Origin of the sequence: Streptomyces acidicola (assembly GCF_009377235.1) — a bacterium.
Lineage (GTDB): Bacteria > Actinomycetota > Actinomycetes > Streptomycetales > Streptomycetaceae > Streptomyces > Streptomyces acidicola.
Genome location: NZ_VMNX01000016.1, coordinates 1 through 57,671, shown reverse-complemented (window position 1 = coordinate 57,671; position 57,671 = coordinate 1). Strand labels below are relative to the sequence as shown.

Genomic DNA, 57,671 nt, shown 5'->3' with positions numbered 1-57,671 from the left:
TACGGCTGGTGGCTGCTCGGGCCCGCCTGATGCAGGCGTTGCCCGAGGGCGGTGCGATGGTGGCGGTGGAGGCGTCCGAGGCCGAGGTCGCGGGCTGGCTGGTGGACGGTGCGGTGATCGCGGCCGTCAACTCGTCCACGGCCGTGGTGGTGTCGGGTACCGAGGCCGCCGTTCAGATGGTCGCCGAGCGGGCGCGGGACGTGGGACGGCGGACGACCCGGCTGAAGGTCTCGCACGCGTTCCACTCGCCGTTGATGGAGCCGGTGCTCGCCGAGTTCACGACGGTGGCCGAGCAGGTGAGCTTCAACCGGCCGACCGTCGCGGCGATCAGCACGCTCACGGGCGCCCCGCTGTCCGAAGGCGACTGGACGACCCCCTCCTACTGGGCCGAGCAGATCGTCAAGCCGGTGCGTTTCTCCGACGCGTTGGACTCGGCCCGTGCCCAGGGTGCCGCACGTTTCCTGGAGATCGGCCCGGACCCGGTACTCACCGCGCTGTCCGGCGACGTATCGGCAGCCGCGACTCTGCGCAAGGACCGTCCCGAGCCGGAGACGCTGCTCACCGCGTGTGCCGAACTCTTCGTCCGGGGCGCCGACTTCGACTGGTCCGCCCTCTTCGACGGCACCGGCGCCCGGCCCGTCGACCTGCCCACCTACCCCTTCCAACGGCAGCGTTACTGGCTCGAACCCACCCGCCCCGTCCTCGACGCCGGCGGGCTCGGCCTGGGTGCGACCCGGCATCCGATGCTCGGTGCCGCCGTACGGCTGGCCGGTTCCGACACGGCCGTCCTCACGTCGCGGCTGTCCGTGCGGACCCACCCGTGGCTCGGCGATCACACGGTCGACGGCACGGTCGTCGTCCCCGGCACCGCGCTGCTCGAACTCGCGGTCCAGGCCGCCGATCACGTCGGTCTCCACGGCGTGGACGAGCTGACGCTACGCGCCCCGCTGGTGCTGGCGCACGACAGTGCCGTACAGGTGCAGACTTCGGTCGACGCGGCCGAGGCCCAGGGAACCCGTACCGTGCGCATCCACGCCCGACCGGACGGCGCGCCCGACGACGAGCCGTGGACTCTGCACGCCACCGGCACCCTCGGTGCGGCCGCACGGTCCGCCGTGCCCGAGTGGGACCTGCGGGTCTGGCCGCCCGCCGGGGCCGAACCCGTCGCGGCCGACGACCTGTACGCGCGCCTCGCCGAGACCGGGATGGTGTACGGCCCGGCGTTTCAGGGGCTGCGTTCGCTGTGGCGCGCGGGCGGTGATCTGTTCGTCGAGGCGGAGCTGCCCGAGCACACGGCCGACGACGCGTCCGGCTTCGCCCTGCACCCGGCTCTCCTCGACGCCGTGCTGCACGCTCTCGGCATCGACGACACCGAGGCCGACGCGGAGGCGGGGGAGGGGCGTCGGAAGGCACTGCTGCCCTTCTTGTGGTCCGGCGTTCACCCGTCGGCCGTCGGAGCGTCCGCCGTGCGGGCCCGGCTGACCGTCCGTGCGCCCGGCGAGGTCGCTCTGCGGATCGCCGACGCCACGGGTGAACCGGTCGCCGACGTCGACCGGTTGGTGCTGCGGCCGGTGGCGGCCGGTGAGGTCGGAGCCGGCAGCGCCCGGCATCTGTACCGGATGCGGTGGATCACTGCCCCCGCGTCGCCGACACGGTCGGTCACCGAACTCGGCGTGCTCGGCGAAACCGCGCTCCTCCCGGCCGGGGGCGGCCTGCGGTCCGGCGTCACCGCGTTCCCCGACCTCGCGGCTCTCACCGCCGACGAGACTGCCCCCGCGACCGTCCTGTTGCCCGTTCCCGCGGGGCAGGCCCCGGCCGAGGCGGCGTCCGGCGTGCTCAGCGCGCTCCAGGGCTGGCTGGCCGAACCCGGCCTGGTCACCAGCCGTTTGGCCATCGTGACCACCGGTGTCCGCACCGATCCGGCGGCCGCCGCCGTATGGGGTCTCGTCCGTACGGCGATCAGTGAGCACCCCGACCGGTTCACGCTGGCCGACACCGACGGAACACCCGAGTCGTGGCAGGCGCTCACCGAACGGCTCGGTGCGCTCGTCGACGGCGGAGCGACCCAACTCGCCTTCCACGACGGCCAGGTGCTCCAGCCCCGACTCGCCCGGGTGACGGACGCGGCGACCGGCGACCCGACCTGGCCCGGCGACGGCACCGTACTGATCACCGGCGGCACCGGCGGGCTGGGCGCCCTGGTCGCCCGGCATCTCGTGACCCGACACGGCGTACGCGATCTGCTGCTGCTCTCGCGCAGCGGCCCCGAGGCGCCGGGCGCCGACGAGCTGGTCCGCGAGCTCACCGCCCACGGGGCCAGAGTCGCCGTCACCGCCTGCGACGTCGCCGACCGCGCCGCGCTCGAAGCGGCCCTGTCCGGCGTGCCGTTGAGCGCCGTGGTGCACACGGCGGGTCTCCTCGACGACGGCGTGCTCACCGACCTCACCCCCGACCGCTTGGCGCGCGTCCTCGCAGCGAAGACCGAATCGGCCCTGCACCTGGATGAGTTGACAGCCGACCGTGACCTGCGCGCGTTCGTGCTGTTCTCCGCCGTCGCCGGAGTCGTCGGTTCCGCCGGGCAGGCCGCCTACGCCGCCGCCAACGCCGCGCTCGACGCCCTCGCCGCCCACCGCCACGCGCGCGGCCTGCCCGCCACGTCCCTGGCCTGGGGCATGTGGGAGCACACCACCGGCATGGGTGGCCGTCTGACGGACGCGGACGTGGCCCGCATGCGCCGCCTCGGCTACCCGGCACTGGCCACCGACGACGCGCTCGCCCTCCTCGACGACGCGCTGCGCACCGGTGAACCGGCGCTCGTGCCCGCTGCCCTCGACACCACAGCGCTGGCCGCACGCGGCGACGCCCTGCCCGCCGTACTGCACGGCCTGGTCCCGGCATCCCGCCGCAGGCGCTCGGCCCACCGCGCCACGGGCGGCGCGGACGTGCCGCTCACCGTCCGACTGCGCGGCCTGCCCCGCGCCGAACAGGACCGTGCCCTGCTCGACCTGGTGCAGACACAGGTCGCCGCTGTGCTCGGCCATGCCGACGCCGCCGCCGTGGACCCCTCCCGCGCCTTCAAGGACATCGGCTTCGACTCGCTCACCGCCGTCGACCTGCGCAACCACCTCGGCACCGCGACCGGGCTGCGCCTCCCGGCGACCCTCGTCTTCGACCACCCGAGTCCCAGCGCCCTCGCCGCGTTCGTGCACCGTGAACTCCTCGGTGCGGACCCGGCCCACGAGTCCGCGACCCCGGCCGCACGCCCGGCCGGCGCCGACGAACCCGTCGCGATCGTCGGCATGGGCTGCCGCTACCCCGGCGGCATCACCTCCCCGGAGGACCTGTGGCGTCTGGTCTCCGACGGTGGCGACGGCATCACCGGCTTCCCGACCGACCGCGGCTGGGACCTCGACGGGCTCTACGACCCCGACCCCGACCGGCCGGGCACCGCGTACGTCCGCGAAGGCGGATTCCTGCACGACGCCGCCGACTTCGACGCCGAACTGTTCGGCATCTCCCCGCGCGAAGCTCTCGCGATGGATCCGCAGCAGCGGCTGCTGCTGGAGACCGCGTGGGAGGCGCTGGAGCGGGCGGGCATCGACCCGACGTCCCTGCGCGGCACCGACACCGGCGTCTACGCGGGCCTCATGTACCACGACTACGCGGCCCGGCTGCACACCGTCCCCGACGAGGTCGAGGGCTACCTCGGCAACGGCAACGCGGGCAGCGTCTTCTCCGGCCGCATCGCCTACGTCTTCGGCTTCGAAGGCCCCGCCGTCACCGTCGACACCGCCTGCTCCTCCTCCCTCGTCGCCCTGCACCTGGCCTGCCAGGCCCTGCGGTCCGGCGAGTGCCACACGGCGCTCGCCGGCGGTGTGACCGTCATGGCCACCCCGCAGACCTTCGTGGAGTTCTCCCGCCAGCGAGGCCTGGCAGCCGACGGCCGCTGCAAGTCGTTCGCCGACGGCGCCGACGGCACGGGCTGGGCCGAGGGCGCCGGCGTCCTGGTGCTCATGCGCCTGTCCGAGGCCCGCCGCCGGGGCCACCGCGTGCTCGGCGTGATCCGCGGGACCGCCGTCAACCAGGACGGCGCCTCGAACGGTCTGACGGCTCCCAATGGCCCGTCCCAGCAGCGGGTGATCCGTCAGGCTTTGGCGGCGGCCGGTCTGCGCCCCGACGACGTGGACGCGGTCGAGGCGCACGGTACGGGCACCCGTCTGGGTGACCCGATCGAGGCGCAGGCCCTCTTGGCGGCCTACGGCCAGGACCGTGACGAGCCCCTGTACCTCGGGTCGATCAAGTCGAACATCGGGCACACGCAGGCCGCCGCCGGTGTCGCCGGCGTCATCAAGATGGTCATGGCGCTGCACGCCGAGCGCCTGCCCCGCACCTTGCACATCGACGAGCCGTCCTCACACGTCGACTGGGAGGCCGGCGCCGTGGCACTGCTCACCGAGGAACGCCCGTGGACGCGTGGCGAACGCCCGCGCCGGGCCGGTGTCTCCTCCTTCGGCATCAGCGGCACCAACGCCCATGTCGTCGTGGAGGAACCCCCGCTCGCCGAGCGGGCACCCGACACCGCCCCCTCGGCCGGGCTCCCGCTCATCCCCTGGATCATCTCCGCCCGCACAGCCGACGCCCTGCGCGCCCAGACCGAGCGCCTGACGTCCGCGACCGGCGACCCACTCGACATCGGCCTCTCCCTGGCCACGACACGGGCCAGGCTCGAACACCGGGCCGTCGTCCTGGGCACCGACACCACCACCCTGCACGCCGCACTCGCCGAGCCCGTCGTCAGCGGCGCGGCGGTCGAGGGTCGTACGGCGTGGATGTTCACGGGGCAGGGGAGTCAGCGTCCCGGTATGGGCCGGGAGTTGTACGACATCTTCCCGGTGTTCGCGTCGGCGCTCGATGAGGTGTGTGTTCTGCTGGATGCCGGTCTTGGTTTCGAGCGGCCGTTGAAGGAGGTGTTGTTCGCCGGGGAGGCGGAGGACGGGACCGGGTATGCGCAGTCGGCGTTGTTCGCGTTGCAGACGGCCCTGGTGGCGTTGCTGAGGTCGTGGGGCATGCGGCCGGAGCTGGTGCTGGGGCATTCGGTGGGGGAGTTCGCCGCCGCGTATGCGGCCGGGGTTTTCGAACTCGCGGATGCTGTACGGCTGGTGGCTGCTCGGGCCCGGTTGATGCAGGCGTTGCCCGAGGGCGGTGCGATGGTGGCGGTGGAGGCGTCCGAGGCCGAGGTCGCGGGCTGGCTGGTGGACGGTGCGGTGATCGCGGCCGTCAACTCGTCCACGGCCGTGGTGGTGTCCGGAACCGAGGCCGCCGTTCAGACGGTCGCCGAGCGGGCGCGGGACGTGGGACGGCGCACGACCCGGCTGAAGGTCTCGCACGCGTTCCACTCGCCGTTGATGGAGCCGGTGCTCGCCGAGTTCACGGCCGTCGCCGAGCAGGTGAGCTTCAACCGGCCGACCGCGGCGGCTGTCAGCACCTTGACCGGTGAGCCGCTGTCCGAAGGCGACTGGACGACCCCCTCCTACTGGGCCGAGCAGATCGTCAAGCCTGTCCTGTTCCGTGACGCGCTGTCCGCAGCCCGCGCTCAGGGCGCTGCACGTTTCCTTGAGATCGGCCCCGATCCGGTGCTCACCGCGCTGGCCGGCGACGTATCGGCAGCCGCGACTCTGCGCAAGGACCGTCCCGAGCCGGAGACCCTGCTCACCGCGTGTGCCGAACTCTTCGTCCGGGGTGCCGACTTCGACTGGTCCGCCCTCTTCGACGGCACCGGCGCCCGGCCCGTCGACCTGCCCACCTACCCCTTCCAACGGCAGCGTTACTGGCTCGACGCGCCGCCCGCCGCCTCGGACGCCGACGGTCTCGGGCTGGCCCGGACGGACCACCCGCTGCTGGGTGCCGCGGTGCCGGTCGCCGGTTCGGACACCGTGCTGCTCACGTCGAGCCTGTCGGTGCGGACGCACCCCTGGCTGGCCGATCACGCCGTGGCCGGTTCCGTCGTGGTGCCGGGTACGGTCCTCCTGGAGCTCGCGCTTCAGGCCGGGGAGCGCGTGGACGCCGGGCAGTTGGCCGAGCTGGCCCTGCGTGCGCCGATCGTGCTGCCCGAGCACGGCGCCGTACAGCTTCAGATCGCCGTGGGAGCCGAGGGTGGCGAAGACGCGCCCGACGGTGGACGCACGCTCCACGTGTACGCCCGCCCGCAGGAGGCCGGACCCGACGAGCCCTGGACGCTGCACGCCACGGGCACCTTGGACACGGCCGAACCGCTCGCCCCGGACTGGGACTTGAGGGTCTGGCCGCCCGCCGGTGCCGAGCCCGTGGAGTTCGGCGACCTGTACGACCGGCTCGCCACGTCCGGTCTCGACTACGGTCCCGCGTTCCGCGGTCTGCGTCGGGTCTGGCGGCACGAGGGCCGGCTGTACGCGGAGGCCGAACTGCCCGAGCCCGTGGCCGGGGACTCCTCGTCCTACGGCCTGCACCCGGCCCTGCTGGACACCGTCCTGCACGGTCTCGGTCTGCACGGGGAGACCACCGACGGGTCGCTGCCCTTCCTGTGGTCCGGCGTCCGCCTGACCGCCGTGGGCGCGGGTACCGTACGGGCCGCGCTCATCCCGCGCGGCGCCGGGGACGTCGCCCTGCGTGTCGCGGACGCGACGGGCGAACCCGTCGCCGAGATCGACTCCCTCGTCCTGCGTGCCCAGTCCCCGCGACACGTCACCGCCACCGGCCCCGACGACCTGTACCGGCCGCACTGGACCCCGGCCCCCGAGACGGAAGCCGTCCCGGAGCGGACCGTGTGGACGGTCGTCGGCAGCGCCCCGGCCGGTGCACCCGCCGTCCCGCACCCCGACTTCGACGCGTTGGCCGCGGCCGGCGACGTACCCGACACGGTGCTGCTGCCGGTCGCCCCGGACGGCGGAGAGGACGTGACCGCCACGGTCGCCCTCGTTCTCTCCCGGCTCCAGCAGTGGCTGGCCGACGAACGATTCGCCGCGTCGCGTCTCGTCGTGCTGACCGCGGGAGCCGTACGGGTCGAGAGCGCCGCGGACGGGGCGCCCGACGTCGCCCGGGCCGGTGTGTGGGGGCTGGTCCGCACCGCGATCAGCGAGAACCCCGGCCGGTTCGCCCTCGCCGACACCGATGACGATCCTGCCTCCCTGGACGCCCTCGCCGCGGTCCTGCGCGCCACCGACGAAACGCAGTTCGCGGTGCGCGCCGGCCGGGTGTGGCTGCCGCGTCTCGTCCGGATGGCCGCCGACGGGGTGCTCGCCCCGCCCGCCGGTGCCGGTGACGCATGGCGTCTGGACATCGTCGACCAGGGCCGCCTCGACGGCATTTCCCTCGTCCCCGAGGAGCGGCGCCCGCTCGGCCCCGGCGAGGTCCGGGTCGCGATGCGCGCGGCCGGCGTCAACTTCCGCGATGTGCTGAACGTCCTGGGCATGTACCCCGGGGACGCCGGCCGGATGGGTCTGGAAGGCGCGGGCGTCATCGTGGAGACCGGGCCCGGCGTGGACCGCCTGGCCGTCGGGGACCGGGTGATGGGCATGCTCGACGCCGCCTTCGGCCCCACCGCCGTGGCGGACGCCCGCACGCTCGCGCCGATGCCGAAGGGCTGGACGTACGAACAGGCCGCGTCCGTGCCGATCGTGTTCCTCACCGCCTACTACGCCCTGGTGGACCTCGCCGGGCTCCAGGAAGGCGAGTCCGTGCTGATCCACGCCGCCGCCGGCGGTGTCGGCATGGCTGCCGTACAGCTCGCCCGGCACCTCGGGGCCGAGGTGTACGCGACGGCCAGTGAAGGCAAGTGGCCGGCCGTGCGGGAGCTCGGCGTGGACGCCGACCGCGTCGCCTCCTCCCGCACGACCGAGTTTGAGCACCACTTCCGGGCGGACGGTGTCGACGTCGTCCTCGACTCGCTCGCCGGGGAGTTCGTGGACGCCTCGCTGCGGTTGCTGCGGCCGGGCGGACGGTTCGTCGAGATGGGCAAAACCGACATCCGCGAGGCGGGCGTGGTCGCCGCCGAGCACGGGGTGTCGTACCGGGCCTTCGACCTCGTGGAGGCCGGGCCCGACCGGATCGGCGAGATGCTCGACGCCCTGCTGGAGCTGTTCGAGCAGGGCGCGCTGCGACCGATCCCCGTGACCGCCTTCGACATCGCCCGCGCTCCCGAGGCACTGCGGCTGCTCCAACAGGCCAAGCACGTCGGCAAGGTCGTCCTGACCGTGCCCGCGCCCTGGTCCCGGCCGGGCACCGTGCTGATCACCGGCGGCACCGGCGGCCTCGGTGCGCTGCTCGCCCGGCACCTCGTCGAACGGCACGGCGTCCGCGATCTGCTGCTGCTGTCGCGGCGGGGCCCCGAGGCCCCCGGCGCCGCCGAACTGCGCGCCGCGCTCGCCGAGTCGGGAGCCCATGTCGATGTCGTCGCCTGCGACGTGAGCGACCGTGAGCAGCTCGCCGGCGTCCTCGACGGCGTCCCGCTGAGCGCCGTCGTGCACACGGCCGGCGTCCTCGACGACGGCATCCTCACCGGCCTCACCGGCGAGCGCCTGGCCCACGTCCTGGCCGCGAAGACGGATGCCGCACGGCATCTGCACGAGCTGACCGCCGGTTTCCCCCTCGACGCCTTCGTGCTGTACTCGTCCGTCGCCGGAGTCATCGGCTCCGCGGGCCAGGCCGCGTACGCCGCCGCCAACGCCACGCTCGACGCACTGGCCACCGCCCGCCGTGCCCAGGGGCTGCCCGCGGTGTCCCTCGCCTGGGGCATGTGGGAGACCGAGGCGGGCATGGGCGGCACCCTGTCGCGGACCGAACTCGCCCGCATGCGCCGCCAGGGCTTCCCCGCCCTGCCCGGCGACGAGGCCCTCGCCCTGCTCGACGCCGCCCTGCGTATCAACGAGCCCGTCGCGGTCCCCGTCGCGCTGCGCCCGGCCGCCCTCGCCGAACACGCCGACAACCTCTCCGGCGTGCTGCGCGACCTCGTCCCCGCCGCCCGCAGGCGCAAGGCCGCCGCACGCGACGCGTCCGGCACGGCCGAGAACCTCACCGCGCGGCTCACCGCCCTGACCGCCCCCGAACAGGACCAGCTCCTGCTGGACCTGGTCCGCGCCCAGGTGGCCGCCGTACTCGGCCACTCCTCGCCCGCCTCCGTCGAACCCACCCGCGCCTTCAAGGACCTCGGCTTCGACTCGCTCACCGCCGTCGACCTGCGCAACCGGATCGGTGCCGCGACCGCGCTGACCCTCCCGGCCACGCTCGTCTTCGACCACCCCACCCCCGAGGACCTGGTACGGCTCCTGCGCGACCGGCTCCTCGCCGGCACGGCAGCGCCCGCCTCGGACGACAACGGCATCGACCCGCAGGTACGGGACCTGCTGACCGCGATCCCGATGGTGCGGCTCCGTGAGTCCGGCGTGCTCGACCTGCTGCGCCGGCTCGCCGACCGGCCCGCCGACACCACCGGCCCCGACGATGCGCGGCCCGCTGCTGCCCCTGCCGCCCACGCCGAACAGCCCCGACAGCCCGCATCCCTGGACGCGATGGGCGCCGACAGCCTCGTCCAGCTGGCCCTGAAGCGAGTGCAGCGACCGGCGTGACCCGGGACGCCGGCCGGTCCCGCAACGGCCGGCGGCCCGGTACGCCCAGCTCGTTCACCGCGACCGTGGAGAAGGACATGACTGCATCCGCCGAAGAACTCGTCGAAGCCCTGCGCGAGTCCCTCAAGGAGAACGACCGACTCTGGCAGCGCTACCAGGACCTCGTCACGGCGTCCCGCGAACCCGTCGCCGTAGTCGGCATGGGCTGCCGCTTCCCCGGCGGCGCCACCACGCCCGAGGCGCTGTGGGAGCTCGTCGCCGGCGAACGGGACGGCATCACGCCCGTGCCCGAGGACCGCGGCTGGGACCTGAGCGCCCTCGGCGACACCATCGCCGCCGGCGGATTCCTCCACGACGCGCCCCTGTTCGACCCGGACCTCTTCGGCATCAGCCCGCGCGAGGCCCTCGCCATGGACCCGCAGCAGCGCCTGCTGCTGGAGACCTCCTGGGAAGCGCTGGAACGGGCCGGCCTCGACCCCACCTCGCTGCGCGGCTCCCGCACCGGCGTGTTCACCGGCGTCTCCGCCAACGGCTACGGCGGCCACCTCCACGAGGCCACCCCGGAGACCGAGGGCTATCTGCTCACCGGCAGCATCCCCAGCGTCGCCTCCGGCCGCGTCGCCTACGCCCTCGGCCTGGAAGGCCCCGCCGTCACCGTCGACACCGCCTGCTCCTCCGCGCTCGTCGCCCTGCACCTGGCCTGCCAGGCCCTGCGCTCCGGCGAATGCGACACGGCCCTCGCAGGTGGCGCCACCGTCATGGCCAACCCGGGCATGTTCCTGGAGTTCGCCCGCCAGGGCGGCCTCGCCGGCGACGGGCGCTGCAAGTCCTTCGCCGACGACGCCGACGGCACCGGCTGGTCCGAGGGCGCCGGCGTCCTCGTCCTCGAACGCCTCTCCGACGCCCAGCGACTCGGCCACCCGATCCTCGCCGTGATCCGCGGCTCCGCCGTCAACCAGGACGGCGCCTCCAACGGGCTCACCGCCCCCAACGGCCCCTCCCAGCAACGCGTCATCCGCCAGGCCCTGGACGCCGCCGCCCTCACCACCGCCGACGTCGACGCCGTCGAGGCGCACGGCACCGGCACCCGGCTCGGCGACCCCATCGAGGCCCAGGCCCTCATGGCCACCTACGGGCAGGACCGTACCGAACCCCTGTGGCTCGGCTCCGTGAAGTCCAACATCGGCCACACGCAGTCCGCCGCGGGCGTCGCCGGACTCATCAAGACCGTCATGTCGCTGCGGGCCGAACTCCTGCCCCGCTCCCTGCACTCCGAGACCCGCTCCACCCGGGTCGACTGGACCGAGGGCGACATCCGCCTGCTCACCGAGTCCCGCCCCTGGCCACGCGGCGAGCGCCCTCGCCGGGCCGGGGTCTCCGCCTTCGGCATCAGCGGCACCAACGCCCATGTCATCGTCGAGGAAGCCCCGACCCACGCCGACCCCGAGCCGCGCACGGTGACCGACCCGCCGGTCGTGCCCTGGGTGCTGTCGGCCCGCAGCCAGGACGCCCTGACCGGCCAGGCCGCCCGCCTCGCCGCCCACGACGCCGACCACACCGGGACGGGCCTGTCCCTCGTCACCGGCCGCGCCCGCCTCGACCACCGCGCCGTCGTCCTCGGCACCGGCCCCGACATGCTGCGCGAGCGCACCGCGGCCCTCGCCGTGGGCGACCCGTCCCCCGGGACGGTCAGAGGTACGGTCCTCGACGGCCGTACTGCATGGATGTTCACCGGCCAGGGCAGTCAACGCCCCGGCATGGGACGGGAGTTGTACGACGCCCACCCGGTGTTCGCGGCCGTCCTGGACGTCGTCTGCGAAACCCTCGACGCCGCCCTCGCGGGCGCACCCGGCTTCGAACTCCCCGTTCGCGACATCATGTTCGCCGCCGAAGGCACCCCCGAAGCCGCCCTCCTCGACCGCACCGGCTACGCCCAGACCGCCCTGTTCGCCCTCCAGACCGCCACCGCCGAACTGCTGCGCTCCTGGAACACCCGGCCCGACATCGTCCTGGGCCACTCCATCGGCGAATACGCCGCCGCCTACGTCGCCGGCGTGTTCGACCTCGCCGACGCGGCCCGCCTGGTCGCCGCCCGCGCCCGCGTCATGCAGGCCCTGCCCGAAGGCGGCGCCATGGCCGCCGTGGAGGCCGACGAGGCCGAGATCGCGGACCTGCTCGACGGCGCCGCGGTCACGATCGCCGCCGTCAACGGGCCCCGCGCGGTCGTCGTCTCCGGGACCGAGGACGCCGTCGAGGAGGTCATGGCCGCCGTCCGCGAGCTGGGCCGACGCGTCACCCGGCTGCGCGTCTCGCACGCGTTCCACTCACCCCACATGGCCTCCGCCGTCGCCGACTTCACCCGCGTCGCCGAGACCGTCACCTTCCACCCGCCGACGCTCGCCGCCGTCAGCACCGTGACCGGGACCCCCGTCACCGCCACCGACTGGGCCACCCCCGCCTACTGGGCCGGGCAGATCGTCCGCCCCGTCCGCTTCCACGACGCCCTCACCACCGCCACCGACCGGCAGGCCGCGAGCCGCCTGCTGGAGATCGGCCCCGACCCGGTCCTCACCGGCCTCGCCCGCACGGCCGGCGACACTCCCGCCGCGTCCGTCCTGCGCAAGGGCACACCGGAACCCGAGTCGCTGCTCACCGCACTGGCCGAGATGTACGTCCATGGGGCGGCCGTCGGCTGGGCCGCCCTGTTCGAAGGCACCGGCGCACGCCACGTAGACCTGCCCACCTACGCCTTCCACCACCGGCGGTTCTGGCTACGGCCCACCCGCACCGTCACCGACGTCGGCCGCCTCGGCCACCCCCTGCTCGGCGCCACCCTGCGCCCCGCGGGCACCGACACCGTCCTGCTCACCGCAGCCCTGTCGGCCGACGCCCACCCGTGGCTCGCCGAGCACAGGGTCGCCGGACGGGTCGTCGTTCCCGGCACCGCCCTCGTCGAACTCGCCGTGCAGGCAGGCGACCAGGCGGGCTGTGGCACCCTCACCGAACTCGCCCTGCACACCCCCCTCGTCCTGCCCGAGCACGGCACCGCACACCTCCAGATCGCCGTCGAACCCGCCGCGGCCGACGGCACCCGCGCCGTGCGCGTCCACGCCCGCCCCGACGGCGCACCCGCCGACGCGCCCTGGACGCTGCACGCGGCCGGCACCCTCGCCCCCGCAGGTCCCTCCCCTTCCTGGGACCTGCGGGCCTGGCCCCCCGCCGGAGCCGAACCACTCCCGCTGGAGGGCCTGTACGACCGGCTGGCCGCGTCCGGTCTCGCGTACGGCCCCGCGTTCCGCGGTCTCACCGCCGCCTGGCGGGACGGCGACGACCTCCTCGTCGAGGCCGCCCTGCCGGACGGCGCCGGGGACGCCACGGCCTTCGGTCTGCACCCGGCCCTGCTCGACGCCGCCCTGCACGCCCTCGCCCTGCCGCAGGACACCCCCGACCGGGCCCGGCTGCCGTTCCTGTGGAGCGGCCTCCGCCTGTACGCCGTCGGCGCCGCCACCCTTCGCGCCCGCCTCACCCGGCAGACCGACGACACCGTCACCCTGTACGCCGCCGACGAGACCGGCGCGCCCGTCGCCGACGTCGAGGGCCTCGTCCTGCGCCCGCTGACCGCCCTGAGCGACGACACCCCCCGCGCGGGCAGCCTCTTCCGGCTGGAGTGGGCTCCGGTCACCCTTCCGTCGTCCGACAGCGGGGAGGACACCGAACCCGCCCTGGCCGTACTCACCGACGACCCGTCCGCGTGGACCGCCGCCGACCCGGCGATCGTCCACGGCACCACCCTCGACGCCCTCGCCGCGACGAACCCGGCGACGGTCCTCCTCCCGGTCGGCTCCGGCATGACCACCGACGTCCACGCCCTTGCCGCCGATGTCCTGGCCGCCGTCCACGCATGGCTCGCCGATGACCGCTTCGCGCACGCCCGCCTGGTGCCGGTCACCACCCGAGCGGCCGGCGACGACGCCACCGACCCCGTGGCCGCGGCCGTGTGGGGCCTGCTGCGCACCGCAGCGGGCGAACACCCCGGCCGCTTCGCCGTCGCGGACACCGACGGCACCGGCGGGGCCCTGCGCACCCTCCGCGCCGCACTGAGCACCCTCGACGCCGACCAACTCGTGGTCCGTGGCGAGCAGGTCCTGCTGCCACGCGTCACCCGGACCGCCGAACCGGCCGCCACCGAGCCCGCCACGGCGGCCGATGACCCCAACACCGCGCCCGATGAGCCCACCCCCTGGCCGGAGACCGGAACCGTCCTCGTCACCGGAGGCACCGGCGGTCTGGGCGCGCTCCTCACCCGGCACCTGGTCGCCGAACACGGCGTGCGCGACCTGCTGCTCATGTCCCGTCGTGGCCCCGAAGCGCCGGGAGCCGAGGACCTCGTCGCCGAACTCACCGCGGCCGGGGCCCGCGCCCGGGTCGTGGCCTGCGACGCCGCCGACCGGAGCGCGCTCGCCGCCGCCCTGGACGACGTACGGCTCAGCGGAGTGATCCACGCGGCCGGAGTGCTCGACGACGGTCTGCTCACCGACCTCACCTCCGACCGGCTCACCCGCGTACTCGCCGCCAAGGCGACCGCCGCCCTGAACCTGCACGAACTGACGGCCCATCAGGGCCTGCACGCCTTCGTGCTGTTCTCCTCCGTCGCCGGCATCTTCGGCAACCCTGGCCAGGCCGCCTACGCCGCCGCCAACACCGTGCTGGACGCCCTCGCCACCGCCCGCCGGGCCCAGGGCCTGCCCGCACTGTCCCTGGCATGGGGCATGTGGGAGACGGCTGACGGCATGGGCGGCCGCACGGCCGAGGCGGACGTCGCACGCCTGCGCCGCCACGGCTTCCCGCCCCTGCCCACAGACGAGGCCCTCGCCCTCTTCGACACCGCGCTGCGCACCGGGCACCCGCTCGCGCTGCCCTTCGCGCTCGACACCACGGCCCTCGCCGCACACCGCGACACCGCCCCCGCGGTCCTGCACGGCCTGCTGCCCACCGCCCGCCGCCAGGCCGCCGTCGGCACCGACACGGGCAACGCCCTCGCCCGCCGCCTGCTCACCCTGCCCGGCGACGAACAGCACCGACTGCTGCTCGACCTCGTCCGGACGGCGGTCGCCGGAGTCCTCGGCCACACCGGCACGGCAGCCGTCGAACCCACCCGCGCTTTCCAGGACCTCGGCTTCGACTCCCTGACCGCCGTCGACCTGCGCAACCGCCTCAAGACCGTCACCGGACTCCAACTCCCCGCCACCCTCGTCTTCGACCACCCCAGCCCGCTCGCCCTCACCACTCAACTCCGCACCGAACTCCTCGGCGCGGCGGACCTCCCGGCCACCGCCGCCCGCACCACGGTCGGCGCCGACGAGCCGATCGCGATCGTGGGGATGGGGTGTCGCTTTCCCGGCGGGGTGGACTCGCCGGAGACACTCTGGGACCTGGTGGCGTCCGGCGGCGACGGCGTCTCGGGCTTCCCGACGGACCGCGGCTGGAACCTGACCGCCCTGCACGGCGACGGCCCCGGCAGTTCCGCCACACGCGAGGGCGGCTTTCTGCACGACGGCGCCGAGTTCGACGCGGAGCTGTTCGGGATCTCGCCGCGTGAGGCGCTGGCGATGGATCCGCAGCAGCGGCTGTTGCTGGAGACGTCGTGGGAGGCGTTGGAGCGGGCGGGGGTTGATCCGCTGTCGTTGCGGGGCTCGCGCACGGGCGTGTTCGCGGGCCTGATGTACCACGACTACCACGCTCGCCTGCACACCGTGCCCAGCGAGGTCGAGGGTCTGCTGGCCAACGGCAACGCGGGCAGTGTTTTCTCCGGGCGTGTCTCCTACGTGTTCGGGTTCGAGGGCCCGGCGGTGACGGTGGACACGGCGTGTTCGTCGTCGCTGGTGGCGTTGCATCTGGCGTGTCAGTCGCTCAGGTCGGGGGAGTGCGACACGGCGCTGGCGGGTGGTGTGACGGTCATGGCCTCGCCGGCCACGTTTGTGGAGTTCTCCCGGCAGGGCGGGCTGGCGTCGGACGGCCGGTGCAAGGCGTTCGCGGAGTCGGCGGATGGTACGGGGTGGTCGGAGGGTGCGGGTGTGCTGGTGCTGATGCGGCTGAGTGAGGCGCGTCGGCGGGGGCGGCCGGTGCTCGCGGTGGTGCGGGGTACGGCCGTCAACCAGGATGGTGCGTCCAACGGTCTCACCGCGCCCAATGGTCCGTCGCAGCAGCGGGTGATTCGCCAGGCTCTCGCGAACGCCGGTGTCTCACCGGCCGAGGTCGACGTGGTCGAGGCGCACGGTACCGGTACCCGGCTCGGCGATCCCATCGAGGCCCAGGCCCTCCTCGCCACCTACGGCCAGGACCGCGACGAGCCGGTGTGGTTGGGCGCCGTGAAGTCCAACATTGGGCACACACAGGCGGCCGCGGGTGCGGCAGGCGTCATCAAGATGGTGATGGCGCTGCGTGCCGAACGCCTGCCGCGCACCCTGCACGCCGAGGAGCCGTCCTCCCACGTGGACTGGGATTCGGGTGCGGTGCGGCTGCTGACCGAGGAGCGGGCCTGGCGCCAGGGCGGGCGTCCGCGTCGGGCGGGTGTGTCGTCGTTCGGCATCAGCGGCACCAACGCCCACGTCGTCATCGAAGAGGCCCCAGCCGCAGCCCCGCGTCCCGCGGCCTCGCCCCGACCGGAGCACCCGCTGCCGACGGTGCCGTGGGTGGTCTCGGCCCGCTCGGCCGAGGCACTGCGCGCCCAACTCGCCCAACTGGCCCCCATGGCCACTGACCCGCAGGACGTCGGCCTGTCCCTCGCCACGACACGGGCGGTGCTGGAACACCGTGCCGTCCTGCTCGGCCCCGACCTGGACGCCCTGCGCGCGCAGCTCGCCGAGCCCGGCATCACCGGGTCCGTCACCGACGGCCGTACGGCATGGATGTTCACGGGCCAGGGCAGCCAACGGGTGGGCATGGGACGAGAGCTGTACGACACCCATCCCACGTTCGCTGCCGCGCTGGACGAGGCGTGCGGGCTGCTGGACTCACGGCTCGGTTTCGACCGGCCCCTCAAGGACGCCTTGTTCGCGGACGACGCCGGTCTGCTGGACAGCACCGGATACGCGCAGCCGGCGCTGTTCGCGTTGCAGGTGGCGCTCGTAGCGTTGCTGCGGTCCTGGGGGATGGCCCCGGAGGCCGTACTGGGCCACTCGGTGGGCGAGTTCGCCGCCGCGTACACGGCCGGAGTCTTCGAACTGCCCGACGCGGTACGGCTGGTCGCGGCCCGCGCCCGCCTGATGCAGGCGCTGCCCGAGGGCGGCGCCATGGCCGCCGTGGAGGCTACCGAGGCAGACCTGGCCGGTCGGCTTCCGGACGGCGCGGTGCTCGCGGCCGTCAACGGGCCCATGTCAGTGGTCGTCTCGGGCACCGGGACCGCCGTGGACGCGGTGGTCGAGCAGGCCCGCGAGGAAGGCCGCCGGGCGACCCGTCTGCGTGTGTCGCACGCGTTCCACTCGCCGCTGATGGAGCCCGTCCTCGCCGAGTTCACCGAGGTCGCGGCCGAGATCACCTACCGCACGCCGCAGGTCTCCGCCGTCAGCAGCGTGACCGGCGCCCCGCTGGGCGAGGGCGAGTGGACGACCCCTGCCTACTGGGCCGAGCAGATCGTCCGCCCCGTCCGCTTCCACGACGCCTTCACCGCGGCCCGTGCCCAGGGCGCCGGCCGCTTCCTGGAGATCGGCCCCGACCCCGTCCTGACCGCGCTCGCCGGTGACGTACCCGCCGCGGCGACCCTGCGCCGGGACCGCCCCGAAGCGGAGACCCTGCTGCGGGCCGTCGGCGAGCTCTTCGTCCGCGGCACCCCGGTCGACTGGGCCGCCGTCTTCGCCGGCACGGGCGCGCGTGAGGTACCCCTGCCGACGTACGCCTTCCAACGCCGCCGCTACTGGCTCGACGCGCCGCGCGCCACCGTGGCCGCCGGTGACCTCGGCCTCGGCCTCACCGGACACCCGCTGCTCGGCGCCGCCGTGCCCGTCGCCGGATCGGACACCGTCCTGCTCACGGCCCGGCTGTCCACCGCCGACCAGCCCTGGCTCGCCGACCACGCCGTGGCGGGCTCGGTCATCCTGCCGGGCACCGCCCTGCTCGAACTGACGCTGGCCGCCGGCGAACGCGTCGGACTCGACCGCGTCGACGAACTCACTCTCCACGCCCCGCTCGTCCTCCCCGACGCGAACGCGATACAGATCCAGCTCGGCGTCGAGGCCCCCGGCACCGACGGCCGCCGACAGCTGTACGTCTACGGCCGCCCCGAAACCGCCACCGACGCCCCCTGGACGGTGCACGCCTCCGGCGTCCTGGCCGCGAGCGAGCCCTCGGACGAGGTGTGGGACCTGCGGGCCTGGCCCCCCGAGGGCGCCGAGCCCGTCGAACTGGACGGCCTGTACGAGAGGTTGGGAACGGCCGGACTGTCGTACGGCCCGGCGTTCCGCGGCCTGGAACAGGTCTGGCGCGCCGGCGACGACTGGTTCGTCCAGGCCGCGCTGCCCGAATCCTTGGCGGGTGGCGCAGACGGATTCGGAGTCCACCCCGCCCTGCTGGATGCCGTCCTGCACACGCTGGGGCTGTGGGAGCGCGAGGACGCGGGCGCGCTGCTGCCGTTCCTGTGGTCCGGCGTCGAGCTGTCGGCCGTCGGCGCCGACGCCCTCCGCGTTCGGATCTCACGCCACGGCGACGACACCGTCACGCTGCACGTGGCCGACCCGACCGGCGAACCGGTTGCCCGCGCCGACGGCCTGACCCTGCGGCCACTGTCGCCCGGCGCGCTCACCACCGCCGACAGTGCCGTCCGTGACAGCCTGTTCCGCGTCGACTGGCGGCCCCTGCCCAATACGGGGACGGCCGCGACGACTGCGACGACCGCGACCTGGACGGTGCTCGGCGACCCCGAGCCCCTGCCCGATTCCCCCGCCCGCGTCCACGCCGACCTCGACGCCCTCACCTCGGCACTCGACGCCGGGGACACGGCGCCGCACACGGTCTTCGCCCCCGTCGCCACGAACGACCGCTCCCTCACCGACGTGGCCTCCGCCACCCTCGCGCTCGTCCAGGGCTGGCTCGCCGAACCCCGCCTCGCGGGCTCCCACCTGGTGTTCGTCACTTCCCGAGCTGTCAGCGACGATGTCACCGACCTCGCCGGCGCGACCGTCTGGGGCCTGGTCCGCTCGGCGTCCGGTGAGAACCCGGGCCGCTTCCGGCTCGCGGACCTCGACGGTTCGCCGGAGTCCTACCGGGCCCTGGCCGACTGCCCCGACCTGCCCGAACTGCTCGTCCGCCAGGGCGTTGTCCGTGTCCCGCGCCTCGTCCGGGCGGTCACCGACGACGTGCTGCTGCCGCCCGCCGGTTCGAGCGACGGGTGGCGGATGGACGTCGTCGCCCAGGGGCGCCTCAACGGCGTCGCACTCGTTCCGGAGGACCGACGGCCCCTGGAATCCGGCGAGGTACGGGTCGCGGTGCGGGCAGCGGGGGTGAACTTCCGTGACGTACTGAACGTCCTCGGGATGTATCCGGGTGACCCCGGACGGCTCGGGCACGAGGGTGCCGGTGTGGTCGTCGAGGTCGGTGCGGAGGTGACCGGCCTGGCGGTCGGTGACCGGGTGATGGGTCTGCTGGACGGGGCGTTCGGCCCGCTGGCCGTCACCGATGCCCGGTTGCTGGCGCGGGTGCCGGACGGTTGGTCGTTCGAGCAGGCGGCGTCCGTGCCGATCGTGTTCCTGACCGCGTACTACGCCCTGGTGGACCTGGCCGGGCTGCGGGCGGGGGAGTCGGTGCTGATTCACGCCGCGGCCGGTGGTGTCGGCGTGGCCGCTGTGCAACTGGCCCAGCACCTGGGCGGCGAGGTCCACGCGACGGCGAGTGAGCCGAAGTGGCCGGTCGTGCGTGAGTTGGGGGTGGCGCAGGAGCGGATCGCCTCGTCCCGTACGACGGAGTTCGAGGAGCGGTTCCGGCCGGGCGTGGATGTGGTGTTGGACTCGCTGGCCGGTGAGTTCGTGGACGCCTCACTGCGGCTGGTGCGGCCCGGTGGCCGCTTCGTGGAGATGGGCAAGACCGATATTCGCGATGCGAAGCAGGTGCGGGCGGAGTACGGAGTGTCGTACCGCTCCTTCGATCTGATGGACGCCGGTCCGGACCGGATCGCCGAGATGTTCGCGGCGCTGCTGGAACTGTTCGAGCAGGGCGCCCTGCGGCCCGCCCCGGTCACCGCGTACGGGATCTCCCGGGCGCCGGAGGCGCTGCGCTTGCTGGGGCAGGCCAAGCACGTCGGCAAGGTCGTCCTTTCGGTGCCGTCGCCGTGGGGTGGCGAGGGGGCGGTGTTGATCACGGGCGGGACGGGTGGTCTGGGTGCGGAAGTCGCCCGGCATCTGGTCACCGCTCATGGGGTGCGGGACCTGCTGCTGGTGTCCCGGCGCGGGCCCGAGGCCCCTGGCGCCTCCGAACTCACCACAGAACTTGAGAAGTTGGGCGCTCGTGTGTCGGTGGCCGCTTGCGATGCGGCTGATCGTGAGGCGCTGGCCGCCGTTCTCGACGGGGTCGAGCTGACTGGCGTGGTGCACGCGGCCGGTCTGCTCGACGACGGCCTCGTCACCGACCTCACCCCGGAGCGGCTGGCTCGCGTCCTGGCCGCCAAGGCGGACTCGGCCCGGCATCTGCACGAACTGACGCGTCGACGGCGGCTGTCCGCGTTCGTGCTGTTCTCGTCGTTCGCCGGCGTGGTCGGCAACCCGGGCCAGGCGGCCTACGCCGCCGCGAACAACGCCCTGGACGCCCTCGCGGCAGCCCGCCGCGCCGAGGGACTGCCCGCGGTGTCGCTGGCCTGGGGCATGTGGGCGAACGCCGGCGGCATGGGCGGGACGCTGGAGGCGGCCGAGCTGGAACGCATGGCCCGGCAGGGCTACCCCCCGCTGGAGACGGGCCACGGCCTGGCCCTGCTCGACGCCGCGCTGCTGCTCGACGAACCGACTGCCGTCCCCGTCGCCCTGCGCATACCCGCGCTCGCCGAGGCCGGTCACCACACCCTGCCCGGTGTCCTGCACGATCTGGTCCCCGCCGCCCGGCGCCGCCGCGATGCCCGCCGCCCGCTCGGCACCGGAGACGGCGAACTCGCCGACCGGCTGCGCGGGTTGCGGCCCGACGAGCGGGAACGCCTGCTGCTCGACACGGTGCGCGCCCAGGTCGCGGCGGTCCTCGGACACGCCTCGCCCGCACAGATCGACCCGGACCGCGCCTTCAAGGACCTCGGCTTCGACTCCCTCACCGCCGTCGACCTGCGCAACCGGCTGCGCACGGCCACCGGCATCGCCCTGCCCGCCACCCTCGTCTTCGACCACCCCACGCCCAGCGCCCTCGTCGCGCACCTCCGGACCCACCTGCTGGGCGACGACGACCCGACCGAGCCGGTCGGCACGATCCGTTCCGCCGCGCACGCCGACGCCGACGACTCCATCGCGATCGTGGGCCTCGGCTGCCGGTTCCCGGGCGGCACGGACTCGCCCGAGGCCCTGTGGGACCTGGTCGTCACCGGCAAGGACGCGATCACTCCGATCCCGTCCGACCGCGGCTGGGACACCCGTGCCCTCGACGGCATCGCGGCCGTCGGCGGCTTCGTCGCGGACGCCGGGGACTTCGATGCCGAGCTGTTCGGTATCTCCCCGCGCGAGGCCCTCGCGATGGATCCGCAGCAGCGGCTGCTGCTGGAGACCGCGTGGGAGGCGCTGGAGCGTGCGGGCATCGACCCGACCTCGCTGCGCGGTACGGCGACCGGTGTGTACGCGGGTGTCTCCGCCAACGGCTACGGCGGCCACCTCCACGAGACGACCGCCGAGACCGAGGGCTACCTGCTCACCGGCAGCACCCCCAGCGTCGCCTCCGGCCGTCTGTCGTACCTGCTCGGCCTGGAGGGCCCGGCCGTCTCCGTGGACACCGCCTGCTCCTCCGCGCTCGTTGCCCTGCACCTGGCCTGCCAGGCGCTGCGCTCCGGCGAGTGCGACATGGCTCTGGCCGGCGGCGCCACCGTCATGGCCAACCCGGGCATGTTCCTGGAGTTCGCCCGCCAGGGCGGCCTCGCCGGCGACGGGCGCTGCAAGTCCTTCGCCGACGACGCCGACGGCACCGGCTGGTCCGAAGGCGCGGGCATCGTCGTCGTCGAACGCCTCTCCGACGCGCTCCGGCGCGGTCACCCCGTTCTGGCGGTGGTGCGCGGCAGCGCGATCAATCAGGACGGCGCGTCCAACGGGCTCACCGCCCCGAACGGTCCGTCGCAACAGCGGGTGATCCGGCAGGCACTGGCGAACGCCGGACTGTCACCGGCTGACGTCGATGCCGTCGAGGCGCACGGCACCGGCACCCGACTCGGCGATCCGATCGAGGCACAGGCACTGCTCGCGACGTACGGACAGGCCAGGAGCGACGAGGATCCCCTGTGGCTCGGCTCGATCAAGTCGAACATCAGCCACCCGCAGGCCGCGGCCGGAGTGGCGAGCGTGGTGAAGATGGTGATGGCGCTGCGGGAGGAGACCCTGCCGCGCACGCTGCACGCCGAGGAGCCCTCGACACACGTCGACTGGGCTTCCGGGGCCGTACGGCTGCTGACGCGGGAGCGGGCCTGGCCGCGTGGTGACCGGCGGCGTCGGGCGGGTGTGTCGTCCTTCGGTATCAGCGGCACGAACGCCCACGTCATCCTCGAAGAGGCCCCGGCCGTCCAGGAGGCGGAGCAGCGCACGGTGACGGCTCCGCCGGTCGTCCCGTGGCCCGTGTCCGGCCGTGGCGCCAAGGCCCTGCGCGACCAGCTCGCGCGCCTCTCGCAGGACCTCGACGCAGGCGAACTCGACCCGGTGGACGTCGGGCTGTCGCTGGCCACGACCCGCGCCGCCCTGGAACACCGAGCGGTGGTCCTCGGGCGTGACGCCGGCGCGCTGCGGTCAGGGCTCGACGGGCCCGCCGTGACGGGCATCGTCACCGAGGGCCGTACAGCGTGGATGTTCACGGGTCAGGGCAGCCAGCGGCTCGGCATGGGACGTGAACTGCACGGCACCTACCCGCAGTTCGCCCGCGCCTTCGACGAGACCGTCGCGCTGCTGGAGGTCGAGCTGTCCGGTGCGGAGGGCTTCCCGCTCCCGCTGCGCGACGTGCTGTTCGCGGACGAGGGCTCCGAGGCCGCCGCTCTCCTCGACCGCACCGGTTACGCGCAGGCGGCCCTGTTCGCGGTCCAGGTCGCGTCGGTGGAGTTGCTGCGTGCGTGGGGTGTGGCGCCGGATGTGGTGCTGGGGCATTCGGTCGGTGAGTTCGCCGCCGCGTACACGGCCGGTGTCTTCGAACTGCCGGACGCGGTGCGGTTGGTGGCGGCTCGCGCACGCCTGATGCAGGGGCTGCCCGAGGGCGGCACGATGGCCGCAGTCGAGGCCGACGAGGCGGAGATCGCCGACCTGCTGACCACGGGAGATGTGTCGATCGCCGTCGTCAATGGCCCGGCAGCCGTGGTGGTGTCGGGTAGCGAGGAAGGCGTCGAGCGGGTCATGGCGGGTGTGCGTGAACGCGGTCGCCGGGTCACCCGCCTGCGCGTGTCGCACGCCTTCCACTCGCCGCTCATGGAGCCGATGCTCGACGAGTTCGCCGCCATCGCCGAGCAGATCGACTACGGCACCCCGCGATGCACGGCCCTCAGCACCGTCAGCGGTGCGCCGCTCGCCGACGGCGACTGGACGAGCGCCGGGTACTGGGTGCGTCAGATCCGGGAGCCGGTCCGGTTCCGCGAGGCCGTAACCGAGGCGGTCACGGCCGAAGGCGCCGTCCGGCTGCTGGAAATCGGCCCCGATCCGGTACTGAGCAGCCTGGTCGGAGCCGGAGCCGGAGCCGGAGCCGGAGCCGGAGCCGGAGCCGGAGCCGGAGCCGGAGCCGGAGCCGGGGGCTCGGCGGTGTCCGTGCTACGCAAGGGCAGGCCCGAGGCCGAGACGTTCCTCGGCGCCGTGGCCGAACTGTTCGTCCGGGGCGCCGACGTCGACTGGGCCGCCGTCCTCGCCGGATCCGGAGCCCGCAACGTCCCGCTGCCGACGTACGCCTTCCAGCGGCAGCGGTACTGGCTGCGACCCAGCCGCTCCAACGCCGCCGCCGACAGCCTCGGCCTCGGCAACCCCGGGCATCCGCTGCTCGGCGCGGCGCTGCCCGTCGCCGGGTCGGACACCCTGCTGCTCACCTCACGACTGTCCGCCGACAGCCACCCCTGGCTGGCCGAGCACGTGGTCGGCGGACGTGTCGTCGTCCCCGGCACGGCTCTGCTCGAACTCGCCGTCCAGGCCGGTGACCGGGTCGACCGCGACCATGTCGCCGACCTCACCCTGCACGCTCCGCTCGTCCTCGCCGAGGGCGGCGCCGCACAGGTACAGATCTCCGTGGAATCGCCCGAGGCCGACGAGACCCGCGCCCTGCGCATCCACGCCCGCCCCGAACACGCAACCGCCGACACGCCCTGGACCCTGCACGCCACCGCCACCCTCGCCACCCAACAGGCCGAGCCCGACTGGGACCTGCGCGCATGGCCGCCGGCCGACGCCGAACCGCTGCCGCTGGACGGCCTCCACGAGCGGCTGGCCACGGCCGGACTCGACTACGGCCCCACCTTCCGCGGACTGAGCCGCGCCTGGCGGCAGGGCGACGACCTCTACGCCGAGGCCGTACTGCCCGAGCCCGGCGCCACCGAGGCCACCGCGTACGCGGTGCATCCGGCGCTGCTGGACAGCGTCCTGCACGCGCTCGCCCTGCGCGCCGGGGGCGAGGACGACGGCGAGGCACTGCTGCCGTTCCTGTGGTCGGGCGTGTCCATCACGGCCGCCGGTGCCACGACCCTGCGCGCCCACCTCCACCCGACCGGCGACGGCGAAGTGGCCCTGCGCGTCGCCGACGCCGTCGGCACCCCCGTGGCCGCCGTCCGCTCCCTGCTGCTGCGCCCGGTGTCCGCCGCCGACCTGCGCACGCCGGCCGACGGCGGACACCTGTACCGCCTGGCCTGGGCACCCGCGGCCCACACTCCGCACATCGACGAACTCGCCCTCGGACAACGCCGGGTACTGCTCTCACCGGACGCACGCGCCGAGGAACCGTGGACCGCCGCCGGCGTCCCGATCACCCGGCACCACGACCTCGACGCCCTCATCGACGCCATCGACACGGGCGCAGAGGCGCCCGACGTGGTGATCGTTCCGGTATCGGGCATCGAGCGCGACGGCACCGACGGCACCGCGTCCCGGCCGGAGATCACCATCAACTCTGGTGAAGTCCTCAGCCCGATTGCTGGTCTCCTGGGGACCATGCGGACCTGCCTGGCGGACGAGCGCCTGACCGGAACGCGTCTGGTCGTCACGACCCATGACGCGGTCCCGGCCGGAGCCGCCCCGAGCCCGCACGGCACCGACCTGACCGGCGCCGGCGCCTGGGGTCTGGTCCGGTCCGCGATCAGCGAGCACCCCGACCGGTTCCTCCTGGCCGACCTGGACGGCGACCCCACCTCCCACCGAACCCTCGCCCACCACCTCGCCCACGGCGAGGAACCCCAACTCGCCATCCGTGAAGGGAAGATCTGGTTCCCGTACCTGACACCGATGGCCAACGACGGGCAGGTGCCGTCGCCGTGGAGTGGCGAGGGCACGGTGCTGATCACGGGCGGGACGGGTGGTCTGGGCGCGGAAGTCGCCCGGCACCTGGTCACCCGGCACGGGGTACGGGACTTGCTGCTCGTCTCCCGGCGCGGGGCCGGGGCTCCGGGTGCTGCCGAACTCGCTGCGGAACTTGAGGAGTTGGGTGCCCGTGTTCATGTGCGGGCGTGCGATGTCTCCGACCGTGCGGCACTGGCTGCCGTACTGGACGGAGTCGATCTGTCGGGTGTGGTGCATGCGGCGGGCGTGCTCGATGACGGTCTGATCGCCGACCTCACCGAGGAGCGGTTGGCCGGAGTGCTGAGGGCGAAGGCGGAATCGGCTCTGCTTCTGCATGAGTTGACGGTTGACCGTGACCTGTCCGCCTTCGTTCTCTTCTCCTCGTTCGCGGGTGTGGTGGGCAACGTCGGTCAGGCCGCCTACTCCGCCGCGAACAACATCCTCGACGCCCTCGCGGCCACCCGCCGTGCCCAGGGTCTGCCGGGCGTATCGCTGGCCTGGGGCATGTGGGCGCACGAGGACGGGATGGGCGGAACCCTGGGCGAGGCCGACGTGGAGTGGCTCGCTCGGCAGGGATTCCCGACCCTGGAGACGGGTGAGGGGCTGGCCCTGCTCGATGCCGCGCTTGCTGTCGACGAGCCGAACGCCGTCCCCGTCGCCTTGCGCATCTCTGCGCTGGCGAGCGGTCAAGTACCGTTCGTGCTACGGGACCTGGTGCCGACGACTGGACGGCGTTGGGAGGCGGCCTCTTCGGGCGGTGCCGCCGACAGCAGCGGCCTCGTGGAGCGACTGCGTGGGCTGGGCCCGGTCGAACGGGACCGCATGGTGCTGGACGCGGTGCTGGCCGAGGTGGCCGGCGTGCTGGGGCATGCCTCGGCCGGATCGGTCGATGCGTCACGGGCGTTCAAGGAGCTGGGTTTCGACTCGCTCACGGCCGTCGATCTCCGTAACCGCCTGAAGACCGTGACCGGGTTGCAGCTGCCCGCCACCCTCATCTTCGACCACCCGACCGTGGCAGATCTCGCCGCCCGTCTGTGCACGGAGTTCGCCCGTGCCGAGGGTGGCGCCGCGCCGAGCCTGTCCGATCTGGACCGGCTGGAGGCGGCCGTTCTCGCGATGGCCGAACAGGACGGAACGGTGCGCAAGGAACTGCGCGACCGACTGCGGGCCATGACGGCGCGCCTCGACGACGAACCGAGCACAGCAGGAACCGAGCAGGACAACGACGACATCGACTCCGCCTCGCTGGACTCGATGTTCGCGATCATCGATCGGGAACTCAAGGGCTGACGCCGGGCCTTGGCGTGCCCCTCAGGTGACAAAGGGACAGGATTCACGTGCCCACTGACGACAAGACTCTGACGTATCTCAAGCGGCTGACCACCGACCTTCGCCAGACCCGTCAGCGGCTGCGCGAGGTCGAGGCCCGGGACCGCGAGCCGATCGCGATCGTGGGGATGGGGTGTCGCTTTCCCGGCGGGGTGGACTCGCCGGAGACACTGTGGGACCTGGTGGCGTCCGGCGGCGAGGGTGTGTCGGGGTTCCCGGTGGATCGCAGCTGGGACCTGACGGGCCTGTTCGGTGACGGGCCGGGCCAGTCGTCGTCGCGGCACGGCGGCTTTCTGCACGACGGCGCCGAGTTCGACGCGGAGCTGTTCGGGATCTCGCCGCGTGAGGCGTTGGCGATGGATCCGCAGCAGCGGCTGTTGCTGGAGACGTCGTGGGAGGCGTTGGAGCGGGCGGGGGTTGATCCGCTGTCGTTGCGGGGCTCGCGCACGGGCGTGTTCGCGGGGCTGATGTACCACGACTACGCCTCCCGGCTGCCGGTGACGCCGGACGAGGTCGAGGGTCTGCTCGCGAACGGCAACGCGGGCAGTGTTTTCTCCGGGCGTGTCTCCTACGTGTTCGGGTTCGAGGGCCCGGCGGTGACGGTGGACACGGCGTGTTCGTCGTCGCTGGTGGCGTTGCATCTGGCGTGTCAGTCGCTCAGGTCGGGGGAGTGTGACACGGCGCTGGCGGGTGGTGTGACGGTCATGGCCTCGCCGGCCACGTTTGTGGAGTTCTCCCGGCAGGGCGGGCTGGCGTCGGACGGCCGGTGCAAGGCGTTCGCGGAGTCGGCGGATGGTACGGGGTGGTCGGAGGGTGCGGGTGTGCTGGTGCTGATGCGGCTGAGTGAGGCGCGTCGGCGGGGGCGGCCGGTGCTCGCGGTGGTGCGGGGTACGGCCGTCAACCAGGATGGTGCGTCCAATGGTTTGACCGCGCCCAATGGTCCGTCGCAGCAGCGGGTGATCCGTCAGGCTCTCGCGAACGCCGGTGTGTCACCGGCCGAGGTCGACGTGGTCGAGGCGCATGGCACTGGTACCCGGCTCGGCGATCCCATCGAGGCCCAGGCCCTCCTCGCCACCTATGGGCAGGCGCGCGACGGCGACGGTGAGGGTGAGCCGGTGTGGTTGGGGTCCGTGAAGTCCAACCTCGGGCACACACAGGCGGCCGCGGGTGCGGCCGGTGTCATCAAGATGGTGATGGCGTTGGGCGCGGAGCGCCTGCCGCGTACCTTGCACGCGGAGGAGCCGTCCTCTCACGTGGACTGGGAGTCGGGTGCGGTGCGGCTGCTGACCGAGGAGCGGTCCTGGCCGCAGGGCGGGCATCCGCGTCGGGCGGGTGTGTCGTCGTTCGGCATCAGCGGCACGAACGCCCACGTCGTCATCGAAGAGGCGCCGGCCCCCGCCGCGCCTTCCGCAGAGGAAGACCCGGACGCTGCCGAACCCTCTGTCGAGGACGCCGAGGGACCGGCCACGCCGGCCGCCCCCGCCACCTCGGCCACGACGGTCGATCTGCCCGTGATCCCCTGGGTCGTCTCCGCGCGCGGTGCCGACGCCCTGCGCGCCCAGATCGAACGGCTCGCCCCGGTCGACGCCGCCCCCCTGGACACGGGGTACTCCCTCGCGGCCACCCGCGCCGCCCTCGACCACCGCGCCGTCGTCCTCGGCCACGACCTCGCTGACCTGCGCGCCGAGCTCGCCGAGCCCGCGATCAAGGGCGCGGCGACCGAGGGCCGTACAGCATGGATGTTCACCGGCCAGGGCAGCCAGCGCCCCGGCATGGGACGAGAACTCGCCGCCACCTTCCCGGTGTTCGCCACGGCACTCGACGAGATCTGCGAACTCCTCGACGCCGAACTCGGCTTCGGGCGGCCTCTGCGCTCCGTTCTCTTCGGCGACGAGGAACAGGCCCTCCATGACACCGGCTACGCCCAGTCCGCCCTCTTCGCCCTGCAAGTCGCCCTCATCCGACTGCTGCGCTCCTGGGGCACCGAACCCGAGGTCGTGCTGGGCCACTCCGTGGGCGAGTTCGCCGCCGCCCACGCGGCCGGAGTCCTCGAACTCCCCGACGCCGTACGGCTGGTCGCGGCCCGCGCCCGACTCATGCGGGCCCTGCCGCAGGGTGGCGCCATGGTCGCGATCGAGGGCACCGAGGCGGAGGTCACCGCGCTCCTCACGGACGGCGTCGTCATAGCCGCCGTGAACAGCGCCACGTCCGTCGTCGTCTCGGGCCACGAGGACGCCGTACGACAGTCGCTCGATGCGGCACGCCAACAGGGCCGCCGGGCCACGCTGCTGCACGTATCGCACGCCTTCCACTCCCCGCTCATGGAACCGATGCTGGCGGAGTTCGCGGGCATCGCCGCCCAGGTGACCTACCACCGCCCCACCCTCCACGCGGTGAGCACCCTCACCGGCGCCGTGCTCGACGGCGACGACTGGACGACGCCGGAGTACTGGGTACGGCAGGTGCGGGAGGCCGTACGCTTCCACGCCGCCGCCCGCACGGCCGTGGACGAACTGGGCGTCGCACGCTTCCTCGAACTCGGCCCCGACCCCGTCCTGTCCGCGCTCGTCGACACGGCCCCCGCCGCATGTGTGCTGCGCCGTGACCGCGACGAACGCGAGAGCGCCCTCGCGGCCGTCGCCGAGCTCTTCGTCCGCGGCACCCCGGTCGACTGGGCCGCCGTCTTCACGGGCACGGGGGCACGCGAGGTGCCCCTGCCGACGTACGCCTTCCAGCACCGCCGCTACTGGCTCGAAGCGCCGCGCACCACCGTCGACGCCGCCGGCCTGGGCCTGCGCCCCGTCCGCCACCCGCTGCTGGGCGCCGCCGTGTCCGTCGCCGACACTGACACTCTGCTGCTGACGGCCCGGCTGTCGGTCGCCGACCAGCCCTGGCTCGCGGACCACGTCGTGGCGGGCACAGCGATCGTCCCCGGCACCGCACTGCTGGAACTGGCGCTGGCCGCGGGGGAGCGGGTCGGCTGCGACCACGTCGACGACCTCACCCTCCACGCCCCGCTCGCCCTCCCGGCGGACCGTGCCGTCGAACTCCAGGTGGGCGTGGAGTCGCCGGACGCCGCCGGACACCGAGCCCTGCGCATCCACGCCCGCCCGCACGACACGGCCGACGAACTGCCCTGGACACTCCACGCGTCCGGCACCATCGCCGAGACCGCGTCGGCGGGCGAGACATGGGACCTGCGCGTGTGGCCACCGCAAGGAGCGGAACAGGTCGAACTCGACGGCCTGTACGAGCGGTTGGGTTCGGCGGGCCTGTCGTACGGCCCGGCCTTCCGCGGCCTGGAAGCCGTATGGCGCTCCGGGGAGGACTGGTTCGTCCAGGCCACACTGCCGGAAGCGGCAGCGGGTGGCGGCGAGGGATACGGCGTGCACCCGGCGCTGCTGGACTCGGTGCTGCACGTCCTGGGTCTGTGGGAGAGCGACGGCACCCGGTTGCCGTTCCTGTGGTCCGGTGTGGAACTGTCCGCCGTGGGCGCGTCCACGGTCCGGGTGCGCGTGACGCCGCGAGGCGAGGACACGGTCGAACTCCGGGTCGCCGACGCGACCGGCGAACCCGTCGCCAGGATCGACAGCCTCCTGCTGCGCCCCGTCACCCTCACGGACCTGGAGACCGGCGACTCCTTCGTCCGAGACGCCCTGTTCCGCGTGGACTGGCGCGCCCTGAACGACATCGGAGACGCCCGGACCGCCGACTGGGCCGTCCTGGGCGAACTCCCGAACGGACACACGGCCCGTTACGGCACCTCGTACGCCGACCTGGCCGCACTGAGCACGGCACTCGACGCCGGCACGCAACCGCCGAGCACGGTGACCCTGCCGCTCACGACGGCCGCCGCAGGCTCCCCCCGGGAGACCGTCGCCGAGATACTCGGCACGATCCAGGAGTGGCTGCGGGAGGTACGCCTCGGCGACTCCCGCCTGCTGATCGTTGTCTCGGGCACGGCCGACGACGACGAGCCCCTCACCGATCCCTCCGCGGCCGCCGTCCGCGGCCTGGTCCGCACGGCCGCGACCGAACACCCGGGCCGCATCGCCCTCGCCGACCTCGACCTCGACTCCGCTTCCTGGGAGACGCTCGTGGGTGTCCCGGAGACGGTGAGCGAAGTGCTGATCCGCCGGGGAACGGCCCGTGTGCCGCGCCTTGCGCGCATGGCTGGTGGGGATGTGCTCCTGCCGCCGCTGGGCGCGGGTTCGGGCGTGGGTGCGGGTTGGCGGATGGATGTGGTGGCTCAGGGGCGGCTGGATGGTGTGGCGTTGGTTCCTGAGGAGCCGCGTGGGCTGGGGGCCGGTGAGGTGCGGGTCGCGGTGCGGGCGGCGGGGGTGAACTTCCGTGACGTGCTGAATGTCCTGGGCATGTATCCCGGGGATGCGGGGCGGTTGGGGCATGAGGGCGCCGGTGTGGTCGTGGAGGTGGGCCCTGAGGTGACCGGCCTGGTGGTCGGTGATCGGGTGATGGGTCTGCTGGACGGTGCGTTTGCTCCGACTGCTGTGACCGATGCGCGGCTGCTTGCCCGGGTGCCGGACGGGTGGTCGTTCGAGCAGGCGGCGTCCGTGCCGATCGTGTTCCTGACTGCTTATTACGCCTTGGTGGATCTGGCCGGTCTGGAGGCGGGGGAGTCGGTGCTGATCCACTCGGCTGCCGGTGGTGTGGGGATGGCTGCTGTGCAGCTGGCCCAGCACCTGGGCGGTGAGGTGTATGGGACGGCGAGTGAGCCGAAGTGGGCGGTGGTGCGGGGGCTGGGCGTGGTGGGGGAGCGGATCGCTTCGTCGCGGACGACGGAGTTCGAGGAGCGGTTCCAGCCGGGTGTGGATGTGGTGTTGGACTCGCTTGCGGGTGAGTTCGTGGATGCGTCGCTGCGGCTGGTGCGGACGGGCGGCCGGTTCGTGGAGATGGGCAAGACCGACGTCCGTGACGCGGATGCGGTCCGGGCAGAGCACGGCATCGACTACACCGCCTTCGACCTCATCGACTCGGGGCCGGACCGGATCGCTGAGATGTGGGCCGCGCTGCTGGAGCTGTTCGAGCAGGGCGCGCTGCGGCCGAACCCGGTGACGGCGATTGACATGGGGCGGGCGCCGGAGGCGTTGCGTCTGCTGGGGCAGGCCAGGCATGTGGGGAAGGTGGTGTTGCGGGTGCCGTCGCCGTGGGGTGGCGGGGGCACGGTGTTGATCACGGGTGGGACGGGTGGTCTGGGTGCGGAGGTCGCCAGGCATTTGGTTGCCGTGCATGGCGTGCGGGATTTGCTGCTGGTGTCGCGGCGTGGTTCGGCTGCGCCAGGTGCGGGTGAACTCGTGGCTGAGTTGGAGGGGTTGGGTGCTCGGGTCGTTGTGCGGGCGTGTGATGTCGCTGATCGTGATGGGCTCGCCGCTGTGCTGGATGGGGTGGATCTGTCGGGTGTGGTGCACGCGGCGGGTGTGCTGGATGACGGTCTGATTGCTGATCTGTCGGCTGAGCGTGTGGGCCGGGTGGTGGCGGCGAAGGCGGAGTCGGCGCTGCATCTGCATGAGTTGACTGCCGATCGTGGGCTGTCGGCGTTCGTGCTGTTCTCGTCGTTCGCGGGTGTGGTCGGTAATGCCGGTCAGGCGGCGTACTCGGCGGCGAACAACGTCCTGGATTCTCTGGCGGTGGTACGTCGGGCTCAGGGGCTGCCTGCTGTGTCGCTGGCGTGGGGGATGTGGGCGAGCGCCGAGGGCATGGGTGGCACGCTGGGTGAGTCCGAGTTGGAGCGGATGGCCCGGCAGGGGTTCCCGGCGTTGGAGACGGGCGAGGGGCTTGCCCTGCTGGATGCGGCTCTGTTGGTGAACGAGCCGATCGCCGTCCCCGTCGCCCTGCGTACCTCGGCACTCGGCGAGGCGGGCCACAGTTTCCTGCCCCCAGTGCTGCACGACCTGGTGCCGCTTCGGGCACGTCGTCGTGCTGTTGGCGCTGTCACCCCAGCCGGCGGTGAGCTGGCACGCCGTCTCGGCGGGCTGGCGCCGGTCGAACAGCGCAGGGCTCTGCTGGAGTTGGTCCGGACGCAGGTCGCCGTGGCGCTCGGCCATGCGTCGGCGGCGACCGTGGACGAGACCCGCAGTTTCAAGGACCTCGGGTTCGACTCGCTCACCGCCGTCGACCTGCGCAACCGCCTCGGCACCGCGACCGGCATCACCACGCTCCCCGCCACCCTTGTCTTCGACCACCCGAACCCGAACTCACTCACCGACTACCTCCTCGAACAGTTCCTCGGCGAGATCACTGAGCAGGCTCCCCCGCAACCGCGTGCACAGGTGGCGGCGGCTTTCGATGAGCCGGTTGCGATTGTGGGGATGGGGTGTCGTTTCCCGGGTGGTGCGGATTCTGCCGAGGGGTTGTGGGATCTGGTCGCGGAGGGCCGGGACGGGGTGTCGGCGTTGCCGACGGATCGTGGCTGGGATCCCGCCCTGTTGGAGGGGCTGGCGGCGGTCGGTGGTTTCGTGGAGGGGGCGGCGCTCTTCGATGCCGAGCTGTTCGGGATCTCGCCGCGTGAGGCGTTGGCGATGGATCCGCAGCAGCGGTTGCTGTTGGAGACGGCGTGGGAGGCGCTGGAGGACGCGGGTATTGATCCGTCCTCGCTGCGCGGAACCCCGACGGGCGTCTATGCCGGTGTCTCCGCCAACGGCTACGGCAGCGGCACGGTCGACGATCCGCAGGGCAACACTGAGGGGTACCTGCTGACGGGCAGCACACCCAGCGTCGCGTCCGGTCGCCTGGCTTACGCCCTGGGGCTGGAGGGCCCGGCGATGTCCGTGGACACCGCTTGTTCCTCGGCCTTGGTTGCCCTGCATCTGGCTTGCCAGGCGTTGCGGTCGGGTGAATGCGACCTTGCGTTGGCCGGTGGCGCCACGGTCATGGCGACGCCGACGATCTTCCTGGAGTTCGCGCGGCAGGGTGGGTTGGCGGATGACGGGCGGTGCAAGTCGTTCGCCGACGGTGCCGATGGGACGGGCTGGGCCGAGGGCGGGGGCATTCTTGTCCTGGAGCGGTTGTCCGATGCCCGCCGCAACAACCATCCGGTGCTGGCGGTGGTGCGGGGCAGTGCGGTCAATCAGGATGGTGCTTCCAATGGGCTGACCGCGCCGAATGGTCCGTCGCAGCAGCGGGTGATCCGGCAGGCGTTGGCCGCGGCGGGAGTTGACGCCTCCGAGGTGGACGCGGTCGAGGCGCATGGCACCGGCACCCGGCTCGGTGACCCGATCGAGGCGCAGGCCCTCCTGGCGACGTACGGCCAGGCGCATGCCGATGATGAGCCGTTGTGGCTCGGCTCGATCAAGTCGAACATCGGTCATGCACAGGCGGCGGCCGGTGTCGCGAGCGTGGTGAAGATGGTCATGGCGCTGCGGGAGGAGACATTGCCCCGCACCCTGCACGTCGATGAGCCGTCCTCGCACGTGGACTGGTCGGCGGGTGCGGTGGAACTGCTGACGGAGGAGCGTGCGTGGCCGCGAGGTGAGCGTGCGCGGCGGGCGGGTGTGTCGTCCTTCGGGATCAGCGGCACCAACGCCCACGTCATCCTCGAAGAAGCCCCGGGCCCGGCGACTTCGGCACCCCGCAAGCCCGACTCCGCATCCGGCCTTTCGGTGACTCCCTGGGTCGTATCGGCTCGCACAGCTGATGCGCTGCGCGCCGCCAGGGCACGGCTGGCAGCGCACGTCGAAGCCCATGACCTCGGTCCGGCGGACGTCGGATTGTCCCTGGTCACGACCCGGGCCGCCCTGGAACACAGGGCAGTTGTTCTTGGGCGTGATGGTGACGCGTTGCTAGCCGGGCCCGCCCTGACGGGCGTCGTCACTGAGGGCCGGACGGCGTGGATGTTCACCGGGCAGGGCAGCCAGCGCCTCGGGATGGGGCGTGAACTGCACGTTGCCTACCCGCGGTTCGCCAGAGCCTTCGACGAGGTCGCTGCGCTGCTGGAGGCCGAGTTGTCCGGCGCGGACGGCTTCTCGCTCCCGTTGCGGGATGTCCTTTTCGCCGACGACGGCTCCGAAGCAGCAGCCCTCCTCGACCGCACCGGCTACGCACAAGCAGCCCTGTTCGCCGTCCAGGTCGCGTCGGTGGAGCTGCTGCGTTCGTGGGGTGTGGCGCCGGACGTGGTGCTGGGTCACTCCATCGGCGAGTACGCCGCCGCTCATACGGCCGGTGTCTTCGAACTGCCGGACGCGGTGCGGCTGGTGGCCGCGCGTGCCCGTCTCATGCAGGCCCTGCCCGAGGGCGGCGCCATGGCCGCCGTCGAGGCCGACGAGGCGGAGATCAACGACCTGCTCACCACCGTTGACGACGTGACGATCGCCGCCGTGAACGGACCGACCGCCGTGGTCGTCTCCGGCACTGAGGAGGGCGTCGAGCGGCTCATGGCGGGCGTTCGTGAACGCGGTCGCCGGGTCACCCGCCTACGCGTCTCCCACGCCTTCCACTCCCCGCTCATGGAGCCGATGCTCGACGAGTTCACCGCGGTCGCCGAGCAGATCACCTACCGTCGCCCCGTGGTTGCGGCGGCCTCGTCGGTCACTGGTGAGACCGTCGGCGAGGCCGACTGGACCACCCCCGCCTACTGGGTCCAGCAGGTGCGTCGGCCCGTCCTCTTCCACGATGCCCTGGCCACCGCCACTGGGCCGCTCGGCGGCGGACGGTTGCTGGAGATCGGCCCCGATCCGGTGCTGAGCGGGCTCGTCGACCCGGCGACCGCGCCGTCCTTCTCCGTGCTGCGCAAGGGGCGCCCGGAGACAGAGACCCTGCTCACGGCACTCGCCGAGGTCTTCGTCCGGGGGACGCGCGTCGACTGGGCGACCCTGTTCGAGGGCAGCGGCGCGCGCCGGGTGCCGCTGCCGACGTACGCCTTCCAAGGGCAGCGGTACTGGCTGGAGCCGGCCCGCGCCGCCGCCGATGCGTGTGGCCTCGGTCTCGCCGCTGCGGAACATCCGCTGCTCGGTGCGGCCGTCACCGTGGCCGGCTCCGACACGCTGCTGTTGACGTCCCGGCTGTCGGTTCGTACGCATCCATGGCTCGCCGACCATGTCGTGGCCGGCACTGTCGTCGTACCGGGCACGGCCTTCGTCGAGCTCGCCCTCCAGGCCGGCGACCGCGCCGGTTGCGGGCGGCTGGCCGAACTCACCCTCCAGGCGCCGCTCGTCCTGCCGCCCGACGGAGGCGTCATCGTCCAGATCACCGTGGAGCCCCCGGCGACGGACAGCGGGGAAGCCAGGGCCCTCCACGTGTACGCCCGCCCCGACGACGACGCCCCCGACCAGCCCTGGACCCCTCACGCCACCGGCCTGCTGGACGACACGGCAGCCACCCCGTCGGCGGCGCCCGAACTGCGCGCCTGGCCGCCCGCCGGGGCCCGTGAACTCGCCCTCGACGGCCTCTACGAGCGCCTCCACCAGTCCGGACTCTCCTACGGCTCCACCTTCCGCGGCCTGGCCCGTGCCTGGATCTCCGGCGACGACCTGCTTGTCGAAGCGGCCCTCCCCGAGCCGGCCATGGGTGAGGCGACGGCCTTCGGGCTCCACCCCGCGCTCCTCGACACCGTGCTTCATGCCCTGGCCCTGCGCGCGGGGGAGGGACAGGGGGCGCTGCTGCCGTTCCTGTGGTCGGGTGCGGCCTTCCACACCGTCGGCGCGAGCGTCGTACGGGCGCGGCTCACCCCGCGCGGGGCCGACACGTACGCGCTGCATGTCGCCGACGCGGCGGGCGCCCCCGTCGCCGTGGTCGACTCGCTGGTGCTGCGTCCGGTCTCGGCGGCCGACCTGGCACGGGCGGCCACCGGCCCGGACGACCTGTTCCGCCTCGACTGGGTGCCGGCGCCCACCACCGACCGCCCCGAGACCGCCCGCACCGGCCACTGGGCCGTGGTCGGCGACCGCGACTCGGCCCCGTGGCGCGAGTCCGGCGTGCCGACCAAGCACTACGCCGACCTGGACGCCCTCATCGCCGCCGTGGACGCGGGCGAGCCTGCCCCGGCGGCCGTCGGACTGGCCGTCGCGGCCAACTCTGGTGAAGTCCCAAGTCCGGTTGCTGATCTCCTGGGTGCCATGCGGACCTGGCTCGCACACGAGCGATGGGCTGACACGCCCCTGGTGGCACTGACCACCGGCGCGGTCGCCCTGCACCACGCCGCCGGCACCAGCACCGGGATCGGCACCGGCACCGACGCCGGCATCGGCACCGACACCCCCGATCTGTCCGGCGCCGGTGCCTGGGGTCTGGTCCGGTCGGCGATCAGCGAGCACCCCGGCCGCCTCGCCGTCGCCGACGTCGACGGCACCGCAGCCTCGTACCGCACCCTCGCCGAACGGCTCGCCCCCCTCGACGAGCCCCAACTCGCCCTCCGCGACGGCGAGGCGTGGGTACCGCGACTGGTACGGATGGCCTCCGGCGGAGTCCTTGTGCCGCCGGGCGCTGCCCCGGGCATGACCTGGCGTGTGGAGGTCGGCCGGCAAGGCCGTCTGGACGGCGTCGCGGTGATCACCGAGGAGCAGCGAACGCTGCGGGCCGGTGAGGTGCGGGTGGCGGTGCGGGCCGCGGGTGTGAACTTCCGTGACGTGCTGAACGTGCTGGGCACCTATCCCGGGGATGCGGGGCGGCTGGGGCACGAGGGTGCCGGTGTCGTCGTGGAGGTCGGTGCGGAGGTGACCGATCTGGTGCTCGGTGACCGGGTGATGGGTCTGTTGGACGGGGCGTTCGGCCCGTCGGCCGTCACGGACGCCCGGTTGCTGGCGCGGGTGCCGGACGGTTGGTCGTTCGAGCAGGCGGCGTCCGTACCGATCGTGTTCCTGACCGCGTACTACGCCCTGGTGGACCTCGCCGGACTCACGGGAGGCGAGTCCGTGCTGATCCACGCCGCCGCCGGCGGTGTCGGCATGGCGGCGGTACAACTCGCCCACCACCTGGGTGCCGAGGTGTACGGGACGGCGAGCGAGCCGAAGTGGCCGGTCTTGCGGGGTCTTGGTATTCCCGATGAGCGGATCGCCTCCTCCCGGACGACCGAGTTCGAGCAGCGGTTCAAGTCGGGCGTCGATGTCGTGCTGGACGCGCTTACGGGTGACTTCGTGGATGCGTCGTTGCGGCTGGTGCGGCCCGGTGGCCGGTTCGTTGAGATGGGCAAGGCGGACGTCCGCGACCCGGAGCAGGTGGCGGCCGCCCACCCCGGCGTCAGCTACCGGGCGTTCGACACGTTCGACGCGGGACCGGACCGGATCGCGGAGATGTGGGCGGCACTGCTGGAGTTGTTCGAGCAGGGCGCGCTGCGGCCGGTGACAGTGACCTCGTACGACCTGTCCCGAGCCCCGGAGGCGTTGCGTCTGCTGGGGCAGGCCAAGCACGTCGGCAAGGTCGTGCTGCGGGTGCCGTCGCCGTGGGGTGGCGAGGGCATGGTGCTGATCACGGGCGGGACGGGTGGTCTGGGCGCGGAGGTCGCCCGGCACCTGGTCACCGAGCACGGCGTGCGGGACCTGCTGCTCGTCTCCCGGCGTGGACTCGAAGCCGTCGGAGCCGCTGATCTCCGTGCGGAACTTGAGGAGTTGGGTGCCCGAGTCGAAGTGCGGGCGTGCGATGTCTCCGACCGTGCGGCACTGGCTGCCGTGCTCGACGGTGTCGGCGTGTCGGGTGTGGTCCATGCGGCGGGCGTTCTCGATGACGGTCTGGTCGCTGATCTGACGCCGGAGCGGTTGGCCGGTGTCATGGCCGCGAAGGCCGAATCGGCTCTGCATCTGCACGAGTTGACGGTTGACCGTGACCTGTCCGCCTTCGTTCTCTTCTCCTCGTTCGCGGGTGTGGTGGGCAATGCCGGTCAGGCCGCCTACTCCGCCGCGAACAACATCCTCGACGCCCTCGCGGCCACCCGCCGTGCTCAGGGACTACCCGCCGTGTCGCTCGCCTGGGGCATGTGGGATGCCGGTATGGGGGGCCGGCTGCCGCAGGCGGACGTCGCGCGGTTGCGGCGTGGGGGATTGCCGCCGCTGGCCGCGAGCGAGGCGTTGGCGCTGATGGATGCCGCGCTCGTCGTCAACGAGCCGAACGCCGTCCCCGTCGCCCTGCGCACCTCGGCGCTCTCGGGTGGCCGGGTGCCGTCCGTACTGCGGGACCTGGTGCCGACGGCGGGGCGGCGTTGGGGCGTCGCCGCCTCGGGCGCCGCCGGCGACGGTGGTGGGCTCGTGGAGCGGCTGCGTGGACTGGGTTCGGTCGAACGGGACCGCGTGCTGCTGGAAGCGGTGCTGGCCGAGGTGGCCGGGGTGCTGGGGCATGCCTCGGCCGGGGCGGTGGATGCGTCACGGGCGTTCAAGGAGCTGGGCTTCGACTCGCTCACGGCCGTGGATCTCCGTAACCGCCTGAACAGCGTGACCGGGTTGCAGCTGCCCGCCACCCTGATCTTCGACCACCCCACCATCCTGTCCCTCCGCGATCACCTCGGCGCGGAACTCGCCCCCGCCGACGACGGTGACACCGCCTTCCTCATGGCCGAGTTGGACAAGCTCCGCACGGTCCTCGCCGAGACCGCCCCGGCCGCGGACGACGACGTGCGCGCCGCGATCGGCGACCGGCTCCAGCAACTGCTCGCCACATGGTCGGCGGCCGCCAGCGAAGGAAGCGGGCAGGACGCGGACAACCGTGTCGTGCTCGACGACGCCACCGACGACGAGCTCTTCGCGCTGCTTGACGACAAGCCCTGGGTCGCCGAATGACCGGCCCGCAGCACCCCGCTCCGCCCAGCCGCGGCAGCCGGGCCGAGTCCCCCGACCCCGCCCCGGCCGCAGTCCAGGCGCCCTGATTCGGCTCTCCGCGCTCTTTCGAAGGACAAGGAACAGATGGCGAACGAGGAAAAGCTCCGCGAATACCTCAAGCGTGCGATCGCCGACGCGCAGGACGCCCACCTTCGTCTGCGTGAGGCCGAGGCGAAGGATCACGAGCCGATCGCCATCGTCGGCATGGGCTGCCGCTTCCCCGGCGGAGTCGCCTCGCCCGAGGACCTGTGGGGGCTGGTGAGCGGCGGCGGGGACGGCATCACGTCGTTCCCCACGGACCGTGGCTGGGACCTGGACGCCCTGTTCGCGACCGACGCGGAGCGGGCGGCCGGCACCTCGGCCACCCGGGAGGGCGGCTTCCTGCACGAGGCCGCCGAGTTCGACGCGGAGGCGTTCGGCATCAGCCCCCGCGAGGCCCTGGCGATGGACCCGCAGCAGCGGCTGCTGCTGGAGACGTCGTGGGAGGCCCTGGAGCGCGCCGGCATCGACCCGCTGTCCCTGCGGTCCACGGCGACCGGCGTCTTCGCCGGGCTCATGTACCACGACTACGCCTCCCGGCTCCAGGAGGTGCCGAAGGACGTTGCCGGGTTCCTCGCCAACGGCAACGCGGGCAGCGTGTTCTCCGGCCGTATCGCGTACGTCTTCGGCTTCGAGGGCCCCGCCGTCACCATCGACACCGCCTGCTCCTCGTCCCTCGTCGCCCTGCACCTCGCCTGTCAGTCCCTGCGCTCCGGCGAGTGCGGGACGGCCCTCGCGGGCGGTGTGACGGTGATGGCCGCGCCGACGACGTTCGTCGAGTTCTCCCGGCAGGGCGGACTGGCCGGCGACGGTCGCTGCAAGGCGTTCGCCGACGACGCCGACGGCACCGGATGGGCGGAGGGCGCCGGCGTCCTCGTCCTGGAGCGCCTCTCCGACGCCCGGCGCCTCGGGCATCCCGTCCTCGCCGTGATCCGGGGCAGCGCCGTCAACCAGGACGGCGCGTCCAACGGCCTCAGCGCGCCCAACGGGCCCGCACAACAGCGCGTCATCCGCCGCGCCCTGGAGTCCGCCCGGCTCACCACCGCCGACGTGGACGCCGTCGAGGCGCACGGCACCGGCACCCGGCTCGGCGACCCCATCGAGGCGCAGGCCCTGCTCGCCACCTACGGCAAGGGACGGGACGAGAAGAACCCCGTCTGGCTCGGCTCCGTGAAGTCCAACATCGGGCACACCCAGGCGGCGGCCGGCGTCGCCGGGGTCATGAAGATGGTCATGGCGCTGCGCGCCCGCCACCTGCCGCCCACCCTGCACGCGGACCGGCCCAGCTCGCACGTCGACTGGTCGGCCGGCGCCGTACGCCTCCTCACCGAGTCCCGGCCCTGGCCCGGCGCCGAACGCCCCCGCAGGGCCGCCGTGTCCTCCTTCGGCATCAGCGGCACCAACGCCCATGTGGTTCTCGAGGAAGCACCCGAACCGGCACCGGCACCCGCACCGGCCCCCGAACCGGCATCCGCACCCGATGCGGATTCCGAGCCCGAGCCCGAGCCCGAGTCCGCGCTCGACCCCGAACTCTCGTCCGCCGACACCCTTGCCCCGCCCCACGCCCTGCCTCGCATCCCCTGGGTCCTGACCGCCCGCAGCGCACCCGCCCTGGAAGCCGCGGCCGAACGCCTCGCCGCCCACGTCACCGGATCCGACGCCTCCGCCCTCGACATCGGCCACAGCCTGGCCACCGGCCGAGCCGTCCTCGACCACCGTGCCGTCGTCCTCGGCCCCGACCGCGACAACCTGCGCGCCGCCCTCGACGAAGTCACCGGCGACGATGTCACCGGCATCGCCGGCACCGCGACCGCCGTCAAGGGCACGGTCACCGAGGGCCGTACCGCCTGGCTGTTCACCGGCCAGGGCAGCCAGCGCCCCGGCATGGGCCGCGAACTGTACGCCGCGCATCCCACCTACGCCCGCGCCTTCGACGAGATCTGCGCCCTGCTGGACGCCGAACTCGCCGGAGCGCCCGGCTTCGACGTGCCCGTGCGCGAGGTGTGCTTCGCCGAACCCGGCACACCCCGGGCCGCGCTCCTGGACCGCACCGGCTACGCCCAGACGGCCATATTCGCCGTCGAGGCGGCCCTCGTCGCCCTGCTGCGCGGCTGGGGCGCCGAACCCGACGTCGTCATCGGCCACTCCATCGGCGAGATCGTCGCCGCCCACGCCACCGGCGCCCTCGAACTCCCGGACGCCGTACGGCTGGTGGCGGCCCGCGCCCGGCTCATGCAGGCCCTCCCGGACGGCGGCGCGATGGCCGCGATCGAGGCCGACGAGACCGAGGCCACCGCACTCCTTACGCAGGGCGCCGTCATCGCCGCCGTCAACGGTCCGCGCGCCGTCGTCGTCTCCGGCACCGAACAGGCCGTCGGGCAGGTCATGGAAGCGGCCCGTGAACGCGAGCTGCGCGTCACCCGCCTGCGGGTCAGCCACGCCTTCCACTCCCCGCTCATGGCTCCCATGACGGACGAGTTCGCCGAGACCATCGCGGGCATCGGCCATCGCCGCCCCGTCGTTCCCGCCGTCAGCACCCTCACCGGCCGGGCCGCCGACGGCGACGACTGGGCGAGCCCCGACTACTGGGTACGACAGGTTCGCGACGCCGTACGCTTCCACGCCGCCGTCCGCACCGCCGCCACCGAACTCGGTGTCACCCGCTTCCTGGAGATCGGCGCCGACCCCGTCCTCACGGGCCTCGTCCAGACCGCCGCCCCCGACACCGCCGCCGTGGCCACCCTGCGCGAGGGCCGCGACGAGTGCGGCTCGGTGCTGACCGCGCTCGCCGAGATGTTCGTACGGGGCGCCGCCGCCGACTGGGCCGCGGTCTTCACCGGCACCGGCGCCCGCCGCACCGACCTGCCCACCTACGCCTTCCAGCACAACCGCTACTGGCTCGACGCCACCCGGCCCGCCACTGACGCGCGCGGCCTCGGCCTCGGTGTCGCCGGACACCCGCTGCTCGGCGCTGCCGTCGCCGTGGCCGGCTCGGACAACGTCCTGCTCACCGCACGCCTGTCCGTCGCCACCGCGCCCTGGCTGGCCGATCATCTGGTCGGCGGACTCGCCGTCGTCCCCGGCACCGCCCTCGTCGAGCTCGCCGTCCAGGCAGGCCTGCGCGTCGACTGCGACCACCTCGACGAACTCACCCTCCAGGCCCCACTGATCCTCCCGGAGCAGGGCGCCGCCCAGGTCCAGATCGTCATCGACGCCGCCACCGACGACGGCCGCCGCACCGTGCGTGTCTACTCCCGCGCCGAGGACGCCGAGGTCGAACAGGCCTGGACGCTGCACGCCACCGGCACGGTCAGCGACAGGGCCCACGCCACGGCCGACGACGGGTCCTGGAACCTGCACGCCTGGCCGCCCGCCGACGCCGAACCCGCCGACCTCGCGGGTCTCTACGACCGCCTCACGGACGTCGGCCTCCAGTACGGCCCCGCCTTCCGCGGCATCACCCGCGTCTGGCGGGCCGCCGACGACTGGTACGTCGAGGCCACTCTCTCCGAACCCCTCGCTGACGCCGCCGCCTCCTTCGGCCTCCACCCCGCCCTCCTCGACACCGTCCTCCACGCCCTCGCCCTGCGCGGCGGCGACGACCGCACTGCACTCCTCCCCTTCCTGTGGTCCGGTGTCACGCTCACGGCCGTCGGCGCCACCTCGGTCCGGGCCCGGCTGCGCGTGCGCGGCGAGGGCGAGATCGACCTGCGGATCGCCGACGCGACCGGCGAACCGGTCGCCACCATCGACTCCCTCCTGCTGCGCCCCGTCTCGACCACGGACCTCGCCGCGCAGCGAACGGCGCAGGGCGCCGAGCACCTCTATCGGGTGGAGTGGACGCCCGTCACCGCGCCGCCCACCGAGCATCAGATGACTGACATCGTCGTCATGGGCGATGTCGGGGACGACTCGCGGCTGCACGCTCCCGACGCCGTCCCGACCCACCCCGACCTGGACGCACTGCTCACCGCCCTCGACGCCGGCGCCGCCACCCCGCGCCGGGTCCTGCTGCCCATCGCCGACGGCCCCGTCGCGGACGTCCTCACCCAGACCCTCGCGGTGGTGCAACGCTGGCTCGCCGAGCCGAAGTTCGCGGATTCCCGCCTGGTCGTCGTGACCTCGGGCGGCGTCGCCGTGACCCCGGACGAGACCCCCACCCCGTCCGCCGCCGGAGTCTGGGGCCTGCTCCGCGCCGCCATGAACGAGCACCCGGGCCGCTTCGCCCTCGTCGACGCCGACGGGCCGACCGCCGCCCTCCACTCCGGCGACGAGACGGATCAAGTAGCCATCCGGGACGGCCAGGTATGGGTGCCGCGGATGGTGCGGATGGCGTCGGGCGGGGTGCTCGTGCCGCCGGTGGGGGCGGGTGCCGGCTGGCGGATGGACGTGGTCGCCCAGGGGCGGCTCGACGGCGTGGCTCTGGTTCCGGAGGAGCCGCGTGCGCTGCGAGCCGGTGAGGTGCGGGTCGCGGTAAGGGCCGCGGGCGTCAACTTCCGTGACGTACTGAACGTCCTCGGCATGTACCCGGGCGATGCCGGACGGCTCGGGCACGAGGGCGCCGGCGTCGTCATCGAGGTGGCACCCGACGTGACCGGACTCGCCGTCGGCGACCGGATCATGGGCCTGCTGGACGGGGCCTTCGGCCCGGTGGCCACCACCGACGCCAGGCTGGTCACGAGGATACCGGCCGGGTGGTCGTTCGAGCAGGCGGCGTCCGTCCCGATCGTGTTCCTGACCGCCTACTACGCCCTGATGGACCTCGCCGGGCTTCAAGCCGGAGAGTCGGTACTGATCCACTCCGCTGCCGGTGGCGTCGGCATGGCTGCCGTACAGCTGGCCCAGCACCTGGGCGGCGAGGTGTACGGAACGGCGAGCGAGCCGAAGTGGCCGGTGGTACGGGGGTTGGGGGTTCCGGAGGAGCAGATCGCCTCGTCCCGGACCACGGACTTCGAGGAGCGGTTCCAGCCGGGTGTCGATGTCGTACTGGACTCGCTCGCCGGTGAGTTCGTGGACGCCTCGCTGCGGTTGGTGCGGCCCGGTGGCCGGTTCGTGGAGATGGGCAAGACCGATGTCCGTGACGCCGACGAGGTTCGGGCCGAACACGGGGTGTCGTACCGCTCGTTCGACCTGATGGATGCCGGCCCGGACCGCATCGCCGAGATGTGGGCCGCGCTGCTGGAGCTCTTCGAGCAGGGCGCGCTGCGACCGGTCACGGTCACGTCGTACGACCTCTCCCGCGCCCCGGAGGCGCTACGCCTGCTCGGGCAGGCCAAACACGTCGGCAAGGTTGTGCTGCGGGTGCCGTCGCCGTGGGGTGGCGAGGGCACGGTACTGATCACGGGAGGGACGGGTGGCCTGGGTGCGGAAGTCGCCCGGCACCTGGCCGATGTACACGGAGTACGCGATCTGCTGCTGGTGTCCCGGCGAGGTTCCGCTGCTCCCGGCGCGAGTGAACTCGTGTCCGAACTGGCCCAGTTGGGCGCCCGTGCCGAGGTACGCGCATGTGACGTGGCCGATCGCGACGCGCTCGCCGCTGTCCTTGACGGGGTTGACCTGGCCGGTGTGGTGCATGCGGCGGGCGTGCTCGATGACGGTCTGATCGGTGACCTGTCGGCCGAGCGCCTGGGCCGTGTGGTGGCCGCGAAGGCTGAATCCGCCCTGCATCTACATGAGTTGACGGCCGACCGTGACCTGACTGCCTTCGTGCTCTTCTCCTCCTTCGCGGGTGTGGTCGGCAACGCCGGTCAGGCGGCCTACTCCGCCGCGAACAATGTGCTGGATGCCCTGGCCCTGGTCCGCAGGGCCCAAGGCCTGCCTGCCGTTTCGCTGGCCTGGGGCATCTGGGCGAACGCCGACGGCATGGGCGGCACCCTCGGCGAGGCCGAGCTGGAGCGGATGGCCCGGCAGGGCTTCCCGGCGCTGGAGACGAGTGAGGGGCTCGCCCTCCTCGACGCGGCTCTGCTCGTGAACGAGCCGATCGCCGTCCCCGTCGCCCTGCGTACGCCCGCCCTCGCAGCCGTACGAGACAGTCTCCCCGGCATCCTGCAAGGTCTCGTGCCCGCCGCCGACCGTCGGCGTCGTGCCGCCGGCCAGGTGGGGGCAGCGGCTGCCTCCGGCCTGGCCCGGAAGCTGGCCGGGCTCCAGCCGGCCGAGCAGGAACGACAGATGCTGGACCTGGTGCAGGCGCAGGTCGCCGCGGTGCTCGGGCATGCGTCCGCGGGGTCGATCGACACTTCCCGCGCCTTCAAGGACCTCGGGTTCGACTCCCTGACCGCCGTCGACCTGCGCAACCGCCTCGGTTCCGCGACCGGCATCACCCTCCCCGCCACGCTGGTCTTCGACCACCCGACGCCCTCCGCCCTCGCCGGCTTCCTCAAGACCGAGCTGCTGGGCGCGGCGGACACCACGGACGACACCGTGACGGGCGCCGGCCGCCCGCGCACGGCTGTCGACGAGCCGGTTGCGATCGTGGGCATGGGCTGCCGCTTCCCGGGTGGGGCGGATTCCGCTGGAGGGCTGTGGGATCTGGTCGCGGAGGGCAGGGACGGGCTGTCGTCGCTGCCAGCGGATCGTGGCTGGGACCCTGCCCTGTTGGAGGGTCTGGCCGCCGTCGGCGGTTTCCTCGACGATGCGGCGCTCTTCGACGCCGAGTTGTTCGGGATCTCGCCGCGTGAGGCGCTGGCGATGGATCCGCAGCAGCGACTTCTGCTGGAGACTGCGTGGGAGGCGTTGGAGGACGCGGGGATCGATCCATCGTCATTGCGAGGTACCCCGACCGGCGTCTATGCCGGTGTCTCCGGGAGTGGGTACGGCGGGAACATGCAGAGCCCGCAGGGTGAGACCGGTGGGTATCTGCTGACCGGCAGTACGCCCAGTGTGGCGTCGGGGCGTCTGTCGTATGTGTTCGGGCTGGAGGGTCCGGCGGTGTCCGTGGACACGGCCTGCTCATCCGCTCTGGTGGCCCTGCATCTGGCCTGCCAGGCGTTGCGGTCGGGTGAGTGTGATCTCGCTCTGGCCGGTGGCGCCACGGTCATGGCGACGCCGGGCATCTTCCTGGAGTTCGCGCGGCAGGGCGGGCTGGCGGGTGACGGGCGGTGCAAGTCGTTCGCCGACGGTGCTGATGGGACGGGCTGGGCCGAGGGCGGCGGCATTCTCGTCCTGGAGCGGTTGTCCGATGCCCGGCGCAACAACCATCCGGTGCTGGCGGTAGTGCGCGGCAGTGCGGTGAATCAGGACGGCGCCTCGAACGGGCTGACCGCGCCGAACGGTCCGTCGCAGCAGCGGGTGATCCGGCAGGCGTTGGCCGCCGCGGGAGTGGAGGCGTCGGAAGTCGATGCCGTGGAGGCGCACGGCACCGGCACCCGGCTCGGTGACCCGATCGAGGCGCAGGCCCTCCTGGCGACGTACGGCCAGGCCCGCACCGATGATGAGCCGTTGCGGCTCGGCTCGATCAAGTCGAACATCGGGCACGCGCAGGCGGCCGCCGGTGTCGCGAGCGTCGTCAAGATGGTCATGGCCCTGCGCGAGCAGACCCTGCCCCGCACACTGCACGTCGATGAGCCGTCGTCCCACGTGGACTGGTCGGCGGGCGCGGTGGAGCTGCTGACGGAGGAGCGGGCCTGGCCGCGCGGTGAGCGTCCCCGTCGGGCGGGTGTCTCGTCCTTCGGCATCAGCGGGACCAACGCCCACGTCATCCTCGAAGAGGCTCCGATCGTGCCGTCCCCTCGCCGGCCGGAGTCCCCGACCCTGGTGCCGCTCATTCCATGGGCGCTGTCCGGACGCAGCCGGCAGGCCATGGACGCGCAGTCGGACAGGCTCGCCACCTTCCTGGCCGAGCGGCCCGAGCTGTCCCCCCTCGACATCGGACTGTCCCTGGCCACGTCCCGCGCGGCGCTGGACCACCGGGCCGTCGTGCTGGGCCGGGACGCCGACGAGCTGCGGTCGGGGCTCGCCATGCCCGCCGTGACCGGTGTCGTCGCCGAGGGCCGCACCGCCTGGATGTTCACCGGCCAGGGCAGTCAGCGCCTCGGCATGGGGCGCGAACTGCACGCCGCCTACCCGGAGTTCGCCCGCGCCTTCGACGAGACGGCGGCCCTGCTGGAGGCCGAGCTGTCCGGTGCCGACGGCTTCCCCCTCCCGCTGCGCGCCGTCCTCTTCGCGGACGAGGGCTCAGAAGCCGCCGCCCTCCTCGACCGCACCGGCTACGCACAAGCAGCCCTGTTCGCAGTCGAGACCGCGCTCGCGGCACTCCTGGACTCCTGGGGACTGCGCCCCGATCTGGTGCTGGGCCATTCCATCGGCGAATACGCGGCCGCGTACACGGCCGGCGTCTTCGAACTCCCGGATGTCGTACGGCTGGTGGCGGCTCGGGCCCGGCTGATGCAGGCGCTGCCCGAGGGTGGTGCGATGGCCGCGGTGGAGGCCGACGAGGCGGAGATCGCCGAGCTGCTCACCACCGACGTGACGATCGCCGCGGTCAATGGACCTACCGCCGTGGTCGTCTCCGGGACCGAGGAAGGCGTCGAGCGGGTCATGGCGGCGGTCCGTGAACGCGGTCGCCGGGTCACCCGTCTACGTGTCTCGCACGCCTTCCATTCCCCGCTCATGGAGCCGATGCTCGACGAGTTCACCGTCGTCGCCGAGCAGGTCACCTACCACCGGCCGACGCTGCCCGTTGTCAGCAGCCTGACCGGTGCCCCGCTCGGCGACGGCGACTGGACCACCCCCGACTACTGGGTGCGGCAGGTGCGAGAGGCCGTCCGCTTCCACGACGCGGCGCGCACGGCCGTGGACGAACTCGGCGCCGTACGGTTCCTCGAAGTCGGCCCCGATCCCGTCCTGTCCGCCATGGTGGAACCGGCGTTCGCACTCTCCGCGCTGCGCAGGAACCTGCCCGAGGCGGAGACCGCACTCCGTGCCGTCGCCGAGCTGTACGTCCGGGGCACCGCCGTCCACTGGCCGGCCGTGTTCGAGGGCAGCGGTGCCGTACGGACGGCGCTGCCGACGTACGCGTTCCAGCGCGAGCGGTACTGGCTGCGCGACGTGGGCTCGGCCGGGGACGCGCGCGGCCTCGGGCTCGGGGCCGCCGACCATCCGCTGCTCGGCGCGGCCGTCCCCGTCGCCGGATCGGACGCCGTCCTGCTGACCGCCAGGCTGTCGACGGCCGTCGCACCTTGGCTCGCGGACCACGTCGTGGGTGAGACGGTCGTCGTACCGGGCACGGCACTGGTCGAACTCGCCCTGGCGGCGGCCGACCGCGCGGCCTGCGACCGCGTCGACGAACTCACCCTCCAGGCACCGCTGATCCTCCCCGAGCAGGGCGCCGTCCAGATCCAGATCTCCCTCGACGCCCCCGACGACACGGGCGCCCGCCCGCTGCGTCTGTACGCCCGCCCGGACCACACCGAGGACGACTCCATCTGGACCCTGCACGCCGAGGGAACGGTGAGCGGCGGCAAGACACCCGCCCAGTCCGCGGAGTTGCGGACGTGGCCTCCCACGGACGCCCAACAGATCGACACGACCGGGCTGTACGAAAGGCTGGCCGAGACCGGCCTGCGCTACGGCAGCGCCTTCCGTGGCCTGCGGCAGGTCTGGGCCCGGGGCGAGGAACTGTACGTCGAGGCCGCGCTGCCCGAAGGCGCGGACCCCGAGGCGAACGCCTTCGCACTGCACCCGGCCCTGCTGGACTCGGTGCTGCACGCCCTCGCCCTGCGTGCGGACGAACAGCACGGTGCCCTGCTGCCGTTCGCCTGGACGGGCGTCTCCTGCCACGCCGTCGGCGCGGACCTCGTTCGCGTTCGGATCGTCCCGCGCGGCTCCGGCACCTATGCCCTGTACGTCGCCGACGCCACCGGCGCGCCCGTCGCCGTAGTCGAGTCACTGTTGCTGCGCCCGGCCTCGCCCGCCCAGTTCGCCGCCGGCGCAGCCGCCACGAGCGCGGAACATCTCTACCGCGTGGAGTGGGCCCCGGCCCCCGGCGAGCCCACGGCCGACTCCGCCGACACCGCTGCCCCGGCCGGCCCGGTGACCGTCCTGCGAGTGCCGGACGACGCCGAGCCCTGGCACGGGGCGGGACTCGCCCTCGTTCCTTGCGACGGCGACGGCGACGGCGACGGCGACGGCGACGGTGACGGTGATGGTGACGGTGATGGCGACATACGCGCCACCGGAACCGTCCTGCTCCCGGTCCGCCGTCGGGCAGGTACCCACGCGGTGACCGAGGTCCTGGCGGCCGTCCGGGAATGGCTCACCGAGGAGCGCTACGCCGGCGCGCGCCTTGTGGTCGTGACCAACGGAGCCGTCGCCGTCCGGGACGGCGAGATCCCCGACGCCGGCGGCGCGGGCGTCTGGGGACTGGTGCGCTCCGCCTTGAACGAGCACCCGGGCCGTTTCGCTCTCATCGATGTCGATGACGACCCGGCGTCCTACCGCTTGGCCGCCGCCCCCATCGACGACCAACAGGTCGCGATCCGCGCAGGCCGGATCTGGGCGCCGCGGATGGTACGGATGGCGTCGGGCGGGGTGCTGGTACCGCCGGTGGGTAGGGGCGCTCGCTGGCGGATGGACGTGGTGGCTCAGGGCCGGCTGGACGGGGTCGGGCTGGTTCCCGAGGATCCGCGCGCCCTCGGCCCCGGCGAGGTACGGGTCGCTGTACGGGCCGCCGGCGTCAACTTCCGTGACGTACTGAACGTCCTCGGCATGTACCCGGGCGACGCCGGTCGGCTCGGGCACGAAGGTGCCGGTGTGGTCCTGGAGGTTGGCCCGGAGGTGACCGACCTGATCGTCGGCGACCGGGTGATGGGCCTGCTGGACGGGGCGTTCGCTCCGACGGCCGTGACCGACTCCCGACTGCTGACGCGGATACCGGACGGGTGGACGTTCGAGCAGGCGGCGTCCGTGCCGATCGTGTTCCTCACCGCGTACTACGCCCTGGTGGACCTGGCCGGACTTGAGGCGGGGGAGTCGGTGCTGATCCACTCCGCCGCCGGCGGAGTGGGCACGGCGGCCGTACAACTCGCCCGCCACCTGGGGGCCGAGGTGTACGCGACGGCGAGCGAGCCGAAGTGGCCGGTCGTGCGTGATCTCGGGGTCCCCGATGAGCGGATCGCCTCCTCCCGGACGACCGAGTTCGAGGCGCGGTTCCAGCCGGGTGTCGATGTCGTGCTGGACTCCCTCGCCGGCGAATTCGTGGACGCCTCGCTGCGGCTGGTGCGGCCCGGTGGCCGCTTCGTGGAGATGGGCAAGACCGACATCCGTGACGCCGAAGAGGTGCGGGCCGAGCACGGCATCGACTACACCGCCTTCGACCTCATCGACGCGGGCCCCGACCGGATCGCCGAGATGTTCGCGGCACTGCTGAACCTGTTCGAGGCCGGCGCCCTACGTCCCGCCCCGGTCACCGCCTACGGGATCTCGCGCGCCCCGGAGGCGTTGCGTCTGCTGGGGCAGGCCAAGCACGTCGGCAAGGTCGTGTTGCGGGTGCCGTCGCCGTGGGGTGGCGAGGGCACGGTGCTGATCACGGGCGGGACGGGTGGTCTGGGTGCGGAGGTCGCCCGGCACCTGGTCACCGAGCACGGCGTGCGGGATCTGCTCCTCGTCTCCCGGCGCGGGCCGGAGGCTCCGGGTGCCCCTGAACTCGCGGCGGAGATCGAAGAGTTGGGCGCCCGAGTCGAGGTGCGGGCGTGCGATGCCTCCGACCGCACGGAGCTCGCTGCCCTGCTCGACGGTGTCGAACTGTCCGGTGTGGTGCATGCGGCGGGCGTTCTCGACGACGGTCTGATCGCCGACTTTACTGCGGAGCGGCTGGCCCCTGTCATGGCGGCGAAGGCTGAATCCGCACTGCATCTCCACGAGTTGACGGCCGACCGTGACCTGTCCGCCTTCGTTCTCTTCTCCTCGTTCGCGGGTGTGGTGGGCAACGCCGGTCAGGCCGCCTACTCCGCCGCGAACAACATCCTCGACGCCCTCGCGGCCACCCGTCGTGCCCAGGGACTACCGGCTGTGTCGCTGGCCTGGGGCATGTGGGCGCACGCCGACGGCATGGGCGGCACTCTCGGCGGACCGGAGCTGGAGCGGCTCGCGCGGCAGGGCTTTCCGGCGCTGAAGACGGGCGAGGGCCTGGCCCTACTCGACGCGGCGCTCGTCGCCGACGAGCCGAACGCCGTCCCCGTCGCCCTGCGTACGTCAGCCCTGGCAGCCGTACGCGACAGCCTGCCCGGCATCCTGCAAGGCGTCGTACCGGCTACCGACCGTCGACGTCGTGCCGCCGGGCTGACCGCGACCGGCGGTGCCCTGGCCGGACGGCTGCGGGAGCTGTCCGTGGAGGAGCAGGAGCGCGAGCTGCTGGACCTGGTGCAGGCGCAGGTGGCGGCGGTGCTCGGTCATGCGTCGGCGGGGACGGTCGACGCGTCCCGCGCCTTCAAGGACCTCGGATTCGATTCGCTGACCGCCGTCGACCTGCGCAATCGGCTCGGCTCCGCCACCGGCATCACGCTGCCGGTGACCGTCATCTTCGACCACCCGACGCCGGCCGCGCTGGCCGCGTCCCTGCGGGAGCAACTCGTCGGCGCGCCGGCCGGCAATCCGACCGAAGAGACGGAGGGGACGACCCGCCGTGGCGCCGTACTCGCCGACGAGCCCATCGCCGTCATCGGCATGGGCTGCCGCTACCCCGGCGGCGTGGACTCGCCCGAAGCGCTCTGGTCGCTGGTGGCTGAAGGCGGCGACGGCATCACGCCGTTCCCCCTCGACCGCGGCTGGAACATGAAGACGCTGGAGGGGCTGGCGGCGGTCGGCGGATTCATCGACGGCGCGACGGAGTTCGACGCCGAGCTGTTCGGGATCTCGCCGCGTGAGGCCCTCGCCATGGACCCGCAGCAGCGGTTGCTTCTGGAGACGGCCTGGGAGGCCTTGGAGCGCGCGGGCATCGACCCGCTGTCCCTCCAGGGTTCGGCGACAGGCGTGTACGCGGGTGTGTCCGCGAACGGGTACTCCGGCGGACAGGAGGACGACGACGCCGCCCCGGAGACGGACGGCTATCTGCTGACGGGCAGTACGCCGAGTGTGGCGTCGGGGCGTCTGTCGTATGTGCTCGGGCTGGAGGGGCCGGCCGTGTCCGTGGACACCGCCTGCTCCTCGGCGCTGGTCGCCCTGCATCTGGCCGCCCAGGCGCTGCGGGCCGGCGAGTGCGACATGGCCCTGGCCGGTGGCGCCACCGTGATGGCGACGCCGGGCATGTTCCTGGAGTTCGCGCGGCAGGGCGGGCTCGCCGGGGACGGCCGCTGCAAGTCCTTTGCCGACAGCGCCGACGGGACCGGCTGGAGCGAGGGCGGGGGCATGCTCGTTCTGGAGCGGTTGTCCGACGCCCGCCGCAACAACCATCCGGTGCTGGCGGTGGTGCGGGGCAGTGCGGTCAATCAGGACGGTGCGTCCAACGGGCTGACCGCGCCGAACGGTCCGTCCCAGCAACGCGTCATCCGCCAGGCGCTGAAGGCGGCCCACGTCTCGCCCGCCGAGGTCGACGTGGTCGAGGCGCACGGCACCGGCACCCGGCTCGGCGACCCGATCGAGGCACACGCCCTGCTCGCGACGTACGGACAGGCGCGCGCCGACGACGAGCCGCTGTGGCTCGGCTCGATCAAGTCGAACATCGGGCACGCCCAGGCGGGTGCAGCCGCGGCGAGCGTCATCAAGATGGTCATGGCGCTCCAGCGGCGTCACCTGCCCCGGACCCTGCACGCCGACCGGCCCTCCGAGCACATCGACTGGGAGTCCGGTGCGGTACGGCTGCTCACCGAGCCCCGGGACTGGGAGGCATCCGGACATCCGCGCCGGGCCGGTGTGTCCTCGTTCGGCATCAGCGGTACGAACGCCCACGTCATCCTGGAAGAAGCCTCGGACGGCGAGAGTGCGAGCGGGCGCGAGCCGGGCGCCACCCCGGGCGCGGGCGAAGCGGACTCCGGTTCCCCGCTCGTGCCCTGGGTGCTGTCCGGCCGTACCGACCGGGCGACCCGGGCCCAGGCGGCCCGGCTGACGAGCTTCCTCGCCTCCTCGGACGAGCCGGCCTTCCCCGGCGACGTGGCGCACGCGCTGGCCACGACCCGCGCCGTGCTCGACCACCGTGCCGTCGTACTCGGCACCGACCTTGACCAACTGCGCGCCGGACTGGACGCGTTGGCGGCCGACGGTACCCCCGCGGCCGGCCACGCCACGGTCGTCACCGGCACCGTCGGCGAGGGCCGCACTGCGTGGATGTTCACCGGGCAGGGCAGCCAACGGCCCGGAATGGGACGGGAACTCCACGCCGCCTACCCGGTGTTCGCGCAGACCCTGGACGCCGTGTGCGAACTGCTCGAAGCCGAACTCAGGGGGCCCGAGGCCGGATTCACGCATCCGCTGCGGGACCTGCTGCTCGCCGAACCCGACGGTCAGCAGGACGACGCGAACCCGCTGAACGCCACCGGCTACGCGCAGTCGGCCCTCTTCGCCCTGCAAGTGGCGCTCGTCGAACTGCTCAGGTCCTGGGGCGTCCGACCCGACCTCGTGCTCGGCCATTCGGTGGGCGAGTTGGCGGCTGCTTATGCGGCCGGGGTCTTCGAACTCCCTGACGTGGTACGGCTGGTAGCGGCTCGGGCGCGGTTGATGCAGGCGCTGCCCGAGGGTGGCGCGATGGCCGCCGTGGAGGGTGGCGAGGCCGAGGTGACAGGGCTGCTGAAGGAGCTGACCGGCAGTGGCCAGGTCGCCGTCGCCGTCGTCAACGGGCCCTCGTCCGTGGTGGTGTCCGGCGACGAGGAACTGGTCGTCGAGGCGATGGACGTGGCACGCGGACAGGGACGCAGGGTGTCCCGGCTGCGGGTCAGCCACGCCTTCCACTCACCGCTGATGGACCCGATGCTCGCCGACTTCGCCACCGTCGCCGAGACGATTCGCTACCGCCGCCCGACGACCTCCGCCGTGAGCACCGCCACGGGCGAGTCGGTCACGACGCAGTGGGCGTCCGCCGCCTACTGGGTGGATCAGGTGCGTCGTCCCGTGCGCTTCCACGACGCCCTCACCACCGTCACGGGCGACTTCGGCGCGACACGGCTCCTGGAACTCGGCCCCGACCCGGTCCTGACCGCGCTCGCCCGCTCCGTCTCCGACGGGCGCGTCACCGCGGCCGCCGCCCTGCGGGCCGGCCGTCCCGAGGCCGAGACGCTGCTCACGGCCGTGGCCGACCTCTTCGTCCGCGGCATGCGGACCGACTGGTCCGCTGTCGCGGCAGCCGCAGACCCCACCAGCCTCGGGGCAGGTGCACGCGTCGAACTGCCCACGTACGCCTTCCAGCGCCGCCGCTACTGGCTGCGCGACCGCCGGGCACAGCGGCCGGTCGCCGTACGGCAGCACGGCACCGACGCCGAATTCTGGAGCCTCGTGGACGGCGGCGACCCCGCCGCGCTCGCCGACCGGCTCGGCGTCAGCGCGGACGCGCCTCTCGGCTCCCTGCTGCCGGCGCTGTCCGACTGGCGCAAGCGGCAGAGCGAGGCGTCCGAACTCGCCGCCTGGCGCTACACGGTCACCTGGAAGCCGGTCGGCGTACCGGCCGCCACGCTCACCGGGAACTGGCTGGTCGTCGCCCCCGAGCAGGTGACGGCCGACCAGGACGACTTCGCCGAACAGTGCGCGCACGCCCTGCGGGACGCCGGCGCCCAGGTCACCGTACTGACCATCGGCAGCCACGACAGCCGCACCGCGCTCGCCGCCCGGGTACGTGAACTCGCCCCGGACGGCGCGCTGTCCCTCCTCGCGTGGGCGGAGGAACAGCAGCCCACCGGGGACGGACACCAGCGCCGGGGCGCAGCGGACGGGCACCAGCTCGCGGCCGACGGACACCAGGCCACGAGTGACGGACACCGTGCCACCGGCGACGGACAACCGCCCGCCGCGACCGGTCTGACCCTGCTGCTCGCCCAAGCGTGGGCCGACGCGGCCGGTGGGACCGGTGCGCCGCTGTGGTGCGCGACCCGGTCCGCGGTGTCCGTCGGCACCGGGGATCCGCTCCGGCACCCCGCCCAGGCACAGCTGTGGGGGCTCGGGCGCAGTCTCGCCCTCGAACACCCCGACATCTGGGGCGGGTTGGCCGACCTTCCGGTCCGGCCCGGGCACCGGGACCTGACCCGGCTCGCCCAGCTCCTCGCCCACGGCCGCTCCACCACCTGGTCCGAGGACCAGCTCGCCGTCCGCGCGGGCGGTGTCTTCGCCGCGCGCTTCGTACGGGACGACGGCCCCGGCACCGCCCGTCCCGAAGAGCCCCCAGTGGACGGCCTGCGCGGCACCGTACTGATCACCGGCGGCACCGGAGCCCTCGGCCGGCACCTCGCCCGACGGTTCGCCGAGCGGAGCGCCCGGCATCTGCTGCTCGTCTCCCGGCGCGGCGCCGACGCCCCCGGCGCCACCGAACTGCGCGACGAACTCGCCGCGCTCGGCACCCGCGTCACCCTGGCCGCCTGCGACCTCATCGACCGCGACGAGGTCCGCGCGCTGATCGACGGGATCCCCGAGGACACCCCGCTCACCGGCATCGTGCACGCGGCCGGCATGCCCGCCAACGGCGTCCTCGCCGACCTCACCCCACGGCACCTCGCCGACGCCCTCGCCGCCAAGGCCCGTGCGGCCGACCTGCTGCACGAACTGACCGCCGACCGGGACCTCGGACTGTTCGTCCTGTTCGCCTCCGTGACCGGCGTCCTCGGCAACGCAGGCCAGGCCGCCTACGCCGCCGCCAACGCCCACCTCGACGCGCTCGCCCAGCACCGCCGTGCCGCCGGTCTGCCGGCCACGTCCGTTGCCTGGGGGCCCTGGGCCGGGGACGGCATGGCCGCCGACCGGGCCGCCGACGAACGCATTCGCCGCTCCGGACTGCGCCCCCTGCCGCCGGAGCGCGCGCTCGCCGCACTGGACCAGGTGCTCGCCGCCGACCGCCCCTGCACCGCCGTGGTGGACGTCTCCTGGGACCGGTTCGCGACCGCGTTCGCCCTGGCGCGCCCCAGCGCCTTGCTCGCCGACCTGCCCGACGCGACGACCGCCACCCGCAGCGGCACCGGCACGACGGCCGCCGCACCCGGCGAACTCGTCGCGCGGCTGCGTGCCCTGCCGGCCGGCGAACGCGAGCGTGCCCTGGGCGACTTCGTCCAGTCCCGCGTCGCCGCGGTGCTCGGCCACGAGACGCCCGCCGCGATCGACGCCGACCGTGCCTTCAAGGACTTCGGCTTCGACTCCCTCACGGCCGTCGACCTGCGCAACCAGCTGATGGCCGCGACCGGACTCCGCCTGGCGACCACACTCGTCTTCGACCACCCCACCCCGGCCGTCCTCGCCCGCCACCTCCACACCGAACTCTTCCCCGACGACACCGTGGACACCTCCCCGCAGGACCTGACGGAAGTCGACGAGGCCCGTCTACGCCGCGTCCTCGCCGCGGTCCCGCTCAGCCGACTGCACGAGGCCGGCCTCCTGCCCGGCCTGCGCACCCTGCTGGCGGAGGCCGACGACGCGGAACGGCGCGCCGAGGACGAAAGCGCGATCTGGTCCGACGACACGCCGGACGAGGACACCGCCATCGCCGACCTCGCCGTCGACGACCTGGTGAACCTCGCACTCGGCGACATGACCGACGAGGCCAACACGACTGCTGCGACCGACGCAGCCGCCCTCGCAGCCGACGACGACTTCGGCTTTGACTCCGACCCACGAGACTGACAGAGGCATCGATGAGCGCACCGTACGAAAAGGTCGTCCAGGCCCTGCGCAAGTCCCTGGAGGAGACCGAGACGTTGAAGAAGCGCAACCGCCAACTTGTCGCGGCCTCCCGCGAACCCGTCGCGATCGTGGGGATGGGGTGCCGTTTTCCGGGTGGTGTCTCGTCTCCGGATGAGTTGTGGGAGTTGCTCGCGGCCGGTCGTGATGGTGTGGCGTCGTTTCCGGCCGACCGTGGTTGGGATATCGAGCGCCTCTATCACCCTGATCCGGAGCACTCCGGGACTTCGTATGTGAATTCCGGTGGGTTTGTGTCGGGTGTGGCGGATTTTGATGCGGAGTTGTTTGGGATTTCGCCGCGTGAGGCGTTGGCGATGGATCCGCAGCAGCGGTTGTTGTTGGAGGTGTCGTGGGAGGCGTTGGAGCGGGCTGGTGTGGATCCGGTGTCGGTGCGGGGGTCGGTGTCGGGTGTGTTTGTGGGGACGAATGGTCAGGATTATTTGTTGGCGTCGCGGGGTGGTTTTGGTGGGGTTGAGGGG

General features: G+C 73.2%; 4 protein-coding genes and 1 pseudogene (1 of these 5 running past the window's edge). All 5 read left to right on the top strand.

Features of this window, described 5'->3' with window-relative positions; translation table 11 throughout:
• A protein-coding gene (locus tag FPZ41_RS48040; protein WP_322619943.1) for a type I polyketide synthase crosses the window boundary here: on the top strand, nucleotides 1-9,599 show its end. It extends 12,592 nt beyond the left edge of the window; 9,599 of the gene's 22,191 nt are visible here — the last part of the coding sequence; its start codon lies off the left edge, out of view; its stop codon occupies nucleotides 9,597-9,599.
• Nucleotides 9,600-9,778: 179 nt separating this feature from the next.
• Nucleotides 9,779-26,560, top strand: a pseudogene (locus tag FPZ41_RS07845) (SDR family NAD(P)-dependent oxidoreductase); the annotation flags it as partial.
• A gap of 47 nt (nucleotides 26,561-26,607) precedes the next feature.
• On the top strand, nucleotides 26,608-39,315 hold the full coding sequence (locus FPZ41_RS49375) for a type I polyketide synthase (protein WP_152860455.1): 12,708 nt from the start codon (nucleotides 26,608-26,610) through the stop codon (nucleotides 39,313-39,315).
• A gap of 123 nt (nucleotides 39,316-39,438) precedes the next feature.
• A complete protein-coding gene (locus FPZ41_RS48015; RefSeq protein WP_322619942.1) occupies nucleotides 39,439-57,135 on the top strand; it encodes a type I polyketide synthase in 17,697 nt (5,898 codons plus the stop codon).
• Nucleotides 57,136-57,146: 11 nt separating this feature from the next.
• A partial coding sequence (locus FPZ41_RS07790; RefSeq protein ID WP_228022579.1) for a beta-ketoacyl synthase N-terminal-like domain-containing protein occupies nucleotides 57,147-57,671 on the top strand: 525 nt, incomplete at its 3' end.

Bases quoted from the DNA above. Each gene is read 5' to 3' on its own strand.
- FPZ41_RS48015 (WP_322619942.1), top strand. From the start codon at position 39,439: ATGGCGAACGAGGAAAAGCTCCGCGAATACCTCAAGCGTGCGATCGCC.